The 47,279-nt window shown below is 42.2% G+C and carries 38 protein-coding genes and 3 pseudogenes; 28 read left to right on the plus strand and 13 right to left on the minus strand.

Annotated features, from left to right (window positions below; all coding sequences use genetic code 11):
- Positions 1 to 361 precede the first annotated feature (361 nt).
- Together L2703_RS17085 and L2703_RS17090 are read left to right on the plus strand one after the other, a co-directional pair.
- Positions 362 to 1,006 (plus strand): DUF998 domain-containing protein, encoded by a 645-nt coding sequence (locus L2703_RS17085; RefSeq protein WP_248972273.1) that lies wholly within the window; start codon positions 362 to 364, stop codon positions 1,004 to 1,006.
- Positions 1,007 to 1,046: 40 nt separating this feature from the next.
- Positions 1,047 to 1,748: an RNA pseudouridine synthase gene (locus tag L2703_RS17090; protein WP_248972307.1), complete on the plus strand. Its 702-nt coding sequence runs from the start codon at positions 1,047 to 1,049 to the stop codon at positions 1,746 to 1,748.
- 17 nt (positions 1,749 to 1,765) lie between these two features.
- Here the strand turns inward: L2703_RS17090 and L2703_RS17095 are convergent, their stop codons facing one another.
- Both L2703_RS17095 and L2703_RS17100 read right to left on the minus strand, forming a co-directional pair.
- Positions 1,766 to 3,922 (minus strand): S46 family peptidase, encoded by a 2,157-nt coding sequence (locus L2703_RS17095; RefSeq protein ID WP_248972274.1) that lies wholly within the window; start codon positions 3,920 to 3,922, stop codon positions 1,766 to 1,768.
- Positions 3,923 to 4,052: 130 nt separating this feature from the next.
- Positions 4,053 to 5,255 (minus strand): aromatic amino acid transport family protein, encoded by a 1,203-nt coding sequence (locus L2703_RS17100; RefSeq protein WP_248972275.1) that lies wholly within the window; start codon positions 5,253 to 5,255, stop codon positions 4,053 to 4,055.
- Positions 5,256 to 5,720: 465 nt separating this feature from the next.
- Here L2703_RS17100 and L2703_RS17105 point away from each other — a divergent pair, with 465 nt between their 5' ends.
- Positions 5,721 to 6,275: a TMEM165/GDT1 family protein gene (locus L2703_RS17105; protein ID WP_248972276.1), complete on the plus strand. Its 555-nt coding sequence runs from the start codon at positions 5,721 to 5,723 to the stop codon at positions 6,273 to 6,275.
- A gap of 539 nt (positions 6,276 to 6,814) precedes the next feature.
- On the opposite strand, the gene L2703_RS17110 is transcribed toward L2703_RS17105, so the two are convergent.
- Positions 6,815 to 6,958, minus strand: a complete 144-nt coding sequence (locus L2703_RS17110; RefSeq protein ID WP_248972277.1) for a hypothetical protein — start codon at positions 6,956 to 6,958, stop codon at positions 6,815 to 6,817.
- A 160-nt stretch (positions 6,959 to 7,118) separates the two neighbouring features.
- Between L2703_RS17110 and L2703_RS17115 the strand changes: the two genes are divergently transcribed.
- The gene (locus L2703_RS17115) at positions 7,119 to 7,499 is read left to right on the plus strand and encodes a SpoIIAA family protein (protein WP_248972278.1); all 381 of its coding nucleotides are present in this window, start codon (positions 7,119 to 7,121) and stop codon (positions 7,497 to 7,499) included.
- Between the two features lie 10 nt (positions 7,500 to 7,509).
- Here the strand turns inward: L2703_RS17115 and L2703_RS17120 are convergent.
- A pseudogene (locus tag L2703_RS17120) lies at positions 7,510 to 7,733 on the minus strand (hypothetical protein).
- 88 nt (positions 7,734 to 7,821) lie between these two features.
- A complete protein-coding gene (locus L2703_RS17125) occupies positions 7,822 to 8,013 on the minus strand; it encodes a cytoplasmic protein (RefSeq protein ID WP_248972279.1) in 192 nt (63 codons plus the stop codon).
- Positions 8,014 to 8,197: 184 nt separating this feature from the next.
- Between L2703_RS17125 and ohrR the strand changes: the two genes are divergently transcribed.
- From ohrR to pyrC, 7 genes are all read left to right on the plus strand, one after another.
- Positions 8,198 to 8,665 (plus strand): transcriptional regulator OhrR, encoded by a 468-nt coding sequence (ohrR, locus tag L2703_RS17130; RefSeq protein WP_248972280.1) that lies wholly within the window; start codon positions 8,198 to 8,200, stop codon positions 8,663 to 8,665.
- A 49-nt stretch (positions 8,666 to 8,714) separates the two neighbouring features.
- A complete protein-coding gene (gene rlmC / locus L2703_RS17135) occupies positions 8,715 to 9,788 on the plus strand; it encodes a 23S rRNA (uracil(747)-C(5))-methyltransferase RlmC (protein ID WP_283107949.1) in 1,074 nt (357 codons plus the stop codon).
- Between the two features lie 72 nt (positions 9,789 to 9,860).
- Positions 9,861 to 11,012 (plus strand): chromate efflux transporter, encoded by a 1,152-nt coding sequence (gene chrA, locus L2703_RS17140; RefSeq protein WP_248972281.1) that lies wholly within the window; start codon positions 9,861 to 9,863, stop codon positions 11,010 to 11,012.
- A 155-nt stretch (positions 11,013 to 11,167) separates the two neighbouring features.
- Positions 11,168 to 12,832: a methyl-accepting chemotaxis protein gene (locus L2703_RS17145; protein ID WP_248972282.1), complete on the plus strand. Its 1,665-nt coding sequence runs from the start codon at positions 11,168 to 11,170 to the stop codon at positions 12,830 to 12,832.
- A gap of 204 nt (positions 12,833 to 13,036) precedes the next feature.
- A protein-coding gene (gene prfB / locus L2703_RS17150) for a peptide chain release factor 2 (protein ID WP_248972283.1) occupies positions 13,037 to 14,135 on the plus strand; the annotation gives its coding sequence in 2 pieces (ribosomal slippage) (positions 13,037 to 13,111 and positions 13,113 to 14,135; 1,098 coding nt in all).
- 63 nt (positions 14,136 to 14,198) lie between these two features.
- The gene (gene lysS / locus L2703_RS17155; protein WP_248972284.1) at positions 14,199 to 15,701 is read left to right on the plus strand and encodes a lysine--tRNA ligase; all 1,503 of its coding nucleotides are present in this window, start codon (positions 14,199 to 14,201) and stop codon (positions 15,699 to 15,701) included.
- A gap of 139 nt (positions 15,702 to 15,840) precedes the next feature.
- A complete protein-coding gene (gene pyrC, locus L2703_RS17160) occupies positions 15,841 to 16,878 on the plus strand; it encodes a dihydroorotase (protein ID WP_248972309.1) in 1,038 nt (345 codons plus the stop codon).
- A 54-nt stretch (positions 16,879 to 16,932) separates the two neighbouring features.
- Here the strand turns inward: pyrC and L2703_RS17165 are convergent, their stop codons facing one another.
- Both L2703_RS17165 and L2703_RS17170 read right to left on the minus strand, forming a co-directional pair.
- Entirely contained in the window at positions 16,933 to 20,346 is a 3,414-nt protein-coding gene (locus L2703_RS17165; protein ID WP_248972285.1) for an EAL domain-containing protein, read from the minus strand.
- A gap of 892 nt (positions 20,347 to 21,238) precedes the next feature.
- The gene (locus L2703_RS17170) at positions 21,239 to 22,687 is read right to left on the minus strand and encodes an OmpA family protein (RefSeq protein WP_248972286.1); all 1,449 of its coding nucleotides are present in this window, start codon (positions 22,685 to 22,687) and stop codon (positions 21,239 to 21,241) included.
- A 281-nt stretch (positions 22,688 to 22,968) separates the two neighbouring features.
- Between L2703_RS17170 and L2703_RS17175 the strand changes: the two genes are divergently transcribed.
- The 9 genes and pseudogenes from L2703_RS17175 to L2703_RS17215 all read left to right on the plus strand — a co-directional run bounded on the left by L2703_RS17175 (position 22,969) and on the right by L2703_RS17215 (position 29,691).
- Positions 22,969 to 23,649: a hypothetical protein gene (locus L2703_RS17175; RefSeq protein ID WP_248972287.1), complete on the plus strand. Its 681-nt coding sequence runs from the start codon at positions 22,969 to 22,971 to the stop codon at positions 23,647 to 23,649.
- Between the two features lie 84 nt (positions 23,650 to 23,733).
- Positions 23,734 to 24,240, plus strand: a complete 507-nt coding sequence (locus L2703_RS17180; RefSeq protein ID WP_238106236.1) for a hypothetical protein — start codon at positions 23,734 to 23,736, stop codon at positions 24,238 to 24,240.
- A 158-nt stretch (positions 24,241 to 24,398) separates the two neighbouring features.
- The gene (locus tag L2703_RS17185) at positions 24,399 to 25,637 is read left to right on the plus strand and encodes a hypothetical protein (RefSeq protein WP_248972288.1); all 1,239 of its coding nucleotides are present in this window, start codon (positions 24,399 to 24,401) and stop codon (positions 25,635 to 25,637) included.
- Between the two features lie 78 nt (positions 25,638 to 25,715).
- Positions 25,716 to 27,029 (plus strand): hypothetical protein, encoded by a 1,314-nt coding sequence (locus tag L2703_RS17190; protein ID WP_248972289.1) that lies wholly within the window; start codon positions 25,716 to 25,718, stop codon positions 27,027 to 27,029.
- Positions 27,030 to 27,076: 47 nt separating this feature from the next.
- A complete protein-coding gene (locus tag L2703_RS17195) occupies positions 27,077 to 27,589 on the plus strand; it encodes a hypothetical protein (protein WP_248972290.1) in 513 nt (170 codons plus the stop codon).
- Between the two features lie 28 nt (positions 27,590 to 27,617).
- Entirely contained in the window at positions 27,618 to 28,367 is a 750-nt protein-coding gene (locus L2703_RS17200) for a hypothetical protein (protein ID WP_248972291.1), read from the plus strand.
- Between the two features lie 222 nt (positions 28,368 to 28,589).
- Positions 28,590 to 28,727 (plus strand): annotated as a pseudogene (locus L2703_RS17205) (ISAs1 family transposase); the annotation flags it as partial.
- Between the two features lie 127 nt (positions 28,728 to 28,854).
- The gene (locus tag L2703_RS17210) at positions 28,855 to 29,040 is read left to right on the plus strand and encodes a hypothetical protein (RefSeq protein WP_248972292.1); all 186 of its coding nucleotides are present in this window, start codon (positions 28,855 to 28,857) and stop codon (positions 29,038 to 29,040) included.
- 54 nt (positions 29,041 to 29,094) lie between these two features.
- Positions 29,095 to 29,691 (plus strand): hypothetical protein, encoded by a 597-nt coding sequence (locus L2703_RS17215; protein WP_248972293.1) that lies wholly within the window; start codon positions 29,095 to 29,097, stop codon positions 29,689 to 29,691.
- 127 nt (positions 29,692 to 29,818) lie between these two features.
- Here L2703_RS17215 and L2703_RS17220 read toward each other — a convergent pair whose 3' ends face one another.
- From L2703_RS17220 to L2703_RS17235, 4 genes are all read right to left on the minus strand, one after another.
- Complete coding sequence (locus L2703_RS17220) at positions 29,819 to 31,636, minus strand: hypothetical protein (RefSeq protein WP_248972294.1); 1,818 nt, start codon at positions 31,634 to 31,636, stop codon at positions 29,819 to 29,821.
- A gap of 150 nt (positions 31,637 to 31,786) precedes the next feature.
- Positions 31,787 to 32,419, minus strand: a complete 633-nt coding sequence (locus L2703_RS17225) for a helix-turn-helix domain-containing protein (protein ID WP_248972295.1) — start codon at positions 32,417 to 32,419, stop codon at positions 31,787 to 31,789.
- A 571-nt stretch (positions 32,420 to 32,990) separates the two neighbouring features.
- Positions 32,991 to 33,872, minus strand: a complete 882-nt coding sequence (rluF, locus tag L2703_RS17230; RefSeq protein WP_248972296.1) for a 23S rRNA pseudouridine(2604) synthase RluF — start codon at positions 33,870 to 33,872, stop codon at positions 32,991 to 32,993.
- Positions 33,873 to 34,001: 129 nt separating this feature from the next.
- Entirely contained in the window at positions 34,002 to 34,919 is a 918-nt protein-coding gene (locus L2703_RS17235; RefSeq protein WP_487250752.1) for a DUF72 domain-containing protein, read from the minus strand.
- 206 nt (positions 34,920 to 35,125) lie between these two features.
- Between L2703_RS17235 and L2703_RS17240 the strand changes: the two genes are divergently transcribed.
- The gene (locus L2703_RS17240) at positions 35,126 to 38,173 is read left to right on the plus strand and encodes a transglycosylase domain-containing protein (RefSeq protein WP_248972298.1); all 3,048 of its coding nucleotides are present in this window, start codon (positions 35,126 to 35,128) and stop codon (positions 38,171 to 38,173) included.
- A 61-nt stretch (positions 38,174 to 38,234) separates the two neighbouring features.
- On the opposite strand, the gene L2703_RS17245 is transcribed toward L2703_RS17240, so the two are convergent.
- Complete coding sequence (locus L2703_RS17245; RefSeq protein WP_248972299.1) at positions 38,235 to 38,672, minus strand: DUF3429 domain-containing protein; 438 nt, start codon at positions 38,670 to 38,672, stop codon at positions 38,235 to 38,237.
- 156 nt (positions 38,673 to 38,828) lie between these two features.
- On the opposite strand from L2703_RS17245, the gene L2703_RS17250 reads away from it, so the two are divergent.
- Positions 38,829 to 39,311 carry a GNAT family N-acetyltransferase gene (locus L2703_RS17250; RefSeq protein ID WP_248972300.1) on the plus strand — a complete coding sequence of 161 codons (483 nt, stop codon included), beginning with the start codon at positions 38,829 to 38,831 and terminating at the stop codon, positions 39,309 to 39,311.
- 3 nt (positions 39,312 to 39,314) lie between these two features.
- On the opposite strand, the gene L2703_RS17255 is transcribed toward L2703_RS17250, so the two are convergent.
- Positions 39,315 to 39,485 carry a hypothetical protein gene (locus tag L2703_RS17255; RefSeq protein WP_248972301.1) on the minus strand — a complete coding sequence of 57 codons (171 nt, stop codon included), beginning with the start codon at positions 39,483 to 39,485 and terminating at the stop codon, positions 39,315 to 39,317.
- Positions 39,486 to 39,705: 220 nt separating this feature from the next.
- On the opposite strand from L2703_RS17255, the gene L2703_RS17260 reads away from it, so the two are divergent.
- The 6 genes and pseudogenes from L2703_RS17260 to L2703_RS17285 all read left to right on the plus strand — a co-directional run.
- Complete coding sequence (locus tag L2703_RS17260; protein ID WP_248972302.1) at positions 39,706 to 40,983, plus strand: DEAD/DEAH box helicase; 1,278 nt, start codon at positions 39,706 to 39,708, stop codon at positions 40,981 to 40,983.
- 174 nt (positions 40,984 to 41,157) lie between these two features.
- Positions 41,158 to 43,224, plus strand: a complete 2,067-nt coding sequence (locus tag L2703_RS17265) for a PhoX family protein (RefSeq protein WP_248972303.1) — start codon at positions 41,158 to 41,160, stop codon at positions 43,222 to 43,224.
- A 70-nt stretch (positions 43,225 to 43,294) separates the two neighbouring features.
- Positions 43,295 to 43,681, plus strand: coding sequence for an SMU1112c/YaeR family gloxylase I-like metalloprotein (gene gloA2 / locus L2703_RS17270; protein WP_248972304.1), 387 nt, complete (start codon positions 43,295 to 43,297; stop codon positions 43,679 to 43,681).
- Between the two features lie 266 nt (positions 43,682 to 43,947).
- A complete protein-coding gene (locus L2703_RS17275) occupies positions 43,948 to 46,257 on the plus strand; it encodes a TonB-dependent receptor (protein WP_248972305.1) in 2,310 nt (769 codons plus the stop codon).
- 80 nt (positions 46,258 to 46,337) lie between these two features.
- Complete coding sequence (locus L2703_RS17280) at positions 46,338 to 47,018, plus strand: Fe2+-dependent dioxygenase (RefSeq protein WP_248972306.1); 681 nt, start codon at positions 46,338 to 46,340, stop codon at positions 47,016 to 47,018.
- 19 nt (positions 47,019 to 47,037) lie between these two features.
- Positions 47,038 to 47,175: pseudogene (locus L2703_RS17285) on the plus strand (AzlD domain-containing protein); the annotation flags it as partial.
- Between the last annotated feature and the right edge of the window lie 104 nt (positions 47,176 to 47,279).

Consider the following 47,279-nt stretch of genomic DNA (forward strand, 5'->3'; position numbering starts at 1 on the left):
CAAGGCGAATTAACGCGTCAATAGCTAGCCTATTGCAAGTTAATTCAACGCAGTGAGGAAGGCAAAGGACTGCTTGAAAGGCGTTTGTTATCCAGAGCTGAGGTTGATTAGTTAATATCGCTTATAACGTCGTTAAAAATGTTGAAGGTAGCACAACTACCTTCAACATTTCCGCCTTGTACTAAACGATTTTTCCTACTTAATCTCTGATCACTTATTTATCCTAACTGGTATTTCTTTAATTTTAGGGGTTAACAGGTTAAAATTTGGCTTCCTTTTTAGCATAAGCACCTAGTCATGGCATTCATACCACGTGATATCTAACATTCGAAATTATGATTTGCACCTTGTGATCGTGTTTATGTCTCTTGCTGCTGCAGTGCTTTGTTCATTAGGCGTTGGCAGTGCTCTTATTGCTGAAACTGGTAACATCAGTCTTGAAATGCTAATGATCCGTCCTGATATGCTAGGGGATTATATGAACTCCCCTTTAGCTGTAGTGTTTAATTTGTCTTTATTAGCAGGCGGGTCATGTTTATTACTTGCCATGGTGGCAGTGTTTAACACTTACCATGATCCATTGAGTCGCTATTTAGCGTTTGTCGGCGGCATTGTGGGGTTGAGTATTATTTTAATGGGGGTGTTTCCAATAAACTTGTTAGACATGCATCGTAAAGTGTCTACCTTGTATTTAATCAGTTCTGTTGTGCTTCATTTTGTGTGTGTACTGGATTACTTTAAACCCGGAAGCACCATGAATAAGCCCATGCTTTCACTCACCATAGTTGCACTCATCAGTGGTAGCGCGTTGATGGCGCTACTTGATTGGAATTTATTAGATTTTCCCGCCTGTTCAACTGTTCTACCGCAATTTTGTCTTGTGTCTTTAGCCATGTGGTTGTTAACCCAAGCCAACATTTTATGGTGTGTTTGCTTAAGTTTAAACATGATGAAAACGATTAAAGTACAGCAACAAGTGGCCTATAAGTGGTTGCAGAACTACTGATGTTGCCAATGTTTTAAGGTGTGGGTTAGCGATGGCTTTGATCCGTATTAGTCATTATTTGGCTCTGTGTGGCGTGGCTTCTCGGCGACAAGCCGCGCGGCTTGTTGAAGCTGGGCGAGTCACTATTAATCAGCAGGTTGCTGCGCATACTGACCGAGTTGAGAGCCTACATAAACTCGATATTTGTGTTGATGGTCATCCTGTTTTGGCGCCGCAAGATAAACAATATTGGCTGTATAACAAGCCAGTTGGCATCGATTGTCGGCTATTGATTAATGACTCCTGTAGTTTGCTTCATTTGCTCCCTTCGAGCCCAAGGTTGTATCCTGCCGGACGTTTAGATAAAGATTCTCGTGGTTTATTGTTATTAACCAATGATGGTGAACTCACTCAAACCTTAATGCATCCTGATTCTCATCACAGTAAAACCTATTTGGTACAGGTAGATAAACCGCTCACGGCTAAGTTTTTAAGTGATATGGCCTCAGGGGTGAGTTATGGCCAGGTGCAAACAAGGCCATGTACCATAAGGCTAGTTAACTCGATAACGTTTGAGATTGTGCTTACCCAGGGGTTAAACCGTCAAATCCGCCGCATGTGTCAGGCGTTTGGATACCAGGTGATGGACTTATTGAGAATAAAAATAGCGGATGTGTGTCTTAATGACTTGCCAGAAAAAACCATGCGGCCAGTGTCGGCCGCAGAGTTATTGAGTCTAAAGCAACTCACTCAGTCAACGTAACCGAGTGAGTTTAAAGACTATTGAGCGATGTCCATTTCAGCGAGTAGGTTGTCAGCATTGTCTAAATACTTCATCACCCACAACATGTAACGGCTATCGACTTGAATTGAGCGATTGCTTTGTGCATCGTATCCCCAATCACCAATGATGCTTTCGTATACGCCATCAAATAATAAACCAACTAACTCAGCACGGCCGTTTAAGGTTGGTGAACCTGAGTTACCACCAGTGGTGTCTAGCGTGGATAAAAAGTTAACGGGTACAGAATCAATGGCCTTAACGTAGTAATCGCCGTACTGTTTTTGTTTAATCAGTTCAAGTTGTTTAGCGGGTGCATCAAATGGATCAACTCCAGTGTCTTTGGCTAAAAGCCCCTCTAAGCGAGTAAATGGCTCAGCAATTAAACCATCTTGTGGCGAATAACCTTTTACGTTACCCACAGTGACACGTAAGCTTGAGTTAGCATCTGCGTAAACAGGCTTACCCAGCTCGCGATTATAGGCAATAATGGCATCCATGTACTGCGGGCGCACTTTCATTAAATCGCCGTCTAACTGCTTTTTGGCCTTTTCTAGCGCCATATCGGCATCATAGGTTTTAACCGCCAATTGAATAAAGGGATCGTTTGATGCTTTAAAGTCTGCAACCGATTTATTCATCCAGGCTAAACGTGTGTCTTTGTCGCCTAACTGGGTCTTTGCATACATGTTGTCGAGTGTTTTAGCTAAAGTCTTTGCATCAAATTTATCGGTAATGCCAAAGGCTTTATCGAATGACGCAATACGTTGTTTTGCAGGTAATGCAGCATAGCGAGTTAACAACTCCGCAAGTAGGGCTTTATCAACACTGGCAGCATAACGGCGGTCAATTCGCTCCATGCTTGAGGTAAAGTTAATCATATCGCGGTCTTGATAGCCTGGCTCACGTGCCATGTCTGCCAATGTTTTCTCGTGAGCTAAACGATACAAGCTGCGCGCTGTGGTCACCATGGTGGTGTATCCTATGTAGCTCAGCAACACATCACGTTCTTGGTTTTGCTGGCTTTTTGCTACCAGCTTTTCAAGATTTGAGAGGGTTTCACCATATTTTTGTTGGCGCTGCTTATCTTTGCTAATCCAATTTGCTAAGTCTGTTTCAATTTTTTTGCGCTCAGCCAGCATGGTTGATTTGCCATAAAACTCAATCATAGAGGCAAAGTTTTTAGCGTAGTTGGCAAGACCTGCAATTAAGCTTTCGTATTTTATGCGCTCGTCGCTGCCTTCTGGAGCGGTTGTTTTGATGATATCAATCATGCGCTCTTGCAAGACTTTTCCTTCAGGATAAGCCCAACCAAATTGATTACTCACTTCATCTGCGGTGCGATAACGATTCGTGCGTCCAGGATAACCGGCCACCATCACAAAATCGCCATCGCTCACGCCTTTGGCTGATACTTTTAAAAAGCTTTTAGGCTCATAAGGAACGTTGTCTTTGCTGAAATCGGCAGGCTTACCGTCTTTAGATACATAAGCACGATAAAACGAAAAATCACCGGTATGACGAGGCCACATCCAGTTGTCGATATCGCCGCCGTATTTCCCTACGCTTGCCGCTGGGTTATAGGCTAAACGTACATCGCGAATTTCAAGTTGTTTCACAAGGTAGTATTCTAACCCGCCGTGAAAGCTATACACCTGACAACGATAGCCGTCTGCTTTTTCACATTCTGCAACCAAGGCTTTTTGCTGTAACTCAATCCCTTTGTAAAATGCATTACCCACTTTGTCCATTTGGCCAGCGGTTACTTTGTCTGTCACGTTGGTCACTTCTTCGGTGACAAAAATACGTGAGCCGGGAGTTGCTGGTAATTCTTCAGCATAGGTTTTTGCTAAAAAACCATCTTTCAAGAGGTTTTTTTCTGGGGTTGAGTTGTACTGAATTGCACCGTAAGCACAATGGTGGTTAGTCACCACTAAGCCTTTGGGGGATACAAATGATGCGGTACAGCCGCCTAAGCTAATCACCGCATTCATTGGGAATTCAGTTAATTTGGAAATGGATTCGGCACTAATTTCTAACCCTTTTGCTTTGAGCTCGTCAGCCATTGCAGGCAATTGATGTGGCTGCCACATTCCTTCATCTGCCGACGCACCAAAACTGGCCGCGATGGCTGCGGTTAATAACCATGTTTTCATTATAATTAGTCCATTTAGATATTATGAGTTGCCCAAAAAACAAAAAAGTCAGGCGAGGCCTGACTTTAACAAAAGTTTTAACATCATGATAGCGGCTGAAAAACTCGCTTACAAATCATTAACAGCCTGGCTAACCCAGTGCCACCATTAGCTGTGCAAACACAATCAATACCCCAGCAATACCTGCCAATAGCAGCGCAACAATACCGCCAGATACTTGATAACCGCCCAAGTCTTGAGCACGTTGCTTTAACGCCATGGCAATGGGTAAAAAGATAATCATTACTACCAGTGGGATTGCAGCAAACCCGAGCACTTGGAAAAAGCCGTCGGGGTAATACAGGGCGCAAAGCAACGGCGGAACAAAAGTGATTAGCCAGGTTTTAGCGCGCCCAGCAACATCGTCTCTTGCGCGAGTGAGTTCTGCAACATAATCAAATAAGCTCATGGTGACCCCTAAAAATGAGGTGATCAACGCAAGGTTTGCAAAAAGATCGATGGCTTGGCTAATAACACTAGACTGGACCAGACCTTGTAATGCCGCCACCAGTTTAGGCAAAGAACCACCAAAGCTGTGAACGGTTTCGCCGCCTAGTGATCCTAGGGTGACCAGTAACCAAAGTATGTAACAAACGAGTGGAATGGTTGAGCCAATTAATAAGACTTTTCTCAGTGATATGGCATCACCGTCAAGGTAGCGCACAATTGTGGCTATACAAACGTGAAACCCAAAAGAGGTAAATACTACTGGAATGGCCGCTAACCAAAGCTGTTGCAGTGCATCACCAGAGGCCACCGTAGTTGAGTAGTTATTCAATGCAGTCATTAGGTTGACATCGGGTAATAAAAAACTCACGACTACCACCAATAACAATACCATCGCAGTGAATAAAATACGTGAGATTTTATCAATCCATTTTACACCGACCGCAATGAGTCCTCCAAAAAATACGGTAAAAAGAATAACCGCAACCTGGTTGCTCATGTTGATACCAATGGGTTCTAAACGTGTCTCAAGTAACGACGAGCCTCCCATAAGGTAGACCATAGTTAAGGCAAATAATAAACTGAGAAAGGAACCGCCTTGAATGAGTTGTCCTAATTTACCTAACGTTTTGCCTGTAATCACATGCACATTATCACCGACACCACTGCGCAAATTAATTTCTAGCATCAGTAACGAGGTGTAAGCTGAAATGGCCCAAATCACCACGAGTAGCATTAATGCGGGAATAATCCCCAATGCAGCCGTTGCTAATGGTAACGCGAGCATACCACCACCAATGGCAGTGCCTGCAACAATAGAAATAGAACCTAAGGTTTTTAAATTCACAGCAAACGTCCTGCTTAATTATTATTTTATTTGTGTCGGACATTAGCAGAATGGAGACTGAGCAGGCAAGGATCTTCGAGAGTTAAAGGCCAACAGCTGTGTTTATAAACAATTACATAACATTTGACCAAACTATTTTACACGGTATTTTTGCAATGGCGTATCATTACGACATTGCTTTGTTGCATGTCGGGGTTTAGCCAATATTTACAATGTAAAAATGCTTGATTGAATAAATGATGTTTATCGTTATAATACGCCTCGTTTTAGGGGAGTAGCTAATTTTGCCATGCTGGATAAGCATGCAAGATGTCTGTATCAACATATTTGGCCTCATGCCATGGTGCAGACAGTAACAGACTGTTAAATCAGTGATGTTTCCAAGCGAGACCTAAGCACAGTAACTGCATCAAGGGGTATGCGGTGGCTTGTGCTTAGTTGTCATTTACCCCTAGGATAATCACATTGGACGCGTTACTCACTTCTACATTTTCTGTCGCAATTGCCGAAATCGGCGATAAAACACAATTACTCGCCCTATTATTAGCCATCCGTTTTAGCAATAAATTTGCCATTATCAGTGCTATTTTATGTGCCACTTTAATTAATCACGCCATAGCTGCATGTATTGGGCAATGGGCGATAGACTGGTTAGATCCTCAATGGTCTCAATATGTGGTCGCTGGCTGTTTTTTTGCCATTGCCTTGTGGGTGCTCATTCCCGATAAAATGGACGATGACGATAATCGTTTTTATAAACTGGGTGCATTTGGTGCCACATTTATTTTGTTTTTTATTGCAGAAATAGGGGATAAAACACAAATAGCGACCGTAGTGCTTGCTGCAAAATACCACTCACTAACCTGGGTTATTATTGGCACGACTTTAGGCATGTTAATCGCCAATGTGCCTGTGGTGTTAGCTGGGCACTTTAGTGCTGATAATTTACCGATGAAACTTATCCACCGTGGTTGTGCAGTGATTTTTGCATTACTTGGGGTTGCCACGCTCATGTGGTAAACAGAGGATGATGATCAAAAGCCAAACTCTTGATAAACCGCCTGAGGATTACCTTGGGTGGTAGCAATTGCGTTATACCATCACGCGTTAGCAAATAATCTCTTTGCGAGAATTTAAAAGGACTTAAACAAGGCGAATGACTGAATGAATAGTGATTCTCTTTCGAAGTCATGCAACGCAGTGTAAGCCCTTTTAACACTCGCCTAAAAGGAATGCCCCAGCCGTTTTTGCTTTACGTTCTCACTATTTGAAAGGGAACAACCATTACTACATAACCTCAACTCTGGATAAGAGATGTATTGATAACGATATAAATCAATAGATTGACTAAAATCCACTGTCAAGCTTGTGATGTGTTTTGCTAACAAGGCGAATTAACGCGTCAATAGCTAGCCTATTGCAAGTTAATTCAACGCAGTGAGGAAGGCAAAGGACTGCTTGAAAGGCGTTTGTTATCCAGAGCTGAGGTTACATAGCGACGCCTTAATCAAAAATCGCTGGACGCATTCACAGTGGTCACTTATTAATGCGCAATGGTATTACATGCTCACGGTGGCTTTGTTGATCCCTGCATCAGGCTGAATGGCTGAATGTTTTGGTACTAAAAAGCGTTTTGACTGCCCTGGGTAGGTATTATTTGCAGCGCTGATTTTTGCTTTGTTATCAAAAGAGGATGGCCGCATGTTGGCGCAAGATTAACAACATTAGTCATCAGTACTGGTAATGCATGGTCGAAGTCAGTTTGTTAATTGAATTTTTTGTGCAGTTGAACACATTCCACCCGCCTTAGTTGGTTAAAATATCAACATAAGTCTTGGTTTTTATATTACTAAGGAGTGGGATATGAGTATTAAAAAGCACGGTTTGTCGATTGGTATAAATCGAATTGAGAATGCGTTTTTCGTTACACTCAAGGCGATAGGTACCTTAACCCATGAAGACTATCAAATTATTACCCCCATGCTTGAAGGAGCATTAAGTCAAGTCAAGCAACCTAAGGTGAGTTTATTTTTGGATGCTACAGAACTTGAGGGGTGGGATCTTCGGGCGGCCTGGGATGATTTACAACTAGGGCTAAAACATCAATCTGAATTTGAGCGGATTGCCATTTGGGGTAACAAAGGCTGGCAAGAATGGGCTGCAAAAATGGGCAGTTGGTTTATCGCGGGTGAAATGAAGTATTTTGAAGACCAAAATGAAGCGCTGAAATGGTTACGCTATTAAAAACAAAAACCTAGCGTGCATTGCTAGGGTCTGTTGATCTTTCAAGGTTATTTTTGCAGCGAATTGTTGGCCATTACTCATATACAAGTGCGCGGCAGAGACTTTGAAGTGTAGTTATTCTACATAAAAAGTCGATAACGCAGTAAAAATGACCAACAAACGCTGCCCACAGGGTTCGGCTAAAAACGTTTTACTCTTTGTTGAATAGATTTTGCTTAGGTGGCTAGGCTTCAATCCATTCGCCTCGATTAAAACGTTTTTAACTCGAACAAAATTCAACCTGCAAAGATCAACAGACCCTAGGTTTTTGTACACCATTTATTTATGCAGTGGTGTTGATGTTATGACCGCTATTACCTACAGGTTGAGGCGCAGGTGCTGCCGCTTCAATTAACTGCAATGCCATTTGGCCTTCTATCTTCTGTTGCTCTTTTGCCATCACAGCCACTTTTAAACTGTTACCAGAATCAATGGTTGTTGGCATTGATGATGGAGCATTCACACTGATTGACATATCTTATCCTCAGTTTTCATTTCGTTTAAGTCTATCGGCATCAATGAGCAAAACTTGAGCCCTACTGTAGGGCTTCATTTTAATGACCGATACATTGCGCGCAATGAATATGTGATATTATTCATCTATGTTGAAGTATCCTATTGGGTATACTACCCATTATTTTTTGAGTTGAGTAAAGCTTATGTCTACTAAACAGGCTGTAAATCCTTTAGCACTTGAAAACCAAGTGTGTTTCTCATTGTACAGTGCGACCAATGCCATGATCCGCGCCTATAGACCCTTACTTGATGAACTGTCACTCACTTACCCGCAATATTTAGTGATGATGGTGCTTTGGCAAGAGCCAGGTATTAGCGTGAAAACCTTAGGTGAAAAGTTACATCTAGATTCTGGCACCTTAACTCCATTGCTTAAACGGTTAGAGGCAAAAAAATTAGTGAGCCGTGGCCGCAGCGACTTAGACGAGCGAGTGCGTGTGTTACACGTGACCGACGCGGGGCGTGAGTTACATCAACAAGCTCTGGCGATTCCAGAGCAAATGCGCTGTAAGGTGGGCGGAACGTTAGACGATTTAGCACAACTTAAAAAATTGTGTGATCAAGCATTTGCTATGCTGAATTCGGGCGAGGCAACTAGCTGTGAAATGTGATTATTTTCAGCGTGGTGATTGTTTATCTTGTCGCAACATTGTGCAACCAATGGCACAGCAAATTGCCATTAAACAACAGCAGCTTGAGGCGTTATTTGGTGAGTTACCGGTAGAGCAATGGCTACCACCGGTACTAAGTGCCGAGTCTGGTTTTCGTAATAAAGCAAAAATGGTGGCACTAGGTGCCGCGCATCGACCCATCTTAGGCTTAGTGAATCCACAAGGCGAGGCCGTTAGCTTATGTGATTGCAGCTTGTATCCGCATGATATGCAAGTACTGCTGCATAGGTTAGAGCGTTTTGTGCAACAAGCGGGTTTACCGCCATATCGTGTCGACAAAGCCAAAGGTGAACTTAAATACATCTTACTGACACGCAGCCAAAAGTACGGCCAATTTATGTTGCGCTTTGTACTGCGCAGCGAGCAAGCCATTGCCCGCATTGAACGCGAGTTACCACAACTGTTACACGAGTTTCCTGCGATAGCGTTGGTGTCGGTTAATCTTCAACCTGTGCATATGGCAATATTAGAAGGCGAGCAAGAAATCTTTTTAACTGAGGCTACTCGTTTAGAAGAACAGTTTAATCATGTACCACTGTTTATTCGCCCTAAAAGTTTTTTTCAAACCAATCCTGAGGTTGCAGCACAGTTATATCAAACCGCTCGCGAGTGGGTGGCAGAGTTTAATCCAAGTTACATTTGGGATTTATTTTGTGGTGTAGGAGGATTTGGCCTACATTGTGCCGATAAGCATATTCGTTTAACCGGCATCGAAATTGAGGCCGAAGCCATTGAATGCGCCAAACTATCAGCTGAAAAATTAGGCTTAACTCAGGTTGATTTTAGTGCGCTTGACTCAACTGCATTTGCCCAAGGCCAGGCCGTACAAGACAAACCTGATTTGATTATTGTTAATCCACCAAGGCGTGGATTAGGCAAGGCATTGTGCCAGTCATTAAGTCTTTTTGCGCCTAAAGCCATAGTGTATTCGAGCTGTAACCCCAATACGTTAGTGAATGATTTAGCCAGCATTGAGGGTTACCAAATCACTAAAGTGCAGTTGTTTGATATGTTTGCGCATACTGACCATTTTGAAGTGTTAGTCATGCTAGAAAGGCGGTAAGTGGCAAGTGGTCATGAAACTGTCATTTTTATGTCATAAAATCATGGCTCAACATAAAAAGGATCTCGGGCGATGTGGCAAATCTTCAGTCGTTTTTTAGCGTTAGGCTTAATCAGTTTTGGTGGCCCTGCTGCTCATATTGGTTATTTTAGAAAAGCATTTGTTGATGATTTGCAATGGCTAGACAGTAAGCAATACGCCAGTTTTGTTGCCTTAAGCCAATTTATGCCTGGTCCCGGGTCTAGCCAAGTCGGCTTTGCTATTGGTTATCACAAAGGTGGGGTGTTTGGTGGGCTCGCGGCATTTTTGGGATTTACTTTACCGTCGTTTTTACTGCTGTTTTTGTTCGCAGTAACCAGTGCGCAATGGTTAGAAATTAGCGCTGTACAAGGCATGATCCACGGTTTAAAACTGTTGGCCGTCGTGGTCGTTGCTGATGCGACCTTGTCCATGTTTACTCAATTTTGTCAGCGTAAAACCGCTAAAATGTTAATGGCCACTACCGCAGTGGCAATTATCTTAATGCCGTCGATGTTAATGCAAATTGCGGTGTTAGTGATGGCCGCAATCATTGGGGGAATTTTACTGACCCGCGGAGAAAATATTACCCCTGAAAACCCACCCATCACCCTAAATTATTCTTGGTTAGCCTTGTTTATTTTATGCTTGGCCAGTTCGCTGTATTTTATTGGCCAGGATGACACTATTGGGCAAATATTTGCGCAGTTTTTCCAAGTTGGCAGTTTAGTGTTTGGCGGCGGGCATGTGGTGCTCCCCTTATTAGAAGCTAGTGTGGGCGACTACATTACTCCAGATCGTTTTTTAACTGGCTATGCACTAGCACAGGCGATACCTGGGCCCATGTTTACTCTTGCGACCTTTTTAGGGGCTGATTTATGGCTAGAGTCGCCAATATTAGGCGCCATAGTGGCGACAATTGCAATATTTTTACCCGGGTTTTTACTTATGTTAGTGGGCTTAAAAAGCTGGCATACCATTAGTCAGCGCCCCCATATTGCAGGCGTGTTAGCTGGTGTTAATGCCGCGGTTGTCGGCTTGTTATTCGCGGCGCTTTATCAGCCAGTATTTACCAGTGCGGTTATTATGCCACTTGATATGGCGCTAGTGATTATTGGCTTTAGTCTGTTAAAGGTATTTAAGCCTGGCATTGTTTGGCTGGTTATGGGGTTTGCTGCAACGGGTGCATTATTAACCTTAATATAATTCCAATGAACAAGCGACCACCTAGGGCTAGGTGTAAGCCCTCGGTTAACACTGGTCGTTTTTGCGACATGTTTCACTTTATTCGGCGCTAAAGTTTGGCTACAAGCTGTAAACATCTATACTCAATAGATTATTACTACAAAAGGCTGACAACTATGCTGAAATCCTCCCTTCGCAATAAGCTTTTGGGGCTATCACTAATCCCTTTGTCATTAACTTTGACCGTATTATTAAGTGTATTTTACGTTAACGAGGGTACCTCGTTAGAAAATGATATCGCTCAGTTTCGCGGTGAGTTAATTTCAGAAAGAAAAAGTCAACTTGCAGAAGCCACAGAAATCGCTCGAGGTGTGGTTGAATATCAATTGTCGCTTGGCAGTAGTGGTAATGTGAATCAAGCATTGCGTGATTTACGTTTTGGCAGTGCAGGCTATTTTTTTATGTATGACGATGCTGGAAACAGTGTTTTTCATGCAACGATGCCAGAGTTAGAAGGGCAAAACAAAATTGATATGGCTGACCCTAATGGCACAAAAATTATTGTTGGCTTACTCAATGCTGCCAAGTCTGGCGATGGTATATTTTCTTATTTTTATAAAAAACCGGGCACAGAGCAGTTAATTGAAAAACTGGGGTATGCCGTCATGGTGCCCAATACTAACTGGATGTTAGGCACTGGTGCTTATATTGATGATATTGAGCAAGCCATTGCTAAATTTCATGATGAAAAAACTGAACGTATGCATCAAAAAACGTTAATGTTTTTGCTTATGGCGTTAGGCTTAACCGGCATTACAGCGTTTGTGGTTGTGGTCATGGCACACAAGCTGGTTGTGCCAATTCAAAATATGGCTAATTCGTTAAATGATATCGCCAAAGGGGAGGGTGATTTAACTAAGCGCTTAGCTGTTACTAGCGAAGATGAAATTGGCCAATTAGGCAGTGCGTTTAATGAGTTTGTCGACAAACTACAGCATATTATTAGTGATGTCGCCGGGGCAACCGACAGAGTAAAACATGGCGCGCAGAGTATTAGCGGCCAAACGGTGTCGATGACCGAGCAACTTTATAGCCACAATAATGAAATCGATCAAATTGTGACAGCCATTACTGAAATGTCGGCAACCGCAAATGATGTGGCACACAATACCAGCATGGTCGCCGATGCAACTCATACAGCATCAGGCAATGTGACTAAAGCACAAGAGTGTGTCGATACCTCATTAACTGAAGTGTCTAATTTAATGAAACAGATTGATAATGCCGCGGCAGATGTTCAATCGCTGAGCGAGCAATCGCAAAAAATTAACTCTGTTCTTAGTGTGATTGGTGGTATTGCTGAGCAAACAAATTTACTGGCGTTAAATGCCGCAATTGAAGCCGCGCGTGCAGGTGAGCAAGGTCGAGGTTTTGCGGTTGTTGCAGATGAAGTCAGAAACCTTGCCAGCCGTACCCAAAGTAGCACGGTCGAAATTAACGATATGCTATCGCAACTGCACAAATTAGTGACCAAAGCGGTGCAAACGATGCAACAAAGCCAAAGTAGTTGTTTAAGTTCGGTTGAGTCTTCACGGGCTATATCAGAAAGTTTAGGCGCAGTGACATCTTCGGTAACGAGCATTAATGATATGAGTACCCAAATTGCGACAGCGGCAACAGAACAAAGCTCGGTGACAGAAGAAATTCATCGCAATGTTAACTCCGTACAAGAAATCGTTAACTCATTATTGGCTGCAAGTCAGGATGCATCTGGCTTGAGTAAAGATGTGGCCAATGAAGGTCAGACTCTTGCTAAGTTAGTTGGACAATTTAAAGTTTAACGAAATACTGCCTTAGTTAAAAAGTGAACCCTTATGGGTTCATTTTTTTATGCAAAAATACGTATTGCTAAAAGCATTGAGGTGCTGAAATTTATTCGCCATTAGTTTGTTAATAATCGACCTTTCGGTCTAGGTTTAGCGCGAGTCATGGGGTAAAATGCGCCGTTGCACCTTTTGTTAACTGCTAATTTAAGTTGAATATTCATGTTTGAAGTTAATCCGGTAAAATTCAAAATCAAAGAGCTTGCTGATCGTACTGAGTTACTTCGGGGGTATCTTTGACTACGCTGCTAAAAGCGAGCGTTTAGAAGAAGTCAGTCGTGAACTAGAAAGTTCGGAAGTGTGGAACGTGCCTGAGCGTGCGCAAGCACTGGGTAAAGAGCGTGCCGCATTAGAAGCCGTTGTTAAAACCATTGATGATATGGACGCAGGTCTTGAAGACATTGAAGGATTGCTTGAATTAGCAATCGAAGAAGATGACGAAGAAACCTTTAACGATGCCGCCGCTGAGCTTAAAACCTTAGATGCACGTTTGGCTGATTTAGAATTCCGCCGGATGTTTTCGGGTAAAAATGACGCCTCAAATTGTTACCTGGACATTCAATCTGGCTCGGGTGGTACAGAAGCCCAAGATTGGGCCAACATGGTATTACGCATGTATTTGCGTTGGGGCGAAGCACACGGCTACAGCCCTGAATTAATGGAAGTTACCGACGGTGATGTTGCGGGCATTAAAGGCGCAACCATTAAATTTACTGGTGAATATGCGTTTGGTTGGATGCGCACCGAAACGGGTGTACATCGTTTAGTGCGTAAGTCGCCGTTTGACTCGTCGGGTAAACGCCATACGTCTTTTTGCTCGGTATTTGTGTACCCAGAAATTGACGACGACATTGAAATTGAGATCAATCCATCTGACTTGCGTATTGATACCTACCGCGCCTCTGGTGCCGGTGGTCAGCACGTAAACAAAACGGATTCAGCGGTACGTATCACTCACTTGCCAACCAATACGGTTGTGCAATGTCAAAACGACCGCTCGCAACACAAAAACCGTGACTCAGCCTTTAAACAATTAAAAGCGAAGTTATACGAGTTAGAAATGCACAAGCAAAATGCCGACAAACAAGCCGCTGAAGATGCTAAATCTGACATTGGCTGGGGCAGTCAAATTCGTTCGTACGTATTAGACGATGCACGCATTAAAGATTTACGTACAGGGGTTGAGAACCGCAATACTCAATCTGTGTTGGATGGTGATTTAGATAAGTTTATTGAAGCCAGCCTAAAATCAGGACTTTAGTTTAATCAAATTAACTTTTTTCGCCATGTATCAAAGTGTGGCGAGTAAACGCGAGAATATAACATGACTGAACACGTACAAGATGAAAACAAACTGATTGCAGAGCGTCGGGCTAAATTAGAACACATCCGCACTAACTGTCCTGCAAATGCTCACCCTAATACATGGCAACGTAGCCATAAAGCGGCTGAGCTTCAGGCACAATATGGTGATCAAACAAAAGAAGCCTTAGAAGAATTAGGTTTTCAAACCAGTATCGCTGGCCGCATTATGGCAAAGCGTGGCCCGTTTTTAGTGATCCAAGACGTGTCTGGTCGTATTCAAGCTTATGCTGGCAAGCCAGTACAAGGTGACTTAAAAGAGCGTTATCAAGGTTTAGATATCGGTGACATTATTGGTGTTAAAGGCCAGTTGCACTTATCTGGCAAAGGCGACCTTTACGTCAACATGGAAGAGTACCAATTGCTGACTAAAGCATTGCGTCCATTACCAGAAAAATTCCACGGTTTAACAGACCAGGAAACGCGTTACCGTCAACGTTATGTCGATTTGATTGTTAACGAAGACTCGCGCAAGGCATTTGTTATGCGCTCAAAAGTGGTTGCAGCGATCCGTAACTTCATGATCAAAAAAGAGTTCATGGAAGTTGAAACCCCAATGATGCACGTTATTCCTGGTGGTGCGTCGGCACGTCCGTTTGTGACGCATCACAACGCATTAGACATGGCAATGTACCTACGTATTGCACCAGAGCTATACCTTAAGCGTTTAGTTGTGGGTGGTTTTGAGCGTGTGTTTGAAATTAACCGTAACTTCCGTAACGAAGGCTTGTCACCACGTCATAACCCAGAATTCACTATGATGGAATTCTATATGGCGTACGCAGATTACAAAGATTTAATGGATCTCACTGAAGAAATGCTCAGTTCAATCGCCATTGAATTATTAGGCAGTGCGCAAATGCCATACGGCGAGCACACCGTTGACTTTGGTGGCCCTTATGCGCGTTTAAGCATGTTAGAAGCGATTCAAAAGTACAATCCAGATAACGCTACCATTCAAGCAATGACCTACGAGCAAGTTAAAGACGTTGAATTTATGCGTGATTTAGCATCAAGCCTTGGCATCAAGCTAGAAAAATTCTGGACTTGTGGTCAGCTACTAGAAGAAATCTTTGGTGAAACCGCCGAGCCTAAGTTAATGCAACCTACGTTTATTACCGGTTACCCAGCAGACATTTCGCCGCTTGCACGTCGTAATGATGATAACGATTTTATTACCGATCGTTTTGAGTTCTTTATTGGTGGCCGTGAAGTGGCTAACGGCTTTAGCGAGCTTAACGATGCAGAAGATCAAGACAACCGCTTTAAAGCGCAAGTTGATGCAAAAGATGCGGGCGATGATGAAGCCATGTTCTACGATGCAGACTACATCACTGCACTTGAGCACGGTTTACCGCCAACCGCGGGTCAAGGTATTGGTATCGACCGTTTAGTGATGTTATTTACTAACACTCATACTATCCGTGATGTGATTTTATTCCCAGCGATGCGCCCACAAGCGTAATCGCGCCTGTTGGTTTAGCCAATATTGTAGTTATTAAAACCAGCCTGCGGGCTGGTTTTTTGTTAAGCATAATCTGTTAAAAAATGTCGATTTAAGGCACAATAGCCGCAATTTAACGTGTCAGCCTATAGGAACTCACATCATGCAAATAACCTTAACGACGCCAGACGATTGGCACCTTCATTTTCGTGATGGTGACATGCTGCGTGAAACCGTACCTGCCACGGCAAGATTGTTTAGACGTGCGATTGTAATGCCTAACTTAGTGCCGCCAGTAACCAATGCCGACATGATTGTGGCCTACCGCGAGCGCATCTTAGCGGCACGCCCTCAAGGTAGCGACTTTGAACCATTAATGACACTGTTTTTAACCAACAATACAAGCGCCCAAGATATTATTGACGCAAAAGCCGCTGGCGTTGTTGCGGCTAAGTTATACCCAGCAGGAGCTACCACAAACTCAGATGCCGCAGTAAAAGCATTAGATGGGTTATTTCCAATCTTTGAGGTGATGGCACAGCAAGGCATGTTGTTGTTAGTGCACGGTGAAGTGACCGAGTCGCACATTGATATTTTTGATCGCGAAAAACTGTTTATTGACCGCTACTTATCACGCATTGTCGCTGCCATACCTCAGCTTAAAGTGGTGTTTGAACACATTACCACCAAAGAAGCTGCTGAGTTTGTGGCGGGGGCGTCAGCCAATGTGGCGGCCACCATTACACCGCAGCATTTACTGTTAAATCGTAATGATTTGTTAGTGGGAGGGGTGCGCCCGCACAACTTTTGTTTGCCGGTATTAAAGCGCAATATTCACCAACAGGCGCTGCAAGCCGCGGTGGCAACGGGTTCAAGTAAGTTCTTTTTAGGTACCGATTCGGCCCCACATGAAAAACACCGTAAAGAGTCTGCATGTGGTTGTGCTGGCTGTTACAGCGCTTGGAGTGCGTTAGAGTTGTATGCCCAGGTGTTTGATAACCTAGGTGCATTAGATAAGCTAGAGGGTTTTGCTAGTTTCCATGGTGCTGATTTTTATGGTTTACCACGTAACACGGGTACTGTGACCCTGGTTAAACAAGAATGGACAGTGCCAGAAGAAATTATTTTGCCAAATGGTAATCCAATCGTGCCATTTTTTGCCGGTCAAACCGTTAGCTGGAAAGTACAAAGCGCTTAATCGCTGTAAGTTGACCGGTATTATCGTAATGGCTATGTGCTAGTGACATAGCCATTACCTTATGTTGTCAGGCTCTTGTTGTGCCTCTAATAGCGCTTCAAATTCAGATTGAGGTAAAGGTTTGCTAAACAAGTAACCTTGGCCATAATCGCATTTTAATGCATTGAGCAATTGGTATTGCTCTTCTGTTTCAATCCCTTCAGCGACCACCTTTAAGTTTAATCCATGGCCCATAGCAATGGCTGCCCCCACCAACTCTAAATCGCCTGGGTCGACGGTTATGTCATTAATAAAGCTTTTATCCACTTTTAACGTATCAAAAGGGTAACTGCGTAAATAACTTAAAGATGAGTAACCAGTACCAAAGTCATCCATCGATATGCTGACCCCAATATCGTTGATGGCCGCTAAGTTACGATTAATAACCTGGTCGCCACTGAGCAATACCCCTTCGGTAATTTCTAACTCTACACTACTGGGTTGAATGTTATATTGGCCTAGTAATGACGTCAGTACATCGACAAATTTGTTTTCTCTAAATTGTTTTGGTGACACATTGATGGCAATTTTAAATTGGCTATTAAACTGGTTTTGCCAGTGATGGGCGGCCCGAAAGGCGTTTTCTAGCACAAATTCACCTATAGGAATAATTAAACCAGTTTGCTCTGCTATTGGAATAAACTCGTCCGGGGTGACATTGCCCAGTTGCGAATTTTGCCAACGCAATAACGCTTCAGCACCAACGACGTGTCGATTATGGATATCAACAAAAGCTTGGAAGTAAACCGTCAGCTCCCCCTGGTTAAGGGCGTTACGTAACTGCTCTTCTACTTTCAGTCTACGGTGCATGTCGTTATTCATTTGGTCGGTAAAAAATGTGTATGTGTTTCGGCCTTGTTCCTTAGAGTGGTACATGGCTGAGTCAGCCTGTCTTAGCAGTTCTTTGGCATCTTTACTGTCATTAGGGTAAAGCGCGATACCTATGCTAACCGTTGACACTAATTCACGGCTTTCAAGTTTAAAGGGGGAGTAAAATTGCTGCAGTAACTTATTTGCTGCAACCTCAATATCGCTCTGGTCGTGGATATCGTTAAGTAAAATAATAAATTCATCGCCACCAAGGCGTCCCACTACATCATCGCTACGAATGGTATTTTGTAAGCGTGCAGCAGCTTGAATCAAAAGCTCGTCGCCCACAGAATGGCCCAAGGTGTCATTCACTTTTTTAAAGTCATCTAAGTCTAAAAATAATACTGCAAGTTTGTTGTGGGTCATTTTTGCTGCATTGATCATTTGAGCCAAACGTTCAAGCGACAACAATCGATTAGGTAAACCTGTGAGGCTATCGTAATGTGCTTGATGGAGTATTTTTTCTTCTTGCTGTTTGTATTGTGTGACATCTTGTTTTAACGCCAAATAATGCTTAGTCACCCCTGTGTGATCAAAAATAGGGGCGATGTGGGCGTGTTCCCAAAAGATATCGCCGTTTTTCTTTCTATTTTGTAATTCCCCTTGCCACGCCTTTCCAGCAGCAATGGCTTGCCATAATTCGTAATATAAGGATTTAGGGGTTAACCCTGATTTGAGCATACTGGCAGATTGGCCAATGACTTCGTCAGCGCTGTAGCCTGTGGTGTTTTCAAATGCACTGTTTACATACTCTATTTTACTGTTTGTATCGGTTAACACCATCGAAATAGGGCTTTGCTCTATGGCTTGCGACAGGGTGAGCGCTTGCTCTTCTGCCTTTTTTTGAGCGCTTAAATCAATGTCGATGCAATAGAGTTCAGGTTCATTATCAGTATTATTGATGAGGGTATGTGAAGAATAAACCGGTACCAAACTGCCGTCCGCTCGCTTAAGCAATAACTCTTCTGCAGGAATAGGCACACCGTCATCTATCCAGGCATTCACACTGTCAATAACATGTTGGCGATACGGCTCTGGAATAATTAACTCTTCAAGCTTTTTCCCCAGTGCTTGTGCTTTTGTGTAACCATAGAGGCTTTCGCTGGCTTGATTCCAAAAAATCACCGATCGATTTTTGTCGTAACCCTGCACTGAAATTGAAGGGATTTTCTCAAATATCTGTCTAAATTTAGACTCGCTGAGTAACAGCTTTTTTTCTGCTTCAATGCGTTCAGAAATGTCTTTCACAAAGCAAAAAAACATACCGTTATCGCCTTCCCAATAACTGACCGTCACTTCAACATGATAAAGATGTCCTTGCTTATGCCTGTGTAATGAGTTGTAACTAAATCGTTTTTTATGTTTTGCTCGTGCTAGATTGGCCTGTGAAAATTGGCGTGTTACATCGGTTTCGATCTGGTTAACAGACAGGCCAATCAGTTCATCTATGGTGTAGCCTGTCATATTGGCAAAGCTTTGGTTTGCTTCAATAATGTCACCGTTTAAAGATAAAATTAAAAAGCCGTCCTGGGCGGTACTAATAATGTTTTTATAGGTCGATTCGCTGCGTTTTAATTGTTTTTCAATATTGAGCTTTTCTGCTAAATCACGGCTCACGCCCACTACACCTAAAATATCGCCATCAATATTAGTAAAGGGTGTTTTTTGAGTGCGATAGATATGTTCAACCCCATCTGATGAGTAAACTTTTTCGTCATACACTAGGGTCTTATTAAGTTGTAACACTTGGTTATCATCGGCAATAAATTTAGCGGCTTGTTCGTGTGTAAATAAGTCGTGATCAGTATGATTTTTTATTTTATCCATTGGCAGTGAGAATTCTTTAACGAAGGCTTTGTTACAACCTAGGTATTTGCCATCTGTCGACTTATAAAAAATGAGGTCGGGTATGCCATCAATAATATTTTGCAGAAGGTTTTTTTCGGTTTCGAGTAACTGTTGATGACGCAATAATTCTTGAGCCAGTTTTTGGCTGTCGATCCGGTGTTTGAGTAATAGACCTAATAAAAAGGACATCGCGGTGAATACTGTTAATAGTGTTGGGAGGATGGTTGAAATTATCTTGTATCTGTCTTCAATGGGCATTAATAGCAGGCAGCCAATAACCAGTAATTCAACCACAACGCTCATTGCTAAAATATTTTTCCAGTTAAGCGTATGATGCGATTGAATCAACCAATACCGCCAGGTTAACCCCAGTAATGCGCTGGTGACAATAATGACACTTCCAACATAAACGCCATCACCGCCAAGATAAAGCCTAAAGCTTATGGCGAGTATTGTTGCAATAAGTGTTGGGATAAAACCAAAAAATAAGCCACTTAAACTAAGCAAAATCCAACGCGCATCAAAAAATACCCCGGGGCGAAGTTCCCAAGGATTACTCATTACGCTAATGGCAATGATGCCAATAAAAATACCGCTTAATATTGACTTATATTGAGTAGAAGCAAAGTGTTGTATTCTTACTGCATCGAAGATAACAACGAGTGCGAGCAGTAAGACGGCGTTATTCAATAAGCTAAAAAAACTATCCATTGGTTCCCCGCAAGTAAAAGGGTATGTCATCCATTACGTTGTAAATCGTCAGGCTCGAGCTATTCACGAGAATGTCATTACCACATCAATATGTTGCCTTTTATCCTCATATTGACAACACCGCCGCGTGTCTCAAAGCTTGCTTTATTGAGTTTAGTCGTTAATTAATTTTTAACCTGAAATCACTGATTAATTTATAGATATCCCACTGATTTTCTGTCGCGGCATTAGGCTGGCAAGCAATAGCATCAGGTATTACTAGGGCCTGTTGATCTTTGCTGGTTGAATTTTGTTCGAGTTAAAAACGTTTTAATCGAGGCGAATGGATTGAAGCCTAGCCACCTAAGCAACTCTTTATTTGTAAAGCATCGTTCAACAAAGAGTAAAACGTTTTTAGCCGAACCCTGTGGGCAGCGTTTGTTGGTCATTTTTACTGCGTTATCGACTTTTTATGTAGAATAACTACACCTCAAAGTCTCTGCCGCGCACTTGTATATGAGTAATGGCCAACAATTCGCTGCAAAAACAACCTTGAAAGGTCAACAGGCCCTAGAGTGTTTAGTCGCACCATACAAGCAACTGCAAACAGTAATGTTAAAACAAAAAAACCAGGAAATGCGTACTAGGCTTAGGTTTTACTTACTTGATAGTATTGAATGTGGATATCGAGAACCGGGTGTTGCTTAAGTTGTTGGGTATATGAATGATTAACGGCTACATGCTACTGAGTGTGTCGCATACTGGTTTGTGTGTTTGCGTAATGTCTGACGGCATAAAGGCAAAGGTAGCCGAGGCTACCTTTGTGTTTACGTGACATCATCAATATGAATGCTTAGGCGTGTTAATGACCCAATACAGTCTGTTGTGAATGGTTACTTAACCTGAGCTCAGGTTACTTACTGTCTGAGCGAATCACCAGTTCAACCCGGCGATTTTGTTTTTGGCCCGCTTCATCAAGGTTATTGGCAATAGGTGAGTACTCGCCAACCCCTTTAGCTTCTACCTGTTGTGCAGCAATAGAGAACTGTTTAATCAATCGGGTTTTAATTGCTGTAGCACGTTTTTCTGACAAGGTTTGGTTATACGCTTGCGAACCTTGGTCGTCTGAATGCCCTACCACATAAAAGAGCTGCTTCGGGTGCGTTTGAAGGTATTGAGCCACGACTTCTACAATCGGATAAGCTTCTGGCAGTAATTCATCGCTATCATATTTAAACAATAAACCGTCTAGCGCCACATGGCCCGTTTTGGCTATCTCATCGGTTAAGCCCTGTAAATCAATACCCACACGGTTATTGTTTAATGTGGTCTCTTCAATGATCCTAATTTCAGCTGATAATCGCCCAGAATAGCCAATAACATACACCATGACATATACATTTCCCTCGGGTCGATCTAACTTATACAATCGATAAAATTGGCTGTCGTCCATACCGTTGGACATCAGTAATTTTAAGGCGTCATACATTTCCATTTTTTTGCCACATTGTTTACCTGTACAAGCAAAAACTTCACTAAAACCAAGTTTGGTTAATGCGTTTTGATAATTAGCATTTATCTCGTATTCAGAATAAGTACGAGGTAACACGTAGCCAATATCGGTGATTTTACCGTCTAGCATCTTAGTCTCAAATTTCTTGCCGTTTTTACCTATTAATACGGCAATTTGTCCAAAACTATGGCTGGTATATTCATCAATATAAGCACCAGGTATGCGAGTTAACATTGGATGGTCTGCAGAGTTTTTTTCATCTTTTTTGCTATTGTCTGTTACTGCTATTTCACTCACTTCTTGTGATAAATAACCTTGATTAGTGGTGACTAAATCTAATGGTTCATCGATGACTTCTATAATATTGAGTTCTAAATTAGTGTAACGAGCCCAGCTAGCAGCATATATCGATACGTAAATTTGCTTTTTAGGTGAGGTGATTTTTGCTGTTAACACTGATGGAGATGTTCGTGAATTTGTTTCTAGTGGCTTAAGAAATTGCTGTAACTTATCTTCATTACCACAACTTGCTTGTTCACATTCAAAAATGATCTCGGCATTGAGCGCTTTTAGCTGATTTTTATAGTTATTGATTAAATGAGCCGGCGTGTAAGATGGCGGTAGCTCATAGTTGGTTCTAGTCAGTTTGCCTTTCACTTCTTTTGACTGAATATTTTTATCGTCAATTGCCGTGATCAATTGCACCGGCGTGAAGTGTCTAAGTTCACTTTTTGTGTCTTTTACCTCTTTGGGCTCAGAAAATAACTCTTGTGATGTAGCAGACAAAGCGTCCATTGCAGGCATCATCGTCATGATGATTGTCAATGACATTAGCGCAGGTTTTAACATTTCAACTCCCTGTTGTAATAAAGTATCCAGTACGATTAAAAAATAACATTAAGTGATCATAAGATATTCAAACATCATCTGGGTGTAAAACAAATACTCATAGAATAACTATCGACTTATTACTTTTGATGTTTTTGGTTTTTAAATGACATCATAAAGGGTGTTTTTTTTGGCTGTATAATATTTTATAAGCAAAAGGTAACGAGTTTTTTGATGAGTATTTTCTTGATGGTGATAACATTTGCGTAAATTAATAAGGATATTGTTCACGAATAATCATTATGGCCAAAAAAATAGTGTTAGATGATAAGTCTTGGTTTTATAACCTGCACATAAAAGGGATGCGTAATTTTAATGTGCAGAGTGATGTAAGTTTATATGTCGCCAATTTATGGTACCCATTACCGTTAGGTGTTTCGCTATTATTGCTTATTTTTATGGTCGGTTTGGCTGTGTTACCTCTTAACTTCCCAAATACTGAGCTTGCTCGTACATTGGTGTTAATCAATGTGGGGTTATTACCTGTCTACTTAATAGGGCGGTATTGGCTGGTTAGGCGACGTTACGGTATTACCGGAACATTAGGTTGCTATGTTAGCCAGCAGCGTATTGCCATTCCTGCGAATGCAATAATTAATAAGCCTGTGGGGCAGTTGGAGTTACAACGCGCTGACATTGAGCGCATCACAGTAAAATATAAATCACAAATGCATCGTTTACATGTGCGCAATCATATTACCGCGTGTGATATTAAGCTAAAAAGCGGTGAAGTCATTACTCTTAATGCGATGTATTTCCCGCTTAAACACATTGTTTACATGCTGTGTTTTTTCGACTACCCATTAACAACGCTGCACGGCAATTGGTCATGGGCTTTTTTGCCTAATATTATAGCCGTAATATTCCCTGTTTTAGTCAATGTCGTTGTTACAGGCATGCTAGTGAAACACTATTTTTTGTAGTGTATATTCAATTGATTATATACATGATTGATTGTGGGTTTTTAAGCGTTAGTAAAGCAAAAATGTAAATTAAAAGGATGTTTCATGTACAAATTAATCGCGATTATTTTATTACTATTTATATCGACGCCTTCAATGGGTTCTCCAGATGATGAAGATTTAGCTCAGTGGTTGGCAGCGGCTAAAAAAATTGATCGAACAGTGCCGAATGCACTATGTAAAGCGTCAGTCGATGTTGTTAGACATCAAGATGTAAACTTATTCAGAAAGGTGTTTGCTGCAATACCAGCAACGGATGAGCAAGTAAAAGTATATTTATCTGAGCTACATGATAAATATTTTAAAACATCATATTTAGGTATCGATAATTATCAAATAGATGAAAATGAGGCGTTAGCGTTCGAAGATGCTAAAAATTCTAGCAGCAGTTTAGTTAGTGACAACGCTAAGCAGCGTGGGCATGACTTAGAGTTGTGGGTTCCATACCGTTTTGACACGATATCACCAAAGACTAACGAAGCGATTCAAGGCTATGGGACTTGCAAGCTGGCCTATTTAGAAAACCAGTGGAAGGTTGTTACGTTATTGTAGGTAATCGTATGGTATCAGCTTATCCTTTTTGTTCATTATCGGCATGTTAATGTCGAAATAGAATGATGATATGGCTAAAAAGCCGTTAACGAGGCTCTTGATGCATTTGGTAGGCACTGACAATAATCTTAAAAAGTGTAAGTCGATTAAGGAATAGGATGTTTAACAAGTTAACAGGGACGTTATTGATTACCACGTCATCATTTTCAATCGTGTCAGCCGTTGAAAAAATAAAGTGGATTTTTATATGTTTTAATCTGATTTATGTGGTGTTGGCGGTAAGTGTGTTTTCTTTTTTGGCTGAATCTTTCGGGCGTTTAATGCTCAGTATATTGTTGATCTTGCTAGCGTTTAGTTATCAATGTCGATGGTGTTTTGATGCCTCGCGCAAGGTGTTAATACAGTTCCATGGTTTCAAGTTAGGGGGGAAATCCATTTATTCCCTTCAACAACAAAATGTAGATTACTCAGTAATAAAAAATATTGAGTTAAAAGAAGTGCATAATACTTATAAAGTGATTTTGCATGTTAAAGAGAGTCAACAAACTCAATTTCCTGAACCGATATCGATATCGTTAAAAGTGAAGCAACATAAGTTGCCTGCATTAGTGCAACAATGTCGAAAAGTGTTAATGTCGCAGGGGATTAATGTTGTCGGTCAATTTGATAGCGTTAGCCGTAAAGATTGGCCAACCTTTAGTTCAGTTCAGCTCGACCAAGATACCGTAAAAGCCTTTATCGGGATTAAGTTATTTAACGACCCGATAAAACTACAATATCCCGTCACACTGTTTATGCTGCCTTTACCTCGGCAATACTTTCATCAAGTCTGGGCTTCAAGTTATATTAGTTTTATGGCTGCCCTGTTTATCCTTTATTCCAGCCATAATATCGTAGCGGCCATAGTGGTTGCCTTATTTGGGGTAGCTGTGTCTGCTGTAAGGCGAAAGCTCATTTGCGATAAGCATTATACACAGGGTATATCGACTCCTAATGAGATTGTTATCAGCGAAAATTCACTTGTTATTCCAAGAGTGTATTTTGAGGACAAGCAAGTTAGACAGATAGAAAAGTCAGCAATTAAATCAATCAATATTGAGTGGAATTGGTATAAAGCTGGCGATGGTGACAGTGCCCTGAGGCAATACTGGCGGCCTTTTGTCTTTAGAGTAAACATTGATGTGAGTCACGGTGAAAGCATTACGTTAGCCGGGCAAACATGTGATAGTAATAAATTTGTTATTGCACTGTCTCAACTCGGCTACAGTGCAACGTTGACGCAAGTCCCAAAAATAGCAGCGGTATGGCGATATTACATACCCATACCGATGGCTATAGCGCTACTAGGTATGACAGGCTTTGGCTTGTACTCGCTGTATATTCGTTATTTGGTTTAACAGCAAAAGCATTTACGTTGTCATAGCACGACAGAGTTAGAGTTAGTGTTAAATACATGACTTAAGGATGAGCTAAAAATGAAAAAGATAAGATTAATGGCATTATGCGGCTTAAGCACTGCCAATGTATATGCAAGTTGTAATATTGATTTTGAAGTACAAGGTGAATTGGACCCCACACTGCAGTACAAATTGACTTACTATAATACTCTGCATTCACGTAAGACGAAGGACTTAAACAATCTTACCGCGTTTACAAAAAACAATATTGAATTGCCTGGCTGTCCTCAAAAGCATAAAGCCGATATGACTTTGACTTATACCAAAGAGGGCACCAGTTATATTGTGTTTGAAAGTCATTTGTTTCCTAATCAATCCAGTATTTATTTTAGTCACAGCAATACATTAGCGTTTAGAAGTTGTGCTGGTTGCGACTTGCAACAATACACCTATGTCGCGAAAGAGATCCAAAAGCAAGGGATGGATAAAGAGTTGAACGCTTTGGTTGTGCAGCAGGCTGACTATCTTGACTATCTTCGCTATGCCGATGTTAGAGCTGTTTTTGGTGAAAGGTCAAAGGCGATTGTTAATGCTGCTATTGAGGCAGGATATATCACTCCACCCAATATTGGTGCTATTAATGAAAAGCCACCTCATACCCGCGATGTGATTAAACAATGGCTGGCAATATTGGCACCACAAAAAAGTTTTAAAAATATTTTAGGGGCGAAAACCCATCAGCAGGACGCTTTTGCTGACTATGAGGCAATGACAGATAAAATTTCACTGACTAACCCAACATTTTTCGATCAACTGACAAATCTCACCAAAGGGTTCAAGGATAAAACGATATTTACAGGGGAAGTACAGTCACTAATCGCCCCGTTTTTGTCAACCACCGATGCGGATATAAAAAAACTTGTTAGCATGATTAATGAGTCATTAAGCCAAGCATTATCGTTACCTGATCAGGTAAACAACGTATTGATATCAAAAGGCGATATTAACAACCCTAAGCCCGACGATTCCGCTAGGTTGATGGCAAATTGGTTTAGATTGTTGCACACCATTGAGTCTGGCACGCCTGAGCAATTAGCCATGTTTTCAGCTCAGTTTAGAGCAGGTGTGATGACAGATATTTTGAATCGTGATGACTCAAAGCAAAAAATACTTGTCGCAGCGATAAAAAAGTACAGTAAAGCAATACGTTATTCACCGTCAAAAAGTAGCGACAAAGATGTAGCCGCTTACAATATGCTATTAGATGAATTTAAAGGGAAAGTTGAAGGTAACGGAAAGCGCTTAATGTTAAAAGACGTAGACAGTGGTCAACAACTAGAGTGGGTTTACGAAAATAACAGCTGGAAATTGGATACCGTTTTAATTAAGTAATTCAGACTGATGAAAAGTTCAACTATTCAATCAATTAGGGATAAATAATGAAGTTAAATAAATGGATAAAAAGTCGCTGTTATCAATTTTCAGCAATTGCATGTAGCTCAATGTTGGTATTTTCTGTATCAGCCAGTGAGGCCAGTGAAGCCAGTTTGCCTAAAGAGGTCAGTGAGTTAAAGCCGCGTTGTGATCAAGTAATGCGCGATATTCGTGATGAAAAAATAGATAAAATTATTAAAGGGTATCACCCTATGATGCAACAATGGCAGGATGGGAAAAGAGCTCGGAAATTGATTAATCTTAGTTTAGGGGGTTATAAAAGAACAGCGGATGGAGTGGAGCTTTTAGATTTTTTGGTGTTCACACCTGAAAAGTCAGGCTTTATTGAGCCGAGCACAAATTTAAAAGGAAACTACCCTAATACCACACGTGTAGTAGATATTAACTATAGTTATGAGTTTAAAATGCGGAATGGTCAGAATAGTATCGGTGGTGTAAGGTGCGTGCTATTTGAAGATGATGGCCAATGGTATTTTTATGATGATTTACCCTTTTAGTATTGCTTTATAAATTAATAACTTGCAGATGAAAATCAGCAGTCAGTTGACTGTTGGTTTTATTTTAACAATGTCAGTTGCTTATTCGTTTTCTGATGTTAATGATTGTTGTAAAGTAGAGCCCTTATTAATGCCGTGGATTAAACAGAGTTTTAGTATTTTTAAAAGTAATACGACACTCGAAATGAAATTAGATGAACGTCATAAAGTTACATTTGTCTCTCGGATCCTCATTTCGCCTTTTTCAATGTTAACTTGGCTATTATTGTTAACCAGTTTAATTGGTGTACCTTTGCTATTGATGTTTGTGTTACAGGCATCCCCAGATGCTATTTTGCCAGTAACATTAATCAGCATAGCCGTTATCTTGATATTCCATTGTTGGGTTAACTTTAAATCAGGGTTAGTGACCAGTTTAACCAAAGAGGCTTTGGAGCTTCCAGAGGTGTTTTGCGGATCGAAAACACAAAGTTATATTCGTTTGAGCCGTATAAGCGCTATTCATATTCAGCGCTACCGATTTAGTTATAAACGGGAAACCCCTGGGAAATGGTATAGACAAATATCGAAAGCTGATATCTATACTCATGCACGATTCACGCTTAATACAGGTGAAAAGATAAATATATCAAGAGCAAATCTATTTGCATTGCCAGAAATAATTGAATACATCAATGACAAACACTCACCCGAGATTACTTTTGCTTATCCAACGCCATTAAAGGTGCTATTGGGGCTATTTTTATTATATTTAGTAGGTTTGTATTTATCGAAATAACAAGGTGTTAACCGTAACCGGAAAAGAAAAATACATGGACTTATAAGGTAATCGATTCAATGAAGAATAGTGCAATTGGGTGTTCTGGTCTAATTCCATCGGACACTTAATTTTGAGACAGTATGTTAATAAATTAAGAGGTCTATATGAGTTTAAAGCAATCACACAAGAGTTATCCGCAGGCATTTAAAGATGAAGCAGTATTGATGGTGCTGGACCAAAGCCAAGCACCTTGCATTATTTAACAGAGCTGCACTGAGTACATTAAAACAACACACGGGTAAAAAAGACAGCCTTGCGGGTAAGCGCCGCCGCGCAGCTTGGAGTCCTACATTTCGCTCAGAATTGCTGTTTGGTTAAGTTATGAGCAAAGTGGAATCCCGCCCTGCCTATTCAATATGCTTTATCAGCGTTACTGATTGGCTTTTTTTCTTGGGTATTTCTTTACCGCGCAGCAGGGACAAAACTCAGAATTTATAATGATACTTTGATTATTAAACATGGTGCATTTAACGAAAAAACCTATAAACGTTCAGATATTATTGGCGTAGTAAACATTACTAGAAATACGTATTTAGTGACTCGGCTAGGTGCAGAATGGTTAGCTTTTAGATTACCCACAGAATACAGCTATGCGATTCACAGTTGGTTAATGCCATATCTGAAACACTAAACGCTGGATTTATTATAAGCACTTATTTAAAACTCAACTAACAGGATGTTATCGATGAATATGATGAAAAAAGCCAGCTTGCTGGTGGCCATGACTACAGCCATTACCACAATGAGCTTTATAGCATTGGCGAGTAATCAGGGGGCTATTGATGCATTTGAGGCTAAAACTAAACCGATTGCCCAAGATGCAAAAGTCATATCAGAAAAACAATTAGTATTGATGGATGAGTTTAACCAGCTCGTGGCGTCGGGTAATGCTGCCCCAGTATTTCAAAGCGGTAAGGTGACAGAGTTACAAGCTCTAGGCGAGCAGACGTTGGTACAAGCTAAGCTGTTTGTTAAAGAGTATGAGCAGTTTTTAGCGCAATTACCTGAAACCTCTACCTGTTATACACCTGAAAATGTCACTGAATATAATCAGCTTATTAATGAGGTCGCAACTAAGAATCAATCTTTATCTGAGTTAGCTAACACGGTCGCGCCGGGTGATGAAATGGCAGCTACCATGGCAGTATTAAACTTACAAATGCATGCCGGGCAGGTGGGTAGTTTGGTGCAAATGTTCCAACTGGTGAAGATGTGCTATGTCACCGAAGCGATGGGATACACCAAGCAAGATGTTGAGCGTATGCAAGCGGAAGAACAGTAAAGTCTATGTGAGCGATTTTTATTAACGCGAAATTGTAATGCAGCATCAAAAATAAACCCCATTCGCTTTTGCTTATGGGGTTTATTGTTATCGGTGAAAACGCCTTAAATTAAGTGACACAATAGGGTTAAAATACCAGTGGATTAACCTGATCATATAAGTGTTGGTATAACGTTTGAGTAAACCCTGTGTTGTTATCAAAGGTGACTGACACATTGTTAGAAGCAGACGTTTGCATTTTTTCATTGAGTTCGACTTTCATAAGCTGTTGGTCAACAAATAAGAAGTAGTCTGGATAGACATATTCCTGTGCGGTGCCTTCAACGATTTCAGCGACTTTAATCAATAACTGATCACTTGGACTGGTGCTTTTTGTCATTTGATAACGTTGTTCAATGTTGCCATCGCTATCAAGCAAAGCAATGGTTTGCGCTTCTTCATCGATAATGATGTCGAGCGGGAAGTAAAAACCAAATAAAGCTTCGGCTACCATTGTTGTCGAAAGCGTTTCTTCAGTGACAAAGCTTGATAGCGCGTATGTTTCATAATCTTCAACTACTCGGCACATTACATCTTCGGCTTGAGTTACCGTTAAACTGTATAGCGTATCTGGCCAGATTAATGTGTCTAATTTTAGCATTTCTGGAGATGTATTTAACACTGACTGCCAAAAGTCGCTGGTGTTGGCGTGAGTGATTTTATTGATGTCGATAGTAATAGGGACATTCGTGCCGGCATAAACCGTGTTGTAGGTATTACCTGTAATGCTTGGCTCCGTTACTGGGCCATTGTCTTCTGTATACCAGCGCTTGTCTGTTGTGTGCCAACATTCGGTAAGCTCGTCATTGTCTTCATCTAATGGGGCTTCAAATGCTAGGGCTTGACCGGCCAGAGCGGAGATCCAGGTTAATACTTTTGTGTTGTCGGCATTTTGCATAGAAAATGCACTTAGATCAGAAGATAAAGTCAGTGATAAGGTGTTAGCAAAGCCGCTTTCATGAATGATATTACCTAGCACAAGGTCCCAATCATCTTGTGACAAAATACGCGAATCGATAGGTAATTCTGTAAACCCTAATGCGATGGCTGAGTCACTAAAGAGTATATTAGCCGCTAAAGTGAATGCGTCATCTGAAAAGAACGCTTCGATAGACAGACCGCTATCACTTAATATTTGCCAAAGCTCAGCATAAGTCGCGGCAAGGATTTTTTCTGCTGCAATGATGTTTGGAATTTGAGTCGCGATGACTTGTTGTAAATAAGCAATGGCATAGTCTATGCGCATAAAATTAGCGGTGGCTGACGTTTCAGCGGAAACTGAGTATAAAGTGTCGGCATCTAATTGATACAAAATAGCTAATAGTGCGTCTAACTCGGTTGATAGTTGACTAATGTCACTGTCAGACAGATTTTGATTCATCATTTCTATAATGCGAGACTGCTTGATATGAGTCAGGTTGTTAATCGCGCCGTTATATTGTGGGTTTGCGATTAATGTCCCTTGCCCTGCATCATCAACAATTGCTTTTGGTGCTGCTCGGTTAGCCGGGTTTTTAACCTTAAGAGCTAAAGAGCGGGCCTGGATGGCTTGCGTTGCTGTCGCTGCTTGCCAGTTAGCCACTAAATAATAGTCTGGGGTTTCAACTTCGCTCGTCCACTCTAATTGATAGTTACCGTCAGCGTCAGTCGTTGCGAATGGTTCATCGCTATCACAAATTACGTTTTTATTTAAATCGGCACACACAGTGGCGCCAGATAATGCCCCTTGATATACCGCTAACCCAGCAATTTGATGGTTATATTCAGATACCGGTGGCGTAGTGGGGGTAGTTGGCGTACCTGAATCTGGTTGGGTTATGTCTGTAGTTGAGTCATCATCTGATGAACCGCAACCCACTAAAAGGGCGCTAGAGATTAAGATGGCTAATAAACTTTTATGGTGCATTAATGTGTCCTTACATTAGATTGTTACTGCGTTTTTACAAATAGTTGTGCAGTGTGAAAATGCATAGAAATGCAGCAGCTAACCCACTGTTAAAGGTGAGCTAATGTATGCCGCTGATGCATGAGGGCTTGGTATTATTAAAAGAGATGGTTAACCCGCCGCGTAGGCAAATAGCTGACCACGATTTTTAATCTTGGTTTTTTTATAAATGTTTTGCACGTGCATTTTGACCGTATTAACGGAAATATTGAGCTCTTTGGCCATTTCTTCGTTAGTGAGTCCATGCAGTATAAGAGATAAAATTTGTTGTTCTTTTTTAGTTGTGACAGCAAGAATTTTTGCGCGGTTGCCAGATGATGGCACTCGCTTTTTTTGCAAAATGTATTTAGACAGGGCTTTATCGCTAAAGCTAATGTCGCCATCGAGTACTTTATTGAGGCTCTGTATTTGATCAACTAGGTTTGTGTCGATGCACATGGCTGAATGAAACCCAGATGAGATCAAAATTACTTCGAGCTCAACGTTTAGCGCTGGACAATAGGCGATATGTAAATGGCTTTTAAACAAGTCTGCAGGTAAATAGCTTATTTCTTGTAGCGGGTGCTCAAGGTAATGAATCAAAACTGCGGTACTATTCTCAATGTTTGCAATGGTCGACAATATGGCAGGCGCATCGCTAGAGTTACATGCAATAAGATTGCATTCAATCAGGTTTGCAAGGTGATGAAATGGCGCTTGCAGATGCAAAGGGAAGTCGAGAATAAGCAGATGTTTAGTGAGCATGTTACTTTCCTTGTGTCAAAGAACCGCATCCCTTTGCGGTTATTTTTTCAACGTCGCGCTGCCTGTTGTGCAAAACTTGGCATCGCTTGATTGTCCTAATTGTGTGCATTTTTATTATTGTGCTACCCGCAACGTTACGTATGTTGGGCGCATTATCAGCACATAAACTTTTGCTGTTTAATATGACTAATTACCTAAACTCAGCTAAGTAGGGCTGGGTATTGTGCTCATACTAAACGTGATTGAAACATGGTACATACTACGTAAGTACATGTTTACAAGTTATATTTAAGATTGTTTTTGCTGTTTAAATGAGCAGGTCAACATACTACAACATTATAATCCTGTTGCATACGGTAAAATGGGTGTTTTTTTATTCAACCTCCATTGTTTACATTTTGCGCAGTAATGATTTAGGGACTGTTGCAATTTCAACATTGTTTTTGCCGCAAATTGTGGGTCATTACTCACATATACAACGACAAGGCAGCGATGTTGAGGCGTCGTAATTCTATATAAAAAGTCGAGAGCGCCGTAAAAATGGCCAACAAACGCTGCCAGGCAGGCCCTACTAGCGTTTGGGTTTACGAGAATGGTTTGGCTTGCCCTTATTGGTTGTTGGTTTTTTAGGTTTGCTGCCTCTGCCTTGCATAAAGTGTTCAGGGCCTTCAATTTTGTCGCGCAAACTTTTTAAGGGTTTTTTCTTGGCTTTTTGAGGGGCTTTTTTCACTTCAGAAGATGAATGCTCAATTAATTTCATTAAAGTGCTGAGCTCTTGCTCGTCTAAATCGCGCCATTCGCCAATGGGCAATCCTTTAAGTGACACATTCATAATCGATTGGCGTTCAAGCTTAGTGACTTCAAAGTTGAAATATTCACACATGCGACGAATTTGACGGTTAAGCCCCTGAACTAACACAATTTTAAATGCATAAGGCGATACTTGTTCTACTCGGCATTTTTTAGTGACAACGCCCAGTATAGGCACGCCTGCAGCCATGCCCTTAATAAAATCATCGGTAATGGGTTTATTGACCGTGACCACGTATTCTTTGTCGTGGTTATTGCCAGCGCGCAAAATTTTATTCACTAAATCGCCATTATTGGTTAAGAATATCAACCCTTGCGAGTCTTTATCTAGGCGACCAATCGGGAAGATGCGCTCGCTGTGGTTAACAAAGTCGACAATGTTGTCGCGCTCGGTACTTTCTGTTGTACTGACAATGCCGACAGGCTTGTTTAAAGCAATAAACACTAAATCTGCTTCGTCACGCGGCTCAATGTCCTGACCATTCACTTTGACTTTGTCACCAAAACTAACCGTGTCGCCAATTTTGGCTCGCTTACCGTTTATGAATACATTGCCCTGTTCAATAAAGCGATCGGCTTCTCTGCGCGAGCAGATGCCACTCTCGCTGATGTACTTATTTAAACGGGTTGCAGATTCACTCATAGCGGTTCCTTTATCAACATAAACGCACTGCAATGGCAGGCTTAATCGGCGCAAATAATATCACAAACTTTTTGATTATTCTGTAAGGCACAGACGCTTAACCTTGGTGAATCAATCATCGAGGTCACATTACAAATCAAACCCCATTTGCGCTGTAGCATCTGAATGTTGTGCGAGTAGGTTGATGTCGTTAAGAGGCGTGGGAGTGTCCTTGAGCTGCTGCTGTAATAATCGATATAAATCGACGGCTAATTGAGGGGCTTCTTGATTGTCTGGAGTATGAATAAACAGGTAGGGTTGTTTGCCCTGAGCTATCCATAATGGCAGTTGTTTAAGCCAGTTTTGAAAAAAATGCACATTTGCTTCAGCCTGTGGATGACCAATAAAGCGTACTACCGGATGTTGAGCGGTGGCGATGGCATGCACAGGCACTTTGGGCTTTTTTTGGTGAGCGTCAATCACGGCTTCGCTGGTGGGCGGCGCTGCAAATACTGGCCGAGTGTCCATAATAATGCGGTTGCACTGATGACTAATCAGCAAGCGGTTAAGGTCGCGCTCGGCATCTCCTTTGGCAAAAAAGGCTGGATGACGAACCTCGACACCATAGGTTAACCCTTGAGGCACTTGGGTTAAAAACTGGGCTAACACGGGCAAATGCTGTGGGCCAAAACTGGCGGGTAATTGTATTTTCCACATACCTGTTACGTCGAGTAATGGCGCCATTACCGAGAAAAACTGTTGCACTGCGGGGCCGGCATTGTGCAGTTTTAACTCGTGAGTAATGTGTTTAGGCAGTTTAAAGGTAAAGCGAAAGGTGTCATTAACGGCATTACGCCAAATTTGAGCTTGCTGTAACGATGGCGTGGCATAAAAGGTGGTGTTGCCTTCGACGGTATTAAATACGTCTGCATAACGGGCTAAACGTTGGCTCGGGTCATTATTGCCATATACAGTATGTTGCCAGTGGGTTTGTGACCACATAGCCAATCCCAATCGAATGATTGGTACGTTAGGGAATGGGTGTGTGGGTGTCTGTAACGTCAAAATGTCTCTCAAGGTAAGAAGGGTTTTTGCTTTGTTTAGTATAAAAATGGCTTTAACAGCCTAAAAAGCAATATTTAGTTATTTTGTCTATATCTAATCAGTTTATCCATCTGATAAAATTAATCTTGTTTGTTATGCTATTTGGTTATCATATCAGCCAATAAATAAAATATGTATTATCTTGGTGTTATCCGTTAGTTGGAGTGTTTGTGTCGAGTCAGCATACTGAAAGTCAGTTTGATAATTACCGTCCTAAAACGTCAACGGTAAAACCGGTTAAAGTCCGTAAAAGCAAAGCTGGCTGGTTACTGGTTATTCTTGTTTTGGCCACAGCCTATTTGCTTGAGTTTGAAGTAAGAACATCTTATTACCAATCGTACTTTTTGCACAAATACGCAACCAAGTTAACCTATCAATTACGTGACTACCCTAGTGATGCTGTTATTTATCCTAAGTATGGCCCATTTGATGACCGCCATGGTTATAGCAAACTGCCGGAAAAAATTGCCCGATTAGTAGAACGTAATTATCAAATTACTCAGCAAGTGGCTTTTTCGCCAATGTTGATGGACTACACGGAAAAAGGCTTCTTTCCTCCATATCACGAAAAAGCCCAATCAGGTTTGCTGATTAAAGACTGTCGTAATATGACGGTATTTGATTTCTCTTACCCTAAACGTGTTTATCAAGATCAAGATACTATTCCGCAGCAGGTGATTAGTACCTTATTGTTTATTGAAAACCGCGAAATGCTCAGCCCTGAAGAAAATTATAATCCCGTGGTCGATTGGCCGCGTTTTGTGTTGGCCGCGGCCAGCCAAGTGGCAGAAATTGCTGGCGTTGATATGTCAAAGGCCGGCGGCAGTACATTGGCCACTCAAATTGAAAAATTTAGGCATTCAAATCATGGCTTAACCTTAAGTATTAAAGACAAGTTACTGCAAATCGGTTCGGCAATTATTAGGGTGTATCAACAAGGCGAAAGTACCGTTAAGGCACGCCAACGTATTGTACAAGATTATCTTAATACTGTGCCGCTCTCGTCTGCCCCAGGCTTTGGCGAAGTGCATGGCATTGGTGATGGTTTATGGGCGTGGTTTAAAACCGACTTTAGCCAAGCAAACCAGCTATTGCTTAGCCGTCATACTCAACAAAATGCAGCCCAGCGCGGCAAGGTATTTAGGGAAATCGTCGCGCTCATGATTGCTCAGCGCCGCCCGTCTTATTACTTACTACAGGGCCATGATGATCTTGAGTCTTTGGTCGATAGCTATTTGCGTTTATTGGGCCGCGATGGCCTTATTGAGACCCAGTTGATGGTGTCAGCATTAGAGCAAACACTGACCTTTAACACCACTAAGTCAGCAATCACTAACCCAGCAAATAATAAAGGGGTTAATGCGGTGCGTATTCGCACAGCAGGTATGCTAGACGTCAATCTATTTGACTTAGATCGTTATGATCTGGCTATTAACAGTACATATCATGGTGATTTACAGCAAAAAGTAAGTGATTACTTACGCAGTTTGGCCCAGGTGAATGCCGCTGAACGTGTGGGCTTGTTGGGTGAACGTTTATTGTCGGCGCAGCAGTTAGATAAAGTGCTTTATAGCTTTACTTTGTATGAGAGCACCGACAGCGCTAACCGTGTGCGCATTCAAACCGACAGTATTGACCAACCTTTTGACATTAACGAAGGCAGTAAACTGGAGTTAGGCTCTACTGCAAAACTGCGGGTGCTGGCAACTTATCTCGACATTATTGCTGAGTTACAGCAACGTTTTTCGACAATGACAGTGGCAGATTTACGTCAGGTTGATGTTGAGCGCAAAGACCATATTACTCGCTGGGTGGTCGATTATTTGATTACTACCCGAGATCGTAATTTAACCCGTATGCTTGATGCCGCTTTGCAACGTGAATACTCAGCCTCACCTGAAGAGCGCTTTTTTACCGGTGGTGGTTTGCATGTATTTAATAACTTTAACAAGAAAGAAAACAGCCGCGTGCCAACCTTGTACCAAGCGCTGCAAGAGTCAATAAACTTACCGTTTGTACGCTTAATGCGCGACATTGTTAGTTACAGCAGTAGCTATAACAGCGAAGGCAGTGTGTCGCAATTATTGCGTAATGACAAAGACCCGCGCCGTGAAGAATACTTAAAGGCGTTTGCTAAGCGTGAAGGGAGCTCGTTTGTAAAACGTTTTTATCGCAAGTATCGTCAATTGGCGCCAGAGCAGCGGTTAGAGGTGTTATTTGATGGCATCGCACAGCAAGAGCACAAGTTGACAGCGGCTTACCGTTATTTAAAACCTTACGATGGTGCCCGCGAGCTTAAAGCTTTTTTAGCCACGCGTTTGCCTACTAAAAGCTATACCGATAACCAAATTAACATACTGTACAACAAGTATGGCGAAGACAAGTTTACCTTAGCCGACCAGGGCTATATTGCCCGAGTACATCCGTTAGAGTTGTGGGTATTACGTTATTTAAATGACTACCCTGAAACCGGTTTAACTCAGGTACTAGAAGATGCCCAACCACAACTACAAGCCGTGTATCGTTGGTTGTTTAAAACTCGTCATCAAAATGCTCGTGATGTACGGATTCAGGTAATGCTTGAGGTTGAAGCGTTTTTGAGTATCCATCAACGGTGGGTGAGGATGGGGTATCCCTTTGAATACATGGTGCCGTCGTTAGGCTCTGCATTAGGCAGTTCGGGCGACAGACCCGCGGCATTGGCTGAACTAATAGGCATTATTCAAAATGACGGTTATCGTTTTCCGACGGTACGCATTGATGAGCTGCAATTTGCTAAAGACACGCCCTATGAGGTGACGCTTGCCAACAATAAGCAAATGGTGACTCGAGTAATGCACCAAGAAGTGGCCAGAGCCCTTAAACGTGCGCTAGCCAATGTTGTGCAAAATGGTACAGCAAGACGCCTCAATGGTAGCTTGTTAGACCAAAACGGACAGGCCATTGTTATGGGCGGCAAAACTGGCACAGGTGATAACCGCATAGCAACTGAAATCCGTAATGGACGTAAGGTGTCCTCAACGGCGATAAACCGCACCGCAACGTTTGTGTTTTACCTAGGCGACCGTCACTTTGGTACGCTAACAGCATTTGTGCCGGGTGAAAAAGCCGATGATTTTAGTTTTACCTCAGCACTGCCATTGCAAGTGTTAAAAGGCATGATGCCAATTTTGTCGCCAATGATTAATCAAACTGAGCAGTGCCAAGCCGGGTTGTGATTGACCTAAAATGCTTGAATCACCAGCCCATCAATTATTGGGCTGGTGACAGTGCTAAATACTATTGATACAAGCTTAGCATCACGACAACATGGCATATTGCCACAACGCTAGTCAGTACAGTACGAAGCGTCATATAACGTGCGGTTGTTGCTATTTGTGTTGACCTAAACTCAACGTAGAGCAAGTATACATAACCGCTGAGCAGTAAAATTAATGCTGACAATTCAAACGGTGTTAACAGTGCAACCCAACAACCTATGGCAATCACGTTACTAATAATCAGTAATTTAGCGATATTGTCATCGAGAACTGTAACAACTGCTTTCCCCCATAATGCCCCTGCCATAAAGCTTAAAATTATCGCGCTATAACTAATAAATCCAAGTAAGACATGTTCAGCAGATAACAGGCTATGGTTAAATGCCAATAGGCTGAGTACAACAAACGGAATGAGGCCTGCAAAACCAAGCCATTGCCAAGTATTGATGTGTTTCATGGTGTCTCCTTTAAGGATAGATAAACCCTTTTATCAGGATAATGGTATTGCTAATGACAAACAGGTTAAAGAGTATTATGTCTAGATATCAGGTTTATGTGTAAGTAACCAATATAATTGATTTTAGTGACACAACCTATAGGTGAGTAAAGTGAAATGGATATTTATCTCAAAGACATAAGCGAACAAGATTTAAGCCTGTTATTTGATTTTCAAAACGATCCTATCGCCAACAAGATGGCCGATGTTCCGGCACGAACACGTGAGGCATTTTATCAACATTGGCAACAAAATATTTTTGCTAATCAACACAGTATGGCAATAGGGATTTGGTACAACAAGATGTTGGTTGGCCACTTGGTGTCGTGGGTGAACCTTGAGTTTGCTACCGTCGATGAGCCTGAAGTGCGACTCATTGGTTACTGGATAGGCCGTGAATATTGGGGGCAGGGGATTGCCACCCATGCCTTGAGAATGTTTTTACAACATTATATTAAAAGCCCGGTTTACGCCTATATTGATGCGCAAAACCAGGGCTCGTTAAAGGTCGTTCAGGCTAATGGCTTTGTGGAGGTGACTTCGCAATACCCATCGCTGTTGATTCAAGATAATCTATTAATATTTAAACGAGAGCGCTAACCGTTAATGGCCGGCACCACCGCATCCGCCGCAACAACTGCCGCCATTGCCCTCTTTTTTGGGTGATGTGTCTGTTTTAGGTGCCGGGGTGGCTTGCTCGGCTTTGGGCGCAACATGGCTTACAGGTTCAGTGTGTTTGGTAGGTTTAAAAATACCGCTTATTGAAAAACTCATGGTGATGCCTCGTCTTGTGAGATCGTGATTTAATTAAACATGTATTATTTTTACGTGTTTAAATTGTATAAGTCCCTAAGTTTTAGTCAAGTGCTATTAGTGGCATTAACATCGAGATGTGTTACATGTCACAAGCACAATGTCATAAAACAAAGTGACGAGTCTTTGTTTTGCCGCGAATGAGCATGATAAACTGCACATCTACTTGTTTGGAGTTGTTATGTCTTTTGCTCAATTATCGCTACACCCTTCGTTAATGACACGTTTGGCTGAACTTAATTATCAGCAAGCTACCCCAATCCAATTGCAGGCAATTCCAGCAATATTAAGTGGTCAAGATGTCATGGCTGGCGCGCAAACTGGCACGGGTAAAACCGCCGCTTTTGCGCTGCCCATATTGCAGTCAATTTTGAGTCTGCAGTTATCAGCTCAAACACCGTCAACAGCAAACCAAGCAACACCACCGCAACTTAACAAGGTTATTCGCGCGCTGGTATTGGTGCCTACACGCGAGCTTGCACAACAAGTTCACCACAGTATTGAGCAATATGCTCAGGGCAGCAGCATTACCAGTGTGATGGTGTATGGTGGCGTGAGTATTGGCGCGCAAATCCGTCAGCTTGGGGCTGGCGTAGATATTTTAGTGGCAACGCCAGGGCGATTATTGGATTTACTGCGTAAGCGGGCGTTGTCTTTGTCGCAGTTAACACATCTCGTGTTTGATGAAGCCGATCGCATGCTTGATATGGGCTTTAAAGATGAAATTATCGATGTACTAAAGCAAGTGCCTAAAACCCGGCAAACCCTGTTGTTTTCAGCCACTTTAGATGACCGTATTTTTAGCTTTAGCAAACGGTTATTGCGCTCACCTAAAGTGATTGAGGTTGCCAAACGTAATACTACTGCCGCGAGTATTGTTGAACGGGTTTATCATCTTGACAGTAATCGAAAATGTGCCGCATTGTGTCATTTAATTAAGGTTGAAAAATGGCAGCAAACCTTGATTTTTAGCCGCACTAAACAAGGCGCTGATGCCTTAGTGAAACAAATGAAGCATGCCGGTGTTAGTGCCGAGGCATTTCATGCTGATTTATCGCAAGCGGTGCGTGAACAAGTGTTAAGTCAATTTAAATGTGGTGAGCTTACCGCGCTAGTTGCCACCGATGTCGCCGCCAGAGGGCTAGACATTAGCGAGCTGAATTATGTCGTTAATATGGAGCTTCCGTTTCAAGTTGAAGACTATGTTCACCGAATTGGCCGCACAGGACGTGCGGGTAACCAAGGCCAAGCCATCACGCTTTTCAGCGTTGATGACGAGCCGTTGCTGATAAAATTAGAAACCTTTTTAGACCGCCGCTTACCGCAACAATGGTTAACCGGTTTTGAGCCCGACTTAACTCAAATGGCGGTGACTACACGTAAAACCACCAAGAGCGCCCTAAAGCAACAGGCCCGAAAAAAAGCCTTAGGCCAACGTCCTTCTCGCAATAAAAAGTAACGCATTTAGCGCCACAGCCTTAAGGGAGTGGCGTATTACCAATACCGTGCAAACCGTCTTTAAACTGCCACATTTTTGTCATGCTTTTTGAACCTTGTTGTCACATTAGATGCTTATCTTAGCTGTCGAATAATCATACCTACAGCTAATGTTGAGCATACACAAGGAATACATATGAGCAAGGCGACGTTTAACCCAACTCGTTTTAATAAAAGCAAAAACACTCCATTTAACGAAGTGATGGACGCTCACTTATCACGTCGTAACTTTGTTAAGCGTGGATTGGGTCTCAGTGCTATCACAGCTTTTGGTGGTTTTGGATTAAGTGCCTGTGGTTCTGATAATAAAGACAGCAATACACCGAGTACACCAACCACGCCAACGACCCCAACAGCGCCAACTAAAAGTTCTGCGGTATTAGGGTTTGAGTCAATCCCGGGTTCATTAACCGATGCGGTGGCAATTCCTGCAGGCTACTCGGCTTATGTATTGGCTCCCTGGGGCACACCACTTAATTCAAAAGCCGCAGCATGGAAAGATGACGGTAGCAACACCGCAGACGATCAAGCTAACTCAGTGGGTATGCATCATGATGGCATGCATTTTTTCCCGCTAAATGATGCCGGTGATGACGGCTTATTGTGTATTAACCACGAATATATTGACCAAGATGCATTGCATCCAAATGGCCCAACCTATGACACCGACGGCAAGCGCACAGTCGTTGATGAAGTACGCAAAGAAATCAACGCCCATGGTGTGTCAGTTGTGCGGATTAAGTTAGTGTCAGGCATGTGGCAAGTGGTTGAAAACGACAGCTACAATCGCCGTTTTACCGGTGCTAGCGTGATGGATATTGCCGGCCCACTTGCCTACAGCTCCTACCTAGAAACACGTTACTCGCCAGACGGCAGCCAGGCACGCGGAACCCTAAACAACTGCGGTAATGGTTACACGCCGTGGGGCACCTATTTAACCTGTGAAGAAAACTGGCCAGAATATTTTGTAAACAAAGGCGAGCGGACTCAAGAGCAATCACGTACTGGTATTCCAAGTACTGACACCCGTTACGGCTGGAACCACTTAGCGGGTAATGACGATGAGCGTTTAGACGAATTTGCTCGTTTTGACATGACACCAACCGGCACAAGTGCGGCAAACGATTACCGTAATGAAGCCAATGGTCATGGTTATATTGTTGAGATAGACCCATACAACCCTAATTCGCGCGCGGTTAAACGTACTGCGTTAGGCCGTTTCCGTCACGAAGGCTGTGTGTTTGGTAAGCTTGAAGAAGGCAAGCCACTGACATTTTATTCTGGCCACGACTCTCGCTTTGAGTACCTCTACAAGTTTGTGTCAGATGCCGTTTGGGACGCCGCAGATGCCAACAGCAGCAATCGTTTAAGCATGGGCGACAAATACATGAATGCTGGCACATTATATGTGGCTAAGTTCAGCGAAGATGGCGTAGGCGAATGGTTACCGCTAACCCTTGACGGCATGACCACTGACGGCGGAACGCTCGCGAACAGCTTTAGCTCTTTAGAAGAGATCATCTTAAACACAGCTGGCGCAGCCGATTTAGTTGGCGCAACCCCAATGGATCGCCCTGAATGGGCAGCAGTTGACCCGTTTACTGGCAGTGTTTACCTTACACTCACCAATAACAGCCGACGTACCGACAGCACTAACCCTGCTAACCCACGTTTAAACAACAACTTTGGTCATATTATCCGTTGGGACGAAGGCGATACCGCCACTGAGTTTAGCTGGGATATCTTTGTTTTTGGTTCGCCTGATGATGGCGATGCCGAGACCAACCTATCTGGCTTAACCGATCTTAACCAGTTTGCCAGCCCAGATGGATTAGCGTTCGATCCTCGCGGTATTTTGTGGGTGCAAACCGACAATGGCGCCTCTGAAGTCGGTGAAGAAACTAACGATCAAATGTTAGCCATTGTGCCATCAACCATGCTTGATGCCGACGGTAACCAGCAGGTGGTGAATGCCGACAATCAAACGCAACTTAAACGTTTCTTTGTTGGGCCAAACGGTTGTGAAGTGACCGGGTTTGCCATTACGCCAGACTACACCACGATATTTGCTAACATTCAACATCCAGACAATTGGCCATATTCAGATAAAGCAGATGAAGCTACGCCAGCAGGTATTACTGTGCGCCCACGCGCTGCGACAGTGATGATCCGTAAAAATGATGGTGGTGCCGTTGGTGTTTAAGCGGTAATCACTTTTCATGCCGATTAAAACCCTGATAGACTCGTGCTATCAGGGTTTTATTAGGAACGTTATGCTAAAAGGCATTCATCATGTGGCCATTATTTGTGGCGATTATTCTCGCTCAAAAGCGTTTTATACCCAGGTTTTAGGACTTAAGGTTATTGCTGAAAATTATCGTCAAGCGCGCGATTCTTACAAGTTAGATCTTGCCTTGCCAGACGGCAGCCAAGTTGAATTATTTTCATTTAATGGTGCCCCAACACGGCCGAGTTTTCCTGAAGCACAAGGCTTACGCCATTTAGCATTTAAGGTCGACGATATCAATCAAGTGGTGCAACATTTACAACAACATGGAGTAGAGGTTGAACCTATAAGAGTAGATGAGTACACCAACAGGCAATACACCTTTTTTAGTGATCCCGACGGCTTACCACTCGAACTATACCAAACCACTTAACCGTATTTTTACTCACAGCTAACCTTATCCAAGTTTGTGCTGCCTATATGCAGATATTGGGCCGCACAATGTCGACGATTTAAGTGTCAACGCCCGCTTTAATTTGTTAGTGGCTGTCATCTAATACAGCGCAAATACACCTAACTGGTCATAATCTTTACATAAATGATAATGATTTGTATTTGCGATCTTTATTTTGTTTGTGTAGAGTGCGTCACATAAAAGCACTTTCATAAACACTAATTAATAATAGGATGATGTTAGACATGAAATCGAACCGTTACAGTAAGTTGTCGTTAGGCGCAAAAGCGGTTACCGCAGCCTTGGTATTTGGTAGCCAAGGGTTATATGCGGCCGATGTGCAAAATGAAACGTGTGATAAGGATATTTTAGCTAAATGTAAACCAGCCGAAACAGACGAGTCTATTGAACGTATTCGTGTACATGGTGTGCAAAACTCGGTTTATATGTTTAACAGTTCGGCCGACAAACGCCGTTTAGCTGAGTTAGTCGATACGCCACAGGTGATTACGGTATTAACCCAAGACCAAATCCAAGAGTCGGGTAACACTGATTTAAAAGACATTTTATCTGCTCAAGCGGGTGTGACCCTTGGCACAGGTGAAAACGGTAACGCATTTGGTGACCGTTACATTATTCGTGGTCACGAAGCACGTAGCGACGTGTTTGTTGATGGCTTGCGTGACCCTGGTATGACAACCCGTGAAAGTTTTGCCACTGAACGTGTTGAAATTACCAAAGGCCCAAGCTCAACGTTTGCTGGCCGTGGCTCTTCGGGCGGTGCAATTAACAGTGTCACTAAAAAAGCTTCTGTTGCGTATGACTTTGGTCGTGTCGATTTAGGTGTAGGTACTGACGACCACAGCCGTGTCACTATTGACTACAACTTACCTTTGTCTGAAAAAGTCGCAGTACGTTTAAATGGTTTAACCGCACAAGAAGATAAGCCAGGCCGTGAGGGCATTAGCCGCGACCGTAATGGTGTGCAGTTATCGGGTGTATATGAAACCACCGATGCACTGTCATTCATCGCAGACGTTTATCACATAAGCGCAGAAGACGTGCCCGATTTAGGCAGCTATTTTGATCAAACAACCCGTAAGCCTTTAGAAGATATTCCGGTATACGCACAAGAAGGCGACTTCTTAGACTCAGAAGTGACCACCTTTACGCTGCGTACAGAGTACGAACTTAATAGCGACATCACCCTATACAACGCCACACGTGTTGGCCATACCGAAAACGGCTACATTACGACAGGTATGAGTGGCTCAACGCGTGCCGATACCGATGCAACCGCGCCAGGCGCAAGCACATTAACATTAAGTACCCACCAGGGTAATCAAGATGTTGATTATGTTAGCACTCAGTTCAACTTATTCTGGAATACCAAAGTATTTGGTTTTAACAATAAGTTTGTTTTTGGTCTGGAATACACTGATGAAAACGTCGATAACGGTGTGTATAACATCACCAATAACAACCCAACCAATTGTTCTACCAATGGTCGTCGCGGTGTGTCAGAGTCGTACTGTATTTTAGACGGTGATGGTAATACCGTTGACAATATTAGTCAGCTTATTGGGCGCAGTTATGTGAAAGGCGAGTCAGATGCCATCTTCGACATCAAAACAGTCGCTGCATACATGATGGACAACGTGGAACTGACTGAACAACTGTCGATGTTTTATGGTTTAAGACTTGATAGCTTTGATTACAGCAACGATACCACAAGCGCGCTTTATGAATACTCAGACACCATGTACAACTACAACTTTGGTTTAGTTTACGACCTGTCTGAAGACGCCAATATTTACGCTAACTACAGTACCGCTACCAACATCAATGGTGGTGAGTCTGACCTAGGTGCAAACTGTGGTTATGGTGGTATTTGTGGTACTGAAGAGCAAGCAACAGAAGCCGATGCTGAAATCGTAGAAAACATCGAACTTGGCACCAAGTGGATGTTGTTTGATGACAAAATGATGTTCTCAGCGTCTATTTTCCAAATCACCAAAAGTGACGTAATGGAAAGCGTTGGCGACAGCTATACAACCCTCGGTACCTTAAACACAGGTGAAAACCGCGTGAAAGGGATTGAGTTTGGTATGGTAGGTAACATTACCGACAAGCTAAGCATACAATTCTCTGCTGCTAAAATGGATTCAGAAGTATTGGATTCTTATAACCCAGATAACATTGGCTTAGCGTTAAGTAACTTTGCCGACGAAAGTGCCTATTTACAGTTACGTTATCAGTTAACTGAATCATTTGTTATCGGTGGTAGCTATACTTACCAAAGCGAAATGTTCGGCGGACAACCTGATACAGCCGCAGGTTACGACGCCACCAATGAGCGTTACAGCATTGAAGTACCAAGCTATCAAGTGGTGGATTTATTTGCGAGCTTTAATGCGACTGAAGCCTTAACATTCCGCTTAAATGTGGGTAACGTAATGGACGAAGAGTACTGGACAGCAGCATACCGTTCGGGTGCATTTATGTACCTAGGTGATGCGCGTAATTCAAAACTGTCGATGACATACGAATTTTAATCGAGTGTCTTACCGTTAACACCAACGCTTAACGTCCAGTTAAGCGTTGGTTTTTTGATTTTAGGAAACAGGAAATAAGCATGGTTGTTATAGAGAAAGTGTTTAGCAAAGACCAAGTCAGCGCTTATCGTCAGCAGTTAGCAACATGTCCATGGGGCGATGGTCGTAAAACCGCAATGGGGATGGCTGCCTCGGTAAAAAATAACAATCAAGCAGATGCACAAGATCCTAAGGTTCGTCAATTGGCTAACCAGTTGTTGGCACGTATTGGCGACACACCTAAAATTGTTTCAGCGGCATTACCACACAAAATTTTTCCGCCATGTTTTAACCGTTATAGCGAAACAGAAGAATATGGCTATCACGTCGATGCCGCAATAATGCGAATACCGGGCACAAATGAAGTGCTACGCAGTGATGTGTCGATGACGGTATTTTTAAGCGAGCCAGAAGAATACGACGGCGGTGAATTGGTTATCTCCACAGAGTTTGGTCAACAACAAATTAAACTGCCAGCCGGATATGCAGTGGTATACCCATCGAGTAGTTTACATAAAGTGACTGCGGTTACTCGCGGCCAGCGTGTTGCAGCCATTACCTGGATGCAAAGCATGGTTGCTGACTCAAGCCTACGTCAAAATTTATATCAGCTCGATCAAAGCATTCAAAACTTGATAAACGCCAACAATACCGATCGCGCCGAACTCGACAATTTACACAATGTGTATCACAACTTAATTAGGCAATTTACCCAGTTGTAGCGTCTGCATTACTCACAATAAAATCCCCATTAGGTTAAGTAAAAACACCTTAACCTTTTTAAGTTATTCTGCCCCAGCGGTATTAACCGCCATATTAGCGCCCATTGTATTTGTGCCAGAGGGCGAGTTGTCTATTAGCCTTTACAACCCTTACTTAACCTGAGCTCGGGATAAGGGATGAACTTATACTATTTAAAATCAACATGTTACCCATTCTCACTTTCAAGCTTGTCATTTGTTCTGCTAACAAGGCGAATTGAC

The organism is Shewanella basaltis (genome assembly GCF_023283885.1).
In the GTDB taxonomy this organism is placed as follows: domain Bacteria; phylum Pseudomonadota; class Gammaproteobacteria; order Enterobacterales; family Shewanellaceae; genus Shewanella; species Shewanella basaltis.

Excerpts from the sequence above, each read along its gene's own strand:
- L2703_RS17085 (WP_248972273.1), top strand. The coding sequence starts at position 362 with ATGTCTCTTGCTGCTGCAGTGCTTTGTTCATTAGGCGTTGGCAGTGCT.
- L2703_RS17095 (WP_248972274.1), bottom strand. The coding sequence starts at position 3,922 with ATGAAAACATGGTTATTAACCGCAGCCATCGCGGCCAGTTTTGGTGCG.
- L2703_RS17110 (WP_248972277.1), bottom strand. The coding sequence starts at position 6,958 with ATGCGGCCATCCTCTTTTGATAACAAAGCAAAAATCAGCGCTGCAAAT.
- L2703_RS17115 (WP_248972278.1), top strand. The coding sequence starts at position 7,119 with ATGAGTATTAAAAAGCACGGTTTGTCGATTGGTATAAATCGAATTGAG.
- L2703_RS17125 (WP_248972279.1), bottom strand. The coding sequence starts at position 8,013 with ATGTCAATCAGTGTGAATGCTCCATCATCAATGCCAACAACCATTGAT.
- ohrR (WP_248972280.1), top strand. The coding sequence starts at position 8,198 with ATGTCTACTAAACAGGCTGTAAATCCTTTAGCACTTGAAAACCAAGTG.
- rlmC (WP_283107949.1), top strand. The coding sequence starts at position 8,715 with ATGGCACAGCAAATTGCCATTAAACAACAGCAGCTTGAGGCGTTATTT.
- chrA (WP_248972281.1), top strand. The coding sequence starts at position 9,861 with ATGTGGCAAATCTTCAGTCGTTTTTTAGCGTTAGGCTTAATCAGTTTT.
- L2703_RS17145 (WP_248972282.1), top strand. The coding sequence starts at position 11,168 with ATGCTGAAATCCTCCCTTCGCAATAAGCTTTTGGGGCTATCACTAATC.
- lysS (WP_248972284.1), top strand. The coding sequence starts at position 14,199 with ATGACTGAACACGTACAAGATGAAAACAAACTGATTGCAGAGCGTCGG.
- L2703_RS17165 (WP_248972285.1), bottom strand. The coding sequence starts at position 20,346 with ATGGATAGTTTTTTTAGCTTATTGAATAACGCCGTCTTACTGCTCGCA.
- L2703_RS17170 (WP_248972286.1), bottom strand. The coding sequence starts at position 22,687 with ATGTTAAAACCTGCGCTAATGTCATTGACAATCATCATGACGATGATG.
- L2703_RS17175 (WP_248972287.1), top strand. The coding sequence starts at position 22,969 with ATGGCCAAAAAAATAGTGTTAGATGATAAGTCTTGGTTTTATAACCTG.
- L2703_RS17180 (WP_238106236.1), top strand. The coding sequence starts at position 23,734 with ATGTACAAATTAATCGCGATTATTTTATTACTATTTATATCGACGCCT.
- L2703_RS17185 (WP_248972288.1), top strand. The coding sequence starts at position 24,399 with ATGTTTAACAAGTTAACAGGGACGTTATTGATTACCACGTCATCATTT.
- L2703_RS17190 (WP_248972289.1), top strand. The coding sequence starts at position 25,716 with ATGAAAAAGATAAGATTAATGGCATTATGCGGCTTAAGCACTGCCAAT.
- L2703_RS17195 (WP_248972290.1), top strand. The coding sequence starts at position 27,077 with ATGAAGTTAAATAAATGGATAAAAAGTCGCTGTTATCAATTTTCAGCA.
- L2703_RS17200 (WP_248972291.1), top strand. The coding sequence starts at position 27,618 with ATGAAAATCAGCAGTCAGTTGACTGTTGGTTTTATTTTAACAATGTCA.
- L2703_RS17215 (WP_248972293.1), top strand. The coding sequence starts at position 29,095 with ATGAATATGATGAAAAAAGCCAGCTTGCTGGTGGCCATGACTACAGCC.
- L2703_RS17220 (WP_248972294.1), bottom strand. The coding sequence starts at position 31,636 with ATGCACCATAAAAGTTTATTAGCCATCTTAATCTCTAGCGCCCTTTTA.
- L2703_RS17225 (WP_248972295.1), bottom strand. The coding sequence starts at position 32,419 with ATGCTCACTAAACATCTGCTTATTCTCGACTTCCCTTTGCATCTGCAA.
- rluF (WP_248972296.1), bottom strand. The coding sequence starts at position 33,872 with ATGAGTGAATCTGCAACCCGTTTAAATAAGTACATCAGCGAGAGTGGC.
- L2703_RS17245 (WP_248972299.1), bottom strand. The coding sequence starts at position 38,672 with ATGAAACACATCAATACTTGGCAATGGCTTGGTTTTGCAGGCCTCATT.
- L2703_RS17250 (WP_248972300.1), top strand. The coding sequence starts at position 38,829 with ATGGATATTTATCTCAAAGACATAAGCGAACAAGATTTAAGCCTGTTA.
- L2703_RS17255 (WP_248972301.1), bottom strand. The coding sequence starts at position 39,485 with ATGAGTTTTTCAATAAGCGGTATTTTTAAACCTACCAAACACACTGAA.
- L2703_RS17260 (WP_248972302.1), top strand. The coding sequence starts at position 39,706 with ATGTCTTTTGCTCAATTATCGCTACACCCTTCGTTAATGACACGTTTG.
- L2703_RS17265 (WP_248972303.1), top strand. The coding sequence starts at position 41,158 with ATGAGCAAGGCGACGTTTAACCCAACTCGTTTTAATAAAAGCAAAAAC.
- gloA2 (WP_248972304.1), top strand. The coding sequence starts at position 43,295 with ATGCTAAAAGGCATTCATCATGTGGCCATTATTTGTGGCGATTATTCT.
- L2703_RS17275 (WP_248972305.1), top strand. The coding sequence starts at position 43,948 with ATGAAATCGAACCGTTACAGTAAGTTGTCGTTAGGCGCAAAAGCGGTT.
- L2703_RS17280 (WP_248972306.1), top strand. The coding sequence starts at position 46,338 with ATGGTTGTTATAGAGAAAGTGTTTAGCAAAGACCAAGTCAGCGCTTAT.